Origin of the sequence: Pseudomonas parakoreensis, from assembly GCF_021602155.1 — a bacterium.
GTDB classification, from domain to species: domain Bacteria; phylum Pseudomonadota; class Gammaproteobacteria; order Pseudomonadales; family Pseudomonadaceae; genus Aquipseudomonas; species Aquipseudomonas parakoreensis.
Window position 1 is genome coordinate 1 of record NZ_BQHY01000002.1, and the last position, 57,671, is coordinate 57,671.

A 57,671-nucleotide genomic window follows, 5' to 3' on the forward strand; every position below is an offset into this window, starting at 1 on the left:
GGAGCGGTTGCCATATGCCTCGACGGTCGAAGACTACGAAGCCTTGCTGCCGTGGAACTGCTCACCGGAGATGCCACGGTAAACCGTTGACCCACCTTGGGATAGGTGGGGTTTATGGATCGCTTACCGTGCGACGGAATAAGCGTTCGGCGCCTTACGGCCGAACCTGCCGCACTCGGCGTCAGCCAGGGGCTGAGGTGTGCGGTTCAGTACAGTCTTGGACTGCGGCGTTAAGCGATGGTTAACCGGGCTGAACGCCGGCTGTCTGGCAGAGGGAGGATTTCTCGGGGATGCGGTGCCGATTCCTACAAGGGGTGATGCCTTGTCTGCTTTCGGCGGTGGGAGCGGGGCGGGTATGGTTTGGCGTCGCTGCAAAATCAGCGATTCGGGTTTGGTCACCTGAGAATAATCGATTGCATATGTGCCATCATTTGCACCGCGGAGTTCTTTGACCGTGTAGTGCATTGCTGTGGTGGCCGTGTGCAGGACGCCTTCGGGCGAGCTGAGTTGATTGTTCTCGGTTGACCAAGCCTGTACACGGTCCGCCTCCCATCGTTTGGTCACGGTGCTGGCGGGTTACTTTCGAAACAATCGAGTAATCAATATGCTTACACCAAATCCGCTCCCAAACCGCTATCACCCGCTCAACAGCAGCGTCACCGACAGCGCGCCAATGGTCATCGACACCCAAGCCAACCCCCAAGACATCCTCGAGTCCGCCGTCCAGCGCATCCGCGCCTGCGGCGACCTGCTCGAAACCCTGCACTGCCTGTGCTTCCGGCATGGCGATGTTCAGGACATTCCACACATTACCCATGCGCTGTACCTGCTGGCGCAGGACGGCAATGATTTGCTGCAGGTGGCGCAGCAGCAGATGCTGGATTGGAAGGCGCCGGTTTGAAATTCTAGAATCAGGCTTGGAGGGAAGTCAGACGAGACTTCCCTCCAACTGCATGGGCCGTTTGCATCAGACCATTATCGTGATGCCGCCTCAAGCCATGCTTGTCGTGGTGGATCGCGGAATTTGTGCCAAACGTACCGACTCCTGATTCTCACGATGCTCAGCCCAACGATCGATATGCTTTTGCAGCTCCGGCAGTGCCGTGCAATCGCCGTAGATTTCAGCCAATGTCAGCTTTGTAGAGCTCAAGCGCGTGATCGTCAGGAGTGTTTCTTCAAGCGCTTTCAGTTCCTTTTGGTTATGTTTTATTGCTTGCCTGATTGCCGTCTGGCGCTCTTGAAGGTCGGACATCGTCGAGCGGCGCTGGAATGCGGTGGCGCGATCTTGAGGGCGGCTTTCAATAGTGCCGCCGGGGAATTCCTTATCCGCCTCGCTTTGCCATTGCTGCAGTTGCGCGCGGTAGGTTTCCACCTCCAGCTTCAAACGGTCGGCTTCGGTTTTGCTGACGATGTAGCCGCCGGTTTTCTCTGTATCCTGCCAGCGGCGTAACGATGCCCAGCATGCCGGAATATAACCGTCGAGCATCTTGTGATCGGCACCGTTGGCCGCCTGAACCAGGAATTGCTTGCGATCCGGTGTGTCGTTGTTTTTCAGCTGCGCAACGCACTTGGCCATGGCTGCTTCTTCGTAGCCTTCGCAACCGGGTGTCCAAAGGACAGACGAGACCTCTCGACCGGGCAGGCGCAGTGGCATGAAGTAGCGCTGCTCGCCATGATGCCAATAAGGCTTGCCGCCAAAACGCGTCAAGCCGGCCGCAAACACCAGTCCCCCGGCGGCTGGCGTCAAAACACCCGAGACAGTTGCCGCAAGGCCGGTGATCCAGATCGGCTTTTTGGTATCCATCCAGCCGGCGGGTACGCTCGGCACAGGGTCGTTCTGGTTGACGATCCGGTGATGAACCAGGCCGCTGGCGGATTCGACGAAGTCTTTGTCGCCGGCACGCGGTGAGCCGAAGGTGTAGAGGATTACGTCGCTGGTGATCTCACGATGGAGCCATTCCGAAAGCAGCAAGGAAATGGCGCCGCCCAGACTATGGCCGCAGACGATGATCTTTTGATTGGTGCGAAAGCGAAGAATGTAGCTGTCTATAAATGGCCGCAACGCCATGAATGCTTCATAAAAGCCTTGATGCGCCTTGCCGGTTCCGCCCTCAATCGGTACTTGCTTGGCATCGGCATCTCGCCAGCCGTCCCAACCTTCGGCTGTGCCCCTGACACCGATAAGGATGATCCGGTCATCGTGGGTGGCATAGGCCTGGGTGTCGGTATTTTTCCAGTCGGTTGCACCTTGTCTCAAATCATTGAAAAAATGCACATCTGAGGGGGTTTCCAGTTCTTCACCAGAGGATGGGTCATTCTGCGGGTAAAGTTCTGGATCGAAGGGGACGATTTCCAGGCGCTTGGAGTAGGGCACATCTTCTACGAGTGGAAACGATGGCTTCTTGGAGTCCGCGTAACTCGACGGCTCTTCGAAACACGCAAGGCAGGTATTCAGTACATGACCAATGGTTCCGCGCGAGGGATAGGTGAACGCAAAATCTTTTTTCGGGGCCGCATCAGCTTTCTCAGGTGTCTGACCGAAAGCGCCGTAACTGAGCGTGGCGAGCAGAGACAGTTGATAAAGGTTCAACGCACTGAATTCCGGCGCCAGCGACAGAAGCGGCCTGAACGCGCGCAAGGCGCGAACTTCGAGGACATAGTGTTTTTCTGGTAGCAGGCCTACACCAAAACTCGGAACTTTGTCTCCGGCGAAATCACGGGCGAGTTTGGCGCAACCTGCTGGTACAGGATTTGAAAGCTTTGCAGCAGGGGGCAAATGGTTACTGAGCTCAACAAGGTCACGAACTTCAACGTTGTGAAATTCGCCTTTTTCTGCCGAGGCACGGTATGCGCCGGTTTTGCTGGTGCTACCGATAGGACGACGTAGAGTTTGCTCAGCAGCAACTTGTAAATCTGTCAGCGGAATAGGATACGTCTTGCGGTCACTAATCTCCTCGTACCAAGGGGTTCCACCAGAATACTTTTTAGCAAATGTAAGTATCAGTGGGCCGCTATAGTTTCCTTCAATTTTAGCGTATCCATCTGCGTCAAGCGAACCAGACTGCTTTGTGCCCTCGCAATCCGTAACTTCATATTCTAAGCTTGCGTATGGTTTTCCTTCCCCAAACTCATCTACAAGTCGGAAACTAACCCACCCTCCTTTTAGAGGGCATGATCTTGCTTGGTCGTTTAGTAGGCGCTTTTCTTGAGTCTGCATTCGCTTATGTCCTTATTCACTGCAGGTCGGGTAAATACTGCATTCTCTTCCATTTATCTTGAAGCTTCTAAAGATAGGAGGAACTCCGCAGCGAACAGATTCAGCGGTCTCTTGGCAAGGCTTCCAGCCTAGATTTGTCTTGATCCAGCGGTTGTCTTTCGACGGTTCTTCAATCTCAGAGAAGTGGAATACAACAGTAACTATTTTTTTGTTGAGTTTGTCTCTGGCTACAGCTCCTCCGGGCTTTTTTCTCTTCGAGTAATCGTCGGGAACGTTCCAGTTTTGATCGGCGGCGCTGCACGACAATATCTTCTCAATATTGTCTTTTTTTGCCTTCGCTGTGCTGATTTGAAAAAGCCAACTGCAAATTCCACGCTGCTCAGAAGCATTTGCAGAAACTTGATCTTGGGCGCCTCTAGTGTCTGTTACGGTTAAGCCTCCTGCGAGCTCCAAGTCGCGATCCCTCGCACCTGTTCCGTATGAGGCGCTTAGCTCATAACTAACGCGAGTGAGTTCCATGGAGCAATCAGCGATGTTATATTCCAGCGGAATGTCTGTAGACACAGTCTGTTCAACGTTCTTCGCGTCAGTGTTATTAGATTTTTGCTGTTGGCGTATCACATTTCCACCAAGACCGGGACTGTAGACTTCGCATTTCTCACCTTTTTTAGGCGAGTACTTGGCTTTCGATGTAAAACTAAAGTTCGCAGGGATGGTCGCAACTAATATGAAGTGGTCACTGCTGTAGTGGCTCGTGACATCTTCTACTGAGTCCTTCGCCATCTGACCGGCAAAACTGCATGCGCCTATCAATGGCAGAACAAGGAAGAACACAGTTCGGACGCTGTTTGAGAAGTTTCGATTACTCATTAACTACTCCCTGTTCTGCGCAGTTGGGATAGATGGTGCATACACGACCATTCATTCTGAAGGTTTTGAAGTCTTTGTTGCCCCGACAGAACCCGAAAGGGTCATTCGGGCTCTTTCCAAGGCATGGTTTCCAACCGCCAGGAAATTTTATCCATGTATCGCCAATTGAAGGCTGCTCTTCATTGGAAAGGCGAAACTCAACTTTTACAGTTATGTTTGCAAGTCTATTTAATGCGATGGAGCCACCTGGCTTCCTCGTTTCATAACTGGTTTTTTTCAACGACCAGTTTTCATCGGTTGCATGGCATGACAAAAGCTTTTCTATTTCTCCTAACTTGGCCTTGGATTTACTGATCTGCAACAACCAGGAGCACAAGCCTCTCTGCTCTATGGTGCTTGGTATTCTTTCTGAGCGACTGTCTACTGTAGACGTCCTAACAGATAAGCCACCAGCCTGATCATAATCGCGGTCTAAAGATCCTGCTCCATACCTCCCGCTCACCTCATAACTAACCCTGCCAAGCTCCATCGAACACCCCGCAATGTGATATTCCAGCGGTATATCCGTAGACGCAGTCTGCGCTTCCGCTTTTGCTTCAACCGTATTGGACTTCTGCTGTTGACGGGTGACGTAGCCGCCGAGTCCAGAGCTATAGACCTCGCAGGTCTGGCCCGGTTTTGGGTAGTAGTGTGCTTTAGAGGTGAAACCGAAGTTCGCCGGTACGGTGGCGACCAAGGTGAAATGGTCGCTTGAGTAGTAACTCACGCTGCTTTCGGCAATCTGCTGCGCGAAGCTGCATCCGGCCAGTGCCGGTAGCACTGCCATCGCAGGGCAAAGACTGATTCTCAAGCCAGGACGCCTGCTTTTGGATTACTGAACACTCGCTGACAACGCGCAAAATGGACTTCGGGCGTCTCCCCCGAAAGGGGTTCCCAGGCGATATCAGATGCGCACTGTGTCGACAGGCGCAGGCTCAGCATCAACTGACGTTGTTCTTCGGTCCGCCAGTCCCATGCATCCAGCAAGTCCATTTGCTCCTCAAGCCATTCACTGACAACTCGGGTTTCGGCCAGTGTGGCAGCCGCATCGACGTGGTAGGTCAGCAACCAGCGCTTGAGGTTGTCTCGCAGGATGCTTCTGGCTTGCTCGCCCGACTCCGGAGTGCGTAGCCATGGCGCCGGATTCGGCACCGGATACATCCCAGACCTACTGTTATCTGCACTTTTCCATTGATCCTGGTCCCAATACAGCACGCTGCTGATTGGCCCGAGCAGTAATGGCCATTCAGTGTCCTTCATGTTGCCCAGGCAGCGGGCCAGAACCCGGTTGTCTTGAAAACGGAACAGCGAGCGCTCGCCGTCTTCGTCGATGACCATACGGGCAATCCAGTGCTGAGTAAGGCTGTCGAGATCAGCCTTGTCCATGCTGCCGATCCAGCCCCAGTTGCGCTGTGGGTCATCGAGCAGTCTGCGGAACGCATCGTTGCCCGGGTTCTGTAATTCGGTCAGCCATGGGCTGATGGCGGCGAACTGCGCGTATTCGGTACGGCGGTAAAGTTGTACCGAGCGTTGCATGACGCCAGCGCTGTACAGCGAGGTGACCGGATTGGGTTCGGCGAGGCTGTCCAGTGCCAGAATCAGCACGCGATTGAGTCTGGACTGTTCGCCTAGCCAGTTGTTGAGTACTTCGCTCATGCTGTGGCTCCCAGATCGCATTTGCCTTCGCGGCAGGCTTCGCAGATCGGGCAACGTATGTCGCCGGCCGCGCGAGCGGCTTTGGCCAAGGCCATTTGTGCGGCGGCCGGGACGAGCAGGGCACCTGCTTTGTCTTTCGCTGCGGCCCACGGTATGACAGGTTCCAGAATCCCAATCCCGGTCCCCACACCCGGCGCACCACCGGTATTCACCTTCACCTCAGCCCCGCTGATGGTCACCCCACCGGCATCCACCTTCACAAAGCTCCCACCCGCCTTGGCGGTCAGCTCCATGCCACCCTCGATCACCACTTTTTCACCCGCGTGATAGTGAATCTCGGTCCCAGCCTCGACAAACTGCGCCGTACCGACTTTCACATGCTGCGTCACGCCCACCGTGAGGTGATCGTCCGCGCGCATTTCACTGATGCGATCCAGATGGGTAATCCGGTGTTCCTCAACCTTGAATTCGCTCAGGGTGTTGGCTTCAACCGTGTAATGCCGCTCATTCCCCACGCGGATCTTCTGGTCGTGCTCGATGTTCTCGTCCCAATCCCGCTGGGCATGGATGTAGATCTGCTCCACACCCTTTTTGTCTTCAATCCGAAACTCGTTGTAGCCCTTGCCGCCCGGGGAGCTGAGGGTTTTGAAGGTGCTGCGGGTTTTGTTCGCCGGCAGGTCGTAGGGGACGACGTTTTCCTTGTGGTACAGGCAGCCGGTGACGAGTGGCTGGTCGGGGTCGCCTTCGAGGAAGGTGACGAGGACTTCCATGCCGATGCGCGGGATGGCGATGCCGCCGTAGGCCGCGCCGGCCCAGCCGCTGGCGACGCGCAGCCAGCAGGTGGTTTTGTCGTCGGACTGGCCGTCGCGGTCCCAGTGGAACTGGACTTTGATGCGGCCGTACGGGTCGCAGTGGATCTCTTCGCCGGCCGGGCCGGTGACGACCGCGGTCTGGCTGCCGAGGACTTTGGGTTTCGGGTGTTCGAGGGCAGGGCGGTAGTGCGCGTCCCACGGGGTGGCGAGGAAGCTGTTGCGGTAGCCCTGGTGGAAATCGCTTTTGTTGTCGGTGACGTCGCTGGTGACGTTTTCACCGAGCACTTGCGGTTGTTTGCCTTCGTGGAAGACTTCCAGCAGCAGCCACAAGTCGTTCCATTCGCCGCGCGGGTGTTCGGCCAAGGTCAGGAAGTGGCCGCTGGTCAGGGTCGGTTCGTCACCTTTGCCTTCGGCGAGTTTGTAGTCGCTGCGATGACGTTCGAGGGCGCGGGTCGAGAGGAATTTGCCGCGCTCGCGGGTGGTGAAGCGGCCGGGGTAATCGTAGTCCTCAAGATCCGGGGCGAACTCGGATTTGACCGCGCCTTCGGGCAGGATCTTCGGTTTTTCGAAGTCGTAGTCGCGGCGGCTGACGCGGGTGGTGCGGGTTTCCAGGCGCAGGTTGAAGCGCTTGATCACCGGTTTGTCGGCGCTCATGCCGGAGTCTTGCTGATAACTCACGGCCTTGAGTTTGCGAAACACCGTCTGATCGTCGCCGAACACCAGTTTGTGCCCGCTGCTGCTGTGCTGGAAGTGGAAGTGAATGCCTTCCTCTTCGCACAGGCGCTGGATGAAATGCAGGTCGGACTCGTCGTACTGCACGCAGTAATCGCGCGCCGGGTACTCGGCGTTGAGCTGGAAGCTGTAGGCGTCGGCCAGGATGCCGCGATCTTCGAGGACCTGGGCAATGATCTTCGGCACCGTGAGGTTCTGGAAAATCTGCTGGTCATGGTTGTGCCGCAGATAGGCCAGTTGCGGCACCAGGCTGATGCTGTAGCGGGTCAGGGTCTTGCCGGAGTCGCCTTGTTCGATGCGATACACCAGGCCGTGGATCTTGCCTTCGCCGGTGGCGCCGAAGGTCAGGACGCCGGGCCTGTGCAGCAGCTCTTCGAGTTTCAGGTCGGGGCGGGCGCTGACCAGTTCGAGGTCGAAACGGAAAGGCTCGTTGAGGGCTTCGCGACCGGTGAAGCTGAGCACTTGCAGGTCGGCGGAGGCGCCTTCGAGGGTAAGGGTAATGTGGGTAGCGTTGGCGTCCAGCATGCCTTGAATTCCGTCCATTGAATAAGCAGGTGACGGATGATGGAGGATTAGACCGCCTCGTTCAAGGCGCAAATGCCGTAGGCGCCGGAGCTGCGATGTATAGGGAAAACCCTTAGATCGGCGTTTCGAACCAATGAAAACGCGGGTTGCGCCGTTCTGAAGAAGCCGGCAATGCGTGGTTCAGAGCGGTCCAGCGCTTGAGAATCGCCAGTCAGTTTCAGACTAAAGTCGCCTTCAGGCCGTCAAAGCCATCTGCCATCATTGTCGCTCACCCCTGCGTGTCCACTTCTTCCCGGCGGTTTCTGACCCGGGACGGGAGCTATTTTTCTGGCTGACTGCGCTCTGGCGCAAACGCTGTACTGTTGGAGTTTTTCATGCGTCCCCCATTCCCTCTCATCACCCCGCGCCAGTCGTTTGGCTTCGGCGCCGCTGTGCTGTGCGCCGGTTTTGCCGCGCAGGTTCATGCCAGCGGTTTTCTCGAAGACACCACGGCGAAAATCGAATCGCGCACGGTGTATTTCAACCGCGATTTCCGTGATGGGCACACCTCAAGCGACCAGGGCGCTTCCAAGCGGGAAGAGTCGGCGCAAGGCTTTATTCTCAATCTGCAATCGGGTTACACCGAGGGCACGGTCGGCTTCGGTATCGATGCGTTGGGCATGCTCGGTTTTCAGCTCGATTCCAGCCCTGATCGCAGCAACAGCGGCTTGCTGCCGTCCAGCGGCGAGAACCCGCGCGGCTCGAAGGGCCAGTACGCGAAGATGGGCCTGACCGCCAAGGTCAAGGTCTCGGACACGGTGTTGAAGTACGGCGCGCTGCTGCCGGATCTGCCGCTGCTCAAGTACAACGACGGCCGCTTGCTGCCCACGATGTTCAGCGGTGCGATGCTGACCTCCAAAGAGGTCAAGGACCTGACCTTCATGGCCGCGCGTCTGGACAAGTACACCGCACGCGATTCCACTGATTCGCAAGACATCCGCGTGCACTGCAAGAACAAGCGCTACGCCTGTAACACCACCGCCGATCATTTCGACATGTACGGCATCGATTACAAGATCAACGATCGACTGATCGCGCAGTATCACTACGCCGAGCTGGAAGATATCTACCGCCAGCACTTCATTGGTTTGCTCGGCAATCAGCCGCTGGGCGACGGCGTGCTGAAGGCCGACCTGCGTGTGATCAAGAGTGCCGACAGCGGCGCTGAGCGTGCCGGCTCCATCGACAACCGCGCATTGAGCAGCATGCTCTCGTACGGTATCAGCGGCCACACCTTCAGCGCCGGCTGGCAGCGCATGAACGGCGACAATTCGATGCCGTACCTCGATGGCAGCAATCCGTATCTGGTCAACTACGTGCAGGTCAACGACTTCGCGGCGGCGCAGGAGCGTTCCTGGCAGCTGCGTTACGACTATGACTTCAAGGCCATCGGCATCAACGGCCTGAGTTTCCTGACCCGTTATGTCAACGGTGACCACATCAAAGTCCCGGGCAGCGATCAGGAAGGCAAAGAGTGGGAACGCGACAGCGAGCTGAAGTACGTGATCCAGACGGGCACGTTCAAGGATGTCAGCCTGCGTCTGCGCAATGCGACTTACCGCACCAACTATGAGAAATTTGCGCGGGATGTGGATGAGACCCGGTTGATTGTGAGTTACAACTTCTCCGTCCTGTAAACCTCGCCCCCTGTAAGAGTTGCCGCAGGCTGCGATCTTTGATCTTGATTGTAAAAAACAAAGTCAAAAGATCGCAGCCTGCGGCAGCTCCTACAGGGATCTTCGGCGGGCTACAACCAATGCCAGAACCGGCTCCAGAAGCCGCGATTCAGATCTTCCTTGCACCCGGCATACTGCCGCGCATACACGTCGGAACGCGCCTGCACCTTGCGCGCAGTCGGCATCAGCCAGGCCTTGCTGGCGTAGGTCTTGTTGCGGAAGCCGCCCCAGCCTTCGTGGTAGTTCAGGTACTGGTTATAGGCGTCGTATTTGTACACGCCGTTGATCGAGGTGGTCTTGTCCATGTACCAGCCGACGAAGTCGATGGCGTCGTCGAAGTCTTCGCGATCAGCCCAGTTGCGCCCGGTACTCTTCTGGTAATCGGCCCAGACTTCATCCTTGGCCTGGGCATAGCCGGAGGCTGTCGACACCCGGCCCCACGGAATCACCCACAACAGGTATTTGCGCGGCGTCTTGGCGTCGTAGCGGTAGCCGGACTCCTGATACATGATCGCGAAGGGCACCTGGATCGGCACGCCCCAGCGCTTTTGCGTGACTTGCGCGGCGTCGTACCAGTCGCTTTTTTCGCGGAAGATTTCGCAGATGTCTTCCGGCGAACGCGGCGGCGAGGTGCCGCAGCCGCTGAGTAATCCCGCCAGTATCAAAAGTCCCGCCGTCCGCCCCGACATCAAACCGTCATCCCCATGCGCGCAAAAGGGCGACAGTCTACGCGCTCAGCTCAACTGGTGACGATAGGGCAAATCCGGACCGGTCTTGCTGCACGTCAGGGCGGCCGCCTGTACGGCAAACCTGAGCATGGCGTCGATCTGTTCGCGGCTGAGTTGTTGCACGCCCTCAACCGAGTCCAGACCTTGTTCGGTCAGCCACGTGATCAGCGCCGCCTGAAAGGTATCGCCGGCGCCGACGGTATCGGCGATCTGCACCGAGCATGCCGGTACTGACCACGAGCCATGGGCGCGACTGAACACCGTTGCGCCTTCGCCGCCACGGGTCAGGAACACCAACTGGCAGCGATGCTGCAGCCAGCCTTCGATCACGCGTTGTGGGTCCTGTTCGGGATACAACAGGCTCAGGTCTTCGTCGCTGACCTTGATCATGTCGGCCAGTTGCACCAGGGTCGCCACGCGCTCGCGCCACAGGTCGATGTTCGGTTCCGGGTTGAGGCGCACGTTGGGGTCGAGGGTGATCAGGCGCTTGCCGCTTTCGCGCTGCACCAGTGTCAACAGGGTGTCGGCAATCGGTTGCACCACCAGCGAGAACGAGCCGATGTGCAGGCCGCGTACTTCGGTGCTCAACTGCGGCAGATGGGCGAGGCTCAACTGGCGATCAGCACAGCCCTCGCCACGAAAACTGTAATGCGGCGACCCGTTGGCACCGACCGCGACCATCGCCAGCGTGGTTGGCGCGGCGAAGTCGATCAGGTAGTCCGCACGCACGCCTTCATCCTGCAGCACTTGCTGCAGACGTCGGCCGAGATAGTCGGTAGACAGCCCGGCAAACAACGCCGAGTCCACCCCCAAACGGCGCAAGCCGACCGCGACGTTGAACGGCGAGCCGCCGGCAATCGCCTTGAAATTCACTTTTGAAGCCAGACCGCTGGCATCGTCTTCGCTGAAAAAATCGAACAGGGCTTCGCCACACACCAAATACATGATTGTTTGCTCTTTATAGGGTTGCGACATGCTGTTGATAGCGTTCATAGGCCTGCTGGAACGCCGCGACATGGGCGGCAACCGGCAGGGTTTCACTGTGCAGATCGAGCTTCACGCAGCGCTGGCACAGATCGGCCAAAGTGTCTTCGTGGCCGTTTGACCAGGACTTGCACCACGCTGCCTGAATCGCCGCGCCGAGGGCTGCGGCTTCGCTGTGTTCGGTGCAGATCACCGGGGTGTCCATGATGTCGGCGACGATCTGCCGCCACACCGCACTTTTCGAGCCGCCGCCGATCAGGCAAATGCTGCGGCTTTGTAAACCATTGCGGCGCAACAGATCCAGTCCATAACGCAAACCGAAGGTCGTACCCTCGACCACGGCGCGACACAGATTGGCCTGGGTCAGGTTGCTCAGGGTCAGGCCGTGCAGGCTGCCGGTGGCATGGGGCAGGGCGGGGACGCGTTCGCCGTTGAGGAACGGCAGCATGCTCACGCCCTCCGCGCCTATGGGCGCTTGGGCCACGAGTTGATTGAACTGCTCCAGGTCGAGGTTGAACAGTTCGCGGATTGCGCCGGTGGCGTTGGTCAGGTTCATGGTGCAGATCAGCGGCAACCAGCCGCCGCTGGATGAGCAGAACGTCGCGACCGAAGCGTCCGCGCTGACCTGCGGCGCCTCGGCGTAGGCGTACACCGTGCCGGAGGAACCGAGGCTCATGGTGATCGCCCCGGGCTGAATGTTGCCGGTACCGATGGCGCCCATCATGTTGTCGCCACCGCCGCTGGCGACCACTGCGTTCGGGTTGAGGCCCAACTGCTCGGCAATCGCTGGCAGCAGCGTGCCCACCGCCTGATGCGCGTCGATCAGCTCCGGCAATGCCGCTTGCAGGCGACCGGTGGGGTCGATATCGCGCAACAGTTGCAAGTCCCACTGACGGCTGCGCACGTTGAAATAACCGGTGCCGGAAGCGTCGCCGTACTCGCTGCAGGCGCGACCGGTGAGCCAGAAATTCAGGTAATCGTGGGGCAGCAGAATCCGCGCAATACGCGAGAACACCTCCGGGTGTTGTTCTTTGGTCCACAGCAGTTTCGACACGGTGTAGCCCGGCGCGATGACCACGCCGAGGCGCTCCAGCGCGCCTTGTTCACCGCCGAGGTGTTTGAGCAGGCGCTCGTTTTCTTCCGTGGTTTCGGTGTCGCACCACAGCTTGGCCGGGCGCAGCACCTGGCCCTGATCGTCGAGCAGCACCAGGCCGTGTTGCTGGCCGGAGACACCGATGCCGAGGATCGCCTGCCCGTCGACATCGGCCGCGAGCAAGGCGCGGCGGGTGGCGAGGGCGAAGGCGTCGAGCCACTGTCGGGTGCCCTGCTCGCGGCGACCATTGGCGCCGCTGATCATCGTGTGCGTGGCGGCGCCTTCGCCGAGCACCTGACCGCTGGCCGCATCGAGGATGATCGCCTTGGTGCCCTGGGTGCCGCAGTCGATGCCGAGGAAGAGTTGTCGGGTGGTCACAGTGAGGTCCTCAGGGTGTCAGGTGAGTCAAGGTGAAGCCAATCGCTGGCAAGCCAGCTCCCACAGGTTCTCGTTTGTACGCAAAATTCATCAACGATTGAAAACCCTGTGGGAGCTGGCTTGCCAGCGATGGCGTCGGTGGTTTCACCGCATCACTCAGCCAGCACCCGCTCCAGCGTGCGCGTCACACCCACCTCACGCAAGCTGTTGCAGCACCACTCAAACGCCGCCACAAATGCCGCCGAACGTGGAATCGCCGTGCCGAAAATCTCCTCGACCGCCAACAAGCGCTGGGTGATCAACGCATCATCCGCCACCAGTCCCTGACAAAATTCCGCCCGTGGATCCGGAATCGTATAGGTGTCGCCATTTTCATCCACGCCCTTCAGATACAACGCCCAGGCCGCCACCACCAACGCTGCGCGCCTGGTTTCCTGGCCATCGGCAATCAAGCGATTGATCGTCGGAATGGTGAATTTCGGAAACTTCGATGAACCGTCCGAACACACCCGCTCCAGTTGATCGGCGATCGCCTGATTGGAAAAGCGCGCCACCAGCGTGTCCTTGTAGTCGGTCAGGTCGATGCCCGGCACCGGCGCCAGTTGCGGGGTGACGTCAAGGTCCATGTAGGCGCGCATGTAGCGTACGAACAGTGGGTCATTCATGGTCTCGTGGACGAAGCGATAGCCCTTCAAAAAACCAAGATAAGTCAGGGCCAGGTGGCTGCCGTTGAGCAGTTTGATCTTCATCTCTTCGTAGGGCGAAACGTCATCGGTGAACTGCACGCCAACCTGTTCCCAGGCCGGGCGACCGTTGACGAACTTGTCTTCCAGCACCCACTGCACAAACGGCTCGCAGACCACCGGCCAGGCATCGTCGACGCCGTGTTTGTCGGCCAGTTGCAGGCGGTGCGCGGTGCTGGTCATCGGTGTGATGCGATCGACCATGGCGTTGGGAAAACTGACGTACTGCGCGATCCAGTCACGCAGCCCCGGGTCACGCAGGGTGGCGAAGGCCAGCAACGCCTTGCGGGTCACCGCGCCGTTGTGCGGCAGGTTATCGCAGGACATGATCGTGAACGCTGGTGTGCCCGTGTCACGGCGTTTTTCCAGCGCCGCACAGAGGAAGCCGAACACGGTTTTTGGCGCCAGCGGATGGGCCAGATCGTGCTGAATCTGCGGCAGGTGCGCCATGAACTCGCCGTTGCTGTCGTCGATGCAGTAACCGCCCTCGGTGATGGTCAGCGAGACAATGCGGATCTGCGGATCGGCGAGTTTGTCGATCAGCACCTGCGCGCCGTCTTCGGCCAGAAGCATGTCGCGAATCGCACCGATCACCCGCACTTCGGTGTCGTCGCTGTCGCCGAGTTCGAACAGGGTGAACAGGTAATCCTGCTCTTTGAGATCGTCGCGGGCACGGCGGTCCTCAGTGCGCAGGCCAACGCCGCAGATTGCCCAGTCCAGCGCCTGGCCGGTATTCATCAGTGCATCGGTGTAATACGCCTGATGCGCGCGATGGAAGCCGCCGACGCCAATGTGCGCGATGCCCTGGCGGGTGTCGCTGAGGCTGTAGGCCGGCAGTTGCACCTCGGGGGCGAGGCGCTGCAGATTTTGCTTATTGAGTTTCATCGGACAAGTCTCGAAATTCAGGCCGCGGCGCGCAGCGGGCGGGTCAGCGCCACGCCGTCGGCGTCGAACAGGTGGCAATGGCTGGCGTCCAGGTGCAGGTTCAGTTGCTCGCCGTAGCGGCTCGCCAAGTCACCGCGCACACGCATGGTCAGGGCTTCGCCGGCGTTGCTGGTGACGTGGCAGAAGGTGTCGCTGCCCAGGCGTTCGCTGACGTCGGCGGTGACTTGCAGGGTGCAGTCGCCCGGTTGCGCCAGCTCCAGATGTTCCGGGCGAATGCCCAGGGTCACCGCGCTGCCGACGCTGAGGTTGGCGGCATTGAACGGCAGGGTGATGCGTGTACCGGCGTCCAGTGAGACCTCGCAGCTCTGGCTGTCAATGCGGGCGATCTTGCCCTTGAGGAAACCCATTTTCGGCGTGCCGAGGAACCCGGCGACGAACAGGTTGGCCGGGTTGTGATAGAGGTCCAGCGGTGAGCCGACCTGCTCGATCTTGCCGCCATTGAGCACCACCACCTTGTCAGCCATGGTCATCGCTTCGACCTGGTCGTGGGTCACGTAGATCATCGTGGCTTGCAGGTCCTTGTGCAGGCGCAGCAGTTCCAGACGCATTTGCACGCGCAGGGCGGCGTCGAGGTTGGACAGCGGCTCGTCAAACAGGAAGATTTTCGGATTGCGCACGATGGCGCGGCCGATGGCAACCCGTTGCCGTTGGCCGCCGGAGAGCTGTTTCGGCTTGCGTTCGAGCATCGGCCCCAGTTCGAGAATCCGCGCCGCTTCGCCGACCTTTTTCTCGACTTCGGCTTTTGGCACGCCGGCCAGATCAAGGGCGAACGACATGTTCTTTTTCACGGTCATGTGCGGGTATAGCGCGTAGGTCTGGAACACCATCGCCAGATCGCGCTTGGCCGGACTGACTTCGGTGATGTCGCGGCCATCGAGTTCGATGGTGCCGCCGCTGACTTCTTCCAGACCGGCGATCAGCCGCAGCAAGGTGGATTTGCCGCAGCCGGACGGGCCGACGAAAACTACGAATTCCTTGTCGTTCACCTCAAGGTCGATGCCCTTGATGATGGAGAAGCCTTCGAAGCCTTTTTGCAGATTCTTGATTTTCAGGTTGGCCATGGTGATGGGCCTCCGCATTGTTGTTTTTTTAAGATCAAAAGATCGCAGCCTGCGGCAGCTCCTACAGCGGGATGGCTGATACTGTGCAGGAGCTGCCGAAGGCTGCGATCTTTTGCTTTTGATTCATTTCACGGCGCCAAATGAGAGGCCGCGCACCAGTTGTTTCTGGCTGATCCAGCCAAAGATCAGGATCGGCGCACAGGCCAGGGTCGAGACCGCTGACAACTTGGCCCAGAACAAGCCTTCGGGGCTGGAGTACGAGGCGATCAACGCGGTCAGTGGCGCGGCTTTCGACGACGTCAGGTTCAGCGACCAGAACGCCTCGTTCCAGCACAGGATCAGCGACAGCAGCACGGTCGAGGCCAGGCCGCCCTTGGCGATCGGCAGCAGCACGCGGAGCATTTCCTGGGCGAGGGTGGCGCCGTCGAGGCGGGCAGCTTCGAGGATGTCCTTGGGGATGTCCTTGAAGTAGGTGTAAACCATCCAGACCACGATCGGCAGGTTGATCAGCGTGTAGATCACGATCAGCGCGATGCGCGTATCAAGCAGGCCGAAACTCTTGGCCAGCAGGTAGATCGGCATCAGCACACCTACCGGCGGCAGCATCTTGGTCGAGAGCATCCACAGCAGCGTGCCCTTGGTGCGCTGGGTTTCGTAGAACGCCATCGAGTAGGCGGCGGGCACCGCGATCAGCAGGCACAGCGCCGTGGCACTGAACGAGATCACCACCGAGTTCCAGGCAAAACTGAAGTAGTCGCTGCGCTCGTTGATGTGCAGGTAGTTCTCCAGCGTCGGCGTGAAGATGAACTGCGGCGGCGTGGCGAACGCGTCGATTTCGGTTTTGAAACTGGTCATCACCATCCAGAAGATCGGGAAGAAAATCACGATAGCGATGGCCCAGGCCAGGGTGCCGAGCAGCAGGCTTTGCAGCCGGCGGAATTGTTGAAGGGTCATGGCAGGCCTCAGGCTTTGTCAGTCAGGTTTTTGCCGATCATCCGCACCAGAATGATCGCGGCGATGTTGGCGATGACCACGGCAATCAAGCCGCCGGCCGAGGCCATACCGACGTCGAACTGCACCAGCGCCTGGTTGTAGATCAGGTAGGCGAGGTTGGTCGAGGCGTAGCCGGGGCCACCGTTGGTGGTGGTGAAAATCTCGGCGAACACCGACAGCAGGAAGATCGTTTCGATCATCACCACCACGGCAATCGGCCGCGCCAGGTGGGGCAGGGTCAGGTGCCAGAAGATCGCGACGGGGCCAGCGCCATCCAGACGGGCGGCTTCCTTCTGTTCCTGGTCGAGGGACTGCATGGCGGTCATCAGGATCAGGATCGCGAAGGGCAGCCATTGCCACGAGACAATGATGATGATCGACAGCAGCGGGTAGTGCGCCAGCCAGTCCACCGGCTCGGCGCCGAACAGCCGCCAGACGTAGGCGAGAATCCCCGAGACTGGATGGAAAATCAGGTTCTTCCAGATCAGCGCACCGACGGTGGGCATGATGAAGAACGGCGAGATCAGCATGACTCGCACGATACCGCGGCCGAGAAACTCGCTGGCCTCAAGCAACGCGCTGATCAACACCCCGAACACCACGCTGATCAGCAGCACGCTGCCCACCAGCAACAGGGTGTTGGTGGCGCCGGGCAAGAAGCCTGAGTCGGTGAGGAAGTAGCTGAAGTTCTCCAGCCCGACGAACTCGTTCACCCCCGGATCGAGCAGGTTGTAGCGAATCATCGAGAAGTAAATGGTCATGCCCAGCGGCACGATCATCCACAGCAGCAACAGGGCCACCGAAGGGCTGACCAGAAACCAGCCGGGATTGCGTACGCGGACTTTGCGCTGGGGTTGCGCCAGGTCGAGGTGGGCTTTGGCAGTTGAAGTATTCATGGTGATCACAACCGTTTGGGTGCAGATACATGTTCAGGAAAGACAACCGTCCTGACATCGACGCGAACCCTGTGGGAGCTGGCTTGCCAGCGATGAGGCGGGCACATCCGACATTGATGTTGGCTGCTCAATCGCCATCGCTGGCAAGCCAGCTCCCACAGGTCAAGTAGTGGTTACTTGGGATAACCCGCGCGCTTCATCTCGCGTTCGGTGGTTTGCTGCGCAGCAGCCAAGGCTTGGTCCACCGTGGTCTGGCCGATCAGCGCTGCCGAGAACAGCTTGCCGACCTGGGTGCCGACGCCCTGGAATTCAGGAATGGTCACCAGTTGAATGCCGATGTACGGCACCGGTTTCAGCGTCGGTTTGCTCGGATCTGCCGCTTTCAACGATTCCAGCGTGACCTTGGCGAACGGCGCCGCGCTCATGTAAGCATCGCTGTAGGTCGAGGCGCGGGTGCCCGGCGGCACGTTGGCGATGCCGTCGGTCTTGGCCACCAGCTCGCCGTATTCCTTGGATGTCGCCCAGGCACTGAAGGCCTTGGCGGCGTCCTTGGCCTTGGAGCTGGTCGGAATCGCCAGTGCCCACGAGTACAACCATGCCGAGCCCTTGTCGGTGACCTGATGCGGGGCGAAGGTGAAGCCGACGTGATCGGCGACCTTGCTCTGGGTCTTGTCGGTGACGAACGAACCGGCGACAGACGCATCCACCCACATCGCGCACTTGCCACTGTTGAACAGCGCGAGGTTCTCGTTGAAACCGTTGCTGGAAGCGCCCGGCGGGCCGGATTTCTTCATGTTGTCGACGTAGAAGTTCAGCGCGTTTTTCCACTCCGGGCCATTGAATTCCGGCTGCCATTTCTCATCGAACCAGCGCGCGCCGTAGGCATTGGCGACGGTGGTGATCAGCGCCATGTTCTCGCCCCAGCCGGCCTTGCCGCGCAAGCAGATGCCGTATTGCTCTTTGTCCTTGTTGGTGAGTTTTTCGGCGAAGCCGGCGATCTGTTCCCAGGTCGGACGCTCGGGCATGGTCAGGCCGGCGTCCTTGAACAGGTCGGTGCGGTAGTAGGTGATCGAACTCTCAGCGTAGAACGGCAAAGCGTACAGCGAGCCCTTGACCGAGAGCCCTTCGCGCACTGACGGGAACACGTCGTCGAGGGCGTAACTGGCCGGCAGGTCCTTCATCGGTTCCAGCCAGCCTTTGGCGCCCCAGAGTGCGGCTTCGTACATGCCAATGGTCAATACGTCGAACTGCCCGCCCTGGGTGGCGATGTCGGTGGTCAGGCGTTGGCGCAACACGTTTTCTTCCAGTACCACCCAATTGAGCTTGATCTCCGGATGCTCGGCCTCGAAGGTTTTCGAGAGTTTTTGCATGCGGATCATGTCGCTGTTGTTGACGGTGGCGATGGTCAGGGTCTGGGCGCCAAGGCTGACGCTGCTGAGGGTCATGCAAGTGAGGGCAAGCAGAGCTTTTGCAGTGGGTTGCATCGTGCACTCCTTTTCTGCGTCCGTTGGGAAGCAGAAGGACAGTTATTGTTTTTGTGTCTTCCTGTGCAGGAAGAATGTGTGCTGATTACAGCCCTCAATCGACAGGCTGACAAATCATCCATCGCACTTGAACCGATACTTTTTTGCACTGGCAAAAAAGATCGCAGCCTGCGGCAGCTCCTACAGGGATCGGTGTAGGAGCTGCCGCAGGCTGCGATCTTTTGATGTGGCTATCAAGCGTGATTCTGTTCGGTCAGGCGCTGCACCGCGAGGCGTCGATAGTGTGAAGGCGTCATGCCCTTGAGTTGCTGGAAGCGCCGATTGAAGTTGGAAATATTGTTGAACCCCGACTCGAAACACACCTCGGTCACTGGCTTGTCGCCGTCGGCCAGCAGTTCGCAGGATTTGCTGATGCGCAGGCGATTGACGAACTCGATGAAGTTGCGCCCGGTGGCCTGTTTGAATACGCGACTGAAGTAGGTCGGCTTCATCCCCAGATGCTCGGCGACTTCTTCCAGCGTCAGCTCCCGGGCGTAATGGTCGAAGATGAAATCGACGGCGCGGTTGGTGCGGTCGATGTTGTGCTCGTCGGCCAGTTGCGTGTTGGTGGCGCCGGACAGCAACTGATAGTCGTCTGTCGCCGCCAGCAACTCCATCAGAATGAAAAAATGCCCCAGACGAGTGATGCCGCGTGTATCGGCAATTCGCTGCATCAGCGTCATGGCCTGGCGGATCGTGTCTTTGTCACGAAACTCGATGCCGTATTGCGCGCGCTCCAGCAGCGGCGCCAGGGTCTTGAGTTCGGCAAACACCTGGTGCCCGCTGTCGAACAACTCATCGGTGAAGTTCACCAGCATATCGCGCTTTTCCACCACTTCGTCTTCGGCCACCTGGCTGATCCAGTTGTGCGGCAGATTGGGTCCGGTAAGGAACAGCGTTTGCGGATAAAAGTTGCCGATGTAGTCGCCGATGAAGACCTTGCCGGAACTGGCGACGATCAGGTGCAGTTCGTATTCCTTGTGAAAATGCCAACGCACTAACGGGCAGGGAAAACCATGCTGACGGTAGATGATGGACAACCCGTTGTGATCGTCCATCAGCTCGTAGGAGGGATCAGTGATTCTGGTAGCCCGAGTCATGTCCGATACGTTCTGTTGTTATGTCCGGATGCTCATCATGCACGCGCGTCACGGACAGTTCCAGCACCTCAACCCCGGGCCTTGACCAGACCTTTGGCATGGTTGATCTGCTGGCAATATTCCGCCAGCCGCGTGGCACCGACGAAATCGGCATTGATAATGCTGCACTTTGGCGCCCAGCCCGAGTCCGGGCCAAACCATTGATTGAGTTCGTGGGTGATCCGCTTGACGCCGGCCAGTTCGCCATAGCTGGTGGCCGATAACGACCAGAGGCTGCCGGACGGCGGCGGGTTGGCCAGTGTTCGTGTGATGTGTTGCTTGAGTTGCTCGGCAGAGGTGATATCTGAACCGCTCCACTCATGACGGATTTGCGGCCAGTACAGGGGCGACCTGAAATCCGGGTGCGAGTCGCTTGCCAACACCACTCGTTGTACCGGACTGATCTTTTTAAGTTGTTCAATGGTCAGCTGGCTATTGTTTCTGGGAATAAGCCGCGAACCCAACTCCATGGTGATGACTTCGTGCAAGCCCTTGTAATCGAATAGTTGATTATTGATGCCCTTGAGTTCATGTATGTCCAATACGATGAACTCGTTCGGGTTATCACTGAGGAAAACGTTGAGACTTTTGACAAGTTCGCTCAAGGCACGCCCCTGGAACAGTTTCAAGCCATGAAACGTATGGAACTTCTTGATGCCCAGCCAGTGTTCATCCGCATGCAGACGCACGTCGAAAGCGCGAACGCCTTCGTTAAGCTGTTGAATGAACGGGCCATCCTGACAGACAAACCAGTTTTTTGCCGGCTGCAGATACGCCGGATACGAAAAATCGTAATCCAGCCCGGCGTTATGGGCTCCGGGCCAGACCACTTCGCCCAGGGTCAGTTGGTCGATACCGGGTGCGGACGCCATCCAGTTTTTTAAAGGGTAGTTGCTCATGGTGCATTCCGTTGCAGATAAAGTTTATTTCCGACCAGTCACATTGTTTGATCAGTTCGGAAGTTATTCTTTGATGCAGTCGGAAAAACTACAAGTCAGCACTCTTTGCAAAGTGTTGGTACTGTGTTTTCGCAGTGTTGGCTTATCAACTTTTCTGGTTTTTGGCTTCGATCCACTGCGCCATGTATTGGGTACTTTTGTGCAAGTGGTGACGCAACATGCTGCCAGTAAAGTTGGCGCGCCGTAATGCCGACAAGTTATCGCGGCAATAGTGCAAGCGAGCGATCAGCGCCGGGCCGTGATCAGCCTGCCGATAGCGCGCGTTCAACAACGCGACGCCGGCCTGCTGTGCGTCAGTCCAGCGCTGTTGGTCTTCGTGCAGAGCGACCGCGGCATCGGCCAGGGCCTGGGCCGACAGCGCCACTTCACCCGGCCATGACAGCGCACCGCACATGCCTTCGGCACCGATGGGCGTGGTGACATTGGGTGTACCGCAGAGCATTGCATCGACGAGCTTGCCCTTGATCCCCGCGCCAAAGCGCAAAGGCGCCAGGCAAACCCGGGCTTGCGACATCACTTGCAGCGCATCTTCTGCCCAGTTCATCACATGAAACCCCTGCGCCGCGTTGTGCAGGGCAGTGGCCTTGGGCGGCGTATAGGCGCCGTAGATATGCAGTTGAGCGCCGGGCAATTGCTGGCGGATCAGCGGCCAGACGGCGGTCTTCATCCACAGCACGGCGTCCCAGTTGGGCGCGTGACGGAAGTTGCCAATACTCAGAAAGTGCGCGCGCTCTTCAAAGGAAATGAACGAACCGCGCGGGGGGGCGAGCATCAGCGGGCACCAGTGCAGCAGTTCGCCAGGGACTTGAAACTGTTCGACCAGCAACTGGATTTCCACTTCGGAAATCATCAGATTCAGATCGCAGCGGTACAACGCGGCGACTTCCCGCTTGGCCAGATCGGTATCGGCCATCAACTCGAACTCTTCGCGCAGCGCCGGCGCGAACAGTGCGCTGAAGTCCTGATTGTCCGGGTCGTCTTTCAAACGTTCCTTGAGCCGTTGGTGGCGGGCGTGGCGCAGGCTCTGCAGGTCGGAAGTCTCCAGCACCCGCAAGGCATCCGGGCATTGCTTCTCGACGCGCCAGCCAAATTGCTCTTCCATCATGAACTGGTCGAACAGCACGATATCCGGCGCCAGTTCACGGATGAAAACATCGAAGCTGCTGTTGTTGAGTTCGATCGGCACCTCACGGATGCCCAGTGCGGTCAGGTCAGCCTTGTGCTCGCCCGGGCCGGCCGGGCTGCTGAAGGTGATGTCCCAGCCTTGCTGCAGGAATGTATCGAGGATCTGCATCACGTGCCCGCTGGCTGCCGAAGAGCGCGGTTCGGGCCAGACGTAACCGATGACCAGAACTTTGGTGGCGGGGGATGCAGTCATTGACAGGTGTTCCTTGCAGGCAGGCGGCTAAAAATGGCGCGCAATTAGACCACATCTGCAGCCGCTGCCGGATCAAGGCCAATCACTGGCCCAGGATGCCCTTGACCTTGTCACGCAATTGATCGATGGAGAACGGTTTGCCGATCACGTGCATGCCGGCAGGTACGTCGATGTTTTCGGCGTAACCGCTGGCGAACAGGACGGGCAGGGTGGCGCGGAGTTCACGTGCCTTGCCGGCCAGTTCACTGCCTGTCATGCCCGGCAGGCCGTAATCGGTCATCATCAAGTCGATACCCTTGCTCTGATCCCCGAGAATATTCAGCGCAGACTCGCCGTCGTCCGCCTCCAGCACCCTGAACTCCAGTTCCTCCAGCACATCGACGATGAGCATGCGTACGATGTCGTCGTCTTCTACTACAAGGATGGTGGGCGCTGGGGTGGACATATGGGTGCTCTCAAAAAAGGAAATCGGAATGGCGACCGGTCGAAAATGCCGGGCTCTTGCATGAGTAAGTGGCGCATGGCCACAAGTTCCCGATTCAACGGAAAAAAGATTAGCTGCTCTTCGCGGCGCAAGGATAACGGTTGGTGCTCGGTAAGCGCAGGAAAATGTAGGAAATTGCTGCCAAAGCAGTCAGAAAAATGGATCCATACGACCGTTTTGGGGCAAACTCCCGGGTTTCGACAGTTCGACAAGGCCGCCCCATGCCCACTCCGTCTTCGATTGATGAAACACGGTTTCGCAAACTCCTGACGCGCAACATCGGATTGCCGCTGGGCGTTGGCGCACTCAGCGCCGTGTTCTTTGTATCCCTGATTACTTATCTGCTGTCGGTGATCCAGTGGGTGGAGCACACCGATCGCGTCATCAATAACGCCAACGAAGCGGTGAAACTCACGGTTGATCTGGAAACCGGCATGCGCGGCTTCCTGCTCAGTGGCGATGAGCATTTCCTCGACCCGTACGAGACCGCCAAGCCGCGGATCAACGTGGCCCTCAACACCTTGCTCGAACTGACCGCCGACAACCCGGTGCAGACCGACCGGTTGCGGCGTCTGCAGGCGTTGCAGGTCGAGTGGGCCAATTACGCGCAGTCGATGATCGATCTGCAGCGCTCCAGCGGTGATTACCGGGGTGCGGTCAAGGCCGGGCGCGGCAAGCGCTTGACCGACGAGATCCGCAAGCAATTCGAAGACGTGATCGACATGGAGCAACAGTTGCGCACCACGCGCAACGAAGAGGTGCGCCGCACCACAATCTGGAGCATCACCCTGTACCTGCTGTTTATCGCCGGGATCAGTGGTTTGCTGGCGTATGTCGGTCGCCGTGATCTGGTTCGTCTGTCTGACAGCTACAGCGCCACTCTCGCCGCGCAACAGGCCAGCGCCGAGCGGCTGGAACGCCAGGCATGGATGCGCAGCGGCCAGACCGAGCTGGCGGAGCAGGTGCTGGGGCAACTGACGCTGAACCTGCTGGGGCGCAATATTCTGCAGTTCTGCGCGCAATACCTCGGCACGGCGGTGGCGGCGCTGTACGTGCGTGAAGAACACGGCGGCCTCAAGCGCGTGGCGTCCTACGGATTCTCCCGCGAGCAGGAAGAAAAGGATCAGCAGATCTACAGCGGCGAAGGCATCGTCGGCCAGGTGGCCCAGCAGGGGCAACTGATTCGTCTGGATTCGGTTCCGGCCGACTACTTCAAGGTCAGCTCCGGCCTGGGCGCGGGCCTGCCGCGCAGTGTGCTGGTGGTGCCGACCAGTGATGACGACCGGGTCAACGGCGTGATCGAGCTGGGCTTCTTGCGTCCGCTCACCGACCGCGATATCGATTTGCTGGAACTGATTGCCGGCAACATCGGCACCTCGATCGAAGCGGCGCGTTATCGCCAGCGTCTGCAGGAAGTGCTGGCCGAAACCCAGCAGCTCAACGAAGAGTTGCAGGTGCAGCAGGAAGAGCTGAAAACCGCCAACGAAGAGCTGGAAGAACAGTCGCGGATTCTCAAGGAATCCCAGGCGCATCTGGAAACCCAGCAAGTCGAGCTGGAACAGACCAACGAGCAGTTGGCCGAACAGGCGCAAACCCTGGCCGAGCAGCGCGACGCCATGGACCAGAAGAACACCGAACTCAATCAGGCTCAGGTGCAGCTTGAAGAGCGCGCCGAGGAGCTGCAGCGCTCGAGCAAGTACAAGTCCGAATTCCTCGCCAACATGTCCCACGAACTGCGCACGCCGCTGAACAGTTCACTGATCCTCGCCAAGCTGCTGGCCGAGAACCCGCAGGACAACCTGACGGCCGAGCAGGTCAAGTTCGCCGAGTCGATCTATTCCGCCGGCAACGATTTGCTGAACCTGATCAACGACATTCTCGACATTTCCAAGGTCGAGGCTGGCAAATTGGAAGTGATCCCGGAAAACACCAGTGTCGCGCGGCTGGCCGACGGCCTGCGCAGCGTGTTCGAGCCGCTGGCGGCGGACAAGCAATTGACCTTCAGCGTCGAGTTGCAGCCGGATGCGCCGATCATGCTGTACACCGACCGCCAGCGCCTGGAGCAGGTGATCAAGAACCTGCTGTCCAACGCCGTGAAGTTCACCGAGCACGGCGCGGTCAGCCTGACCATCGCCGGCCAGCCAGACGAGCGCATTGCCTTCATCGTGCGCGATTCGGGGATCGGTATCGCCGCGGATCAGCAGGAAAGCATCTTCGAAGCGTTCCGCCAGGCTGACGGCACCACCAACCGCAAGTACGGTGGCACCGGTCTTGGTCTGTCGATTTCGCGGGATCTGGCGGCCTTGCTCGGCGGCTCGATCAGCGTCAGCAGCGTGCCGGGGCAGGGCAGCGTGTTCACCCTGGTGTTGCCACAGCAATACAGCGAGCCGTGCGACACACCGTCCGCGCCGTTGTCCTTTACGCCGCCGCCGGTATCGAGTCCGGCCCCGGTGGCGCCGCCGTCGATTGCGGTTTCGCCCATGGCCCCGGTGCACATCCCGCGCTTTGCCGACGACCGTGGCAAGGCACCGTTCGCCACGCGCTGCATTCTGGTGGTGGAGGACGAGCCGAATTTCGCCCACATTCTTTACGATCTGGCCCACGAACTGGGTTACCAGTGCCTGGTGGCTCACGGTGCCGACGAAGGTTACGACCTGGCTCGCGAATTCGTACCGGATGCGATCCTGCTCGACATGCGTCTGCCGGACCATTCCGGGCTGACGGTGCTGCAACGCCTGAAAGAACATGCCGAAACCCGGCACATCCCGGTGCATGTGATCTCGGTCGAGGACCGCGTTGAAGCGGCGATGCACATGGGCGCGATCGGTTATGCGGTCAAGCCGACCACCCGTGAAGAGCTCAAGGACGTGTTCGCCCGTCTCGAAGCCAAGCTGACCCAGAAAGTCAAACGCGTGCTGCTGGTCGAAGATGACGATCTGCAGCGCGAAAGCATTGCCCGCCTGATCGGTGACGATGACATCGAGATCACGGCCGTCGGTCTGGCGCAGGATGCGCTGGAGAAACTGCGTACCACGATCTACGACTGCATGGTGATCGACCTGAAGTTGCCGGACATGCTCGGCAACGATCTGCTCAAGCGCATGTCCACCGAGGACATCTGCTCGTTCCCGCCAGTAATCGTCTACACCGGGCGCAATCTGACGCGCGATGAAGAAGCCGAGCTGCGCAAGTATTCGCGTTCGATCATCATCAAGGGCGCGCGCTCCCCGGAACGCCTGCTGGATGAGGTCACACTCTTTCTGCACAAAGTCGAATCGCAGTTGTCCCATGAACGGCAGAAGATGCTCAAGACCGCCCGCAGTCGCGACAAGGTCTTCGAAGGCCGCAAGGTGTTGCTGGTGGACGACGACGTACGCAACATCTTCGCCCTGACCAGTGCGCTGGAACACAAAGGTGCAGTCGTGGTGATCGGCCGTAATGGTCGCGAAGCGATTGATAAGTTGAATGAAGTCGAGGACATCGATCTGGTGTTGATGGACGTGATGATGCCGGAGATGGATGGCTTTGAAGCCACTATTGAGATCCGCAAGGATCCGCGCTGGCGCAAGCTGCCGATCATTGCGGTGACGGCCAAGGCCATGAAAGACGATCAGGAGCGCTGCCTGCAGGCGGGCGCCAACGATTACCTGGCCAAGCCCATCGACCTGGATCGCCTGTTCTCGCTGATTCGCGTGTGGTTACCGAAGATGGAACGCATTTAGTGGACAGCAGTCACTCCGTGGAGCGCAACAGCGAAATCGAATTACGCTTGTTGATTGAGGCGATCTACCTCAAGTACAGCTACGATTTTCGTGATTACTCGGGCGCTTCGATCAAGCGCCGGGTGCAGCACGCCTTGAGCCAGTTCGAGTGCGCGACGATCTCGGCGTTGCAGGAGAAAGTGCTGCACGATCCGACTGCGTTCATGCAGCTGCTGCAATTGCTGACGATCCCGGTCAGCGAGATGTTTCGCGATCCGTCGCACTTTCTGGCGATCCGCCAGGAAGTGGTGCCGCTGCTGCGGACCTATCCGTCGCTGAAGATCTGGATCGCCGGGTGCAGCACCGGTGAGGAGGTCTATTCGATGGCGATTCTGCTGCGCGAGGAAGGCCTGCTCGAGCGTACGATCATCTACGCCACCGACATCAACCCGCGCTCGCTGGACAAGGCCAAGCAGGGGATTTTCTCAATGGAGAACGTGCGCGCCTACACCGCCAATTATCAGCAGGCCGGCGGCCAGCGCTCCTTCGCCGATTACTACACCGCAGCCTACGGCTACGCGATTTTCGACAAGAGCCTGTGCGAGAACGTGACCTTTGCCGATCACAGCCTGGCGACCGACAGTGTGTTCTCCGAAACTCAATTGATTTCCTGCCGCAACGTACTGATTTACTTCAACAAGAAACTTCAGGACCGTGCCTTCGGTCTGTTTCATGAATCGCTGTGCCACCGTGGCTTTCTGGTGCTGGGCAGCAAGGAAACGCTGGATTTTTCCGGCTACTCGAATCAGTTCGAGCCGCTGGTCAAACAAGAACGGATCTACCGCAAATTATGAACGATGCCTTGGATTTGCCTCGTGTCGAGGCCATCGTGGTCGGCGCTTCGGCTGGTGGGGTCGAGGCCCTGCTGACCCTGCTCGCGCCGCTGCGCCAAGGCTATGTGCTGCCAATCATTGTCGTGTTGCACCTGCCGGAAGAGCGCCGCAGCCAGTTGGCCGAAGTATTCGCCCGACGGTTGATGCTGCCGGTGGAAGAGGCGACCGACAAACAGGACATCGCTCCCGGTACGGTTTACTTCGCGACACCCGGTTACCACCTGTCGGTTGAGCAGGATCGCAGTCTGTCGCTGAGTCTTGAAGACCGCGTGCACCATTCCCGGCCAGCCATTGATTACCTGTTTGAATCCGCCGCTGATGCTTACGGCGCAACCTTGGCTGCCGTGTTGCTGACCGGTGCCAATCACGATGGTGCTCGCGGTCTGGCGCAAGTCAAACGGCGCGGCGGACTGACCATTGTTCAAGACCCGCAGGACGCGCAGGTCGCCACCATGCCTCTGGCTGCGCTGAAGGTTCAGCAGCCTGACCATGTCCTACCCATTCACGGCATCGGCCGTCTGCTTGTCGAGCTGGAACGAATCGCATGCTGAGTAATATCCAGGCCAAATTGCTGATCGTCGACGATCTGCCGGAGAACCTGCTGGCCCTCGAAGCGCTGATCAAGCGCGAGGACCGCACGGTGTACAAGGCGCTGTCGGCGGACGAAGCACTTTCGCTGCTGCTGCAACACGAGTTCGCCATGGCCATCCTCGATGTACAGATGCCGGGCATGAACGGCTTTGAACTCGCCGAGTTGATGCGCGGCACCGAGAAAACCAAAAACATCCCGATCATTTTCGTCAGCGCCGCCGGCCGCGAACTCAATTACGCGTTCAAGGGCTACGAGAGCGGGGCGGTGGACTTCCTGCACAAGCCGCTGGACATTCACGCGGTGAAGAGCAAGGTCAACGTGTTCGTCGACCTGTACCGCCAGAGCAAGGCCATGAAGCAACAGGTCGAAGCCCTGGAGCAGGCCCGCCGCGAGCAGGAAGCGCTGCTGCAACAGCTGCAGAGCACTCAGTTGGAACTGGAGCAGGCGGTGCGTATGCGCGATGACTTCATGTCAATCGTCGCCCACGAAGTCCGCACGCCGCTCAATGGCCTGATACTCGAAACCCAATTGCGCAAGATGCACCTGGCCCGGGACAACGCTGCGGCGTTCACCCTCGACAAGATGCACGCGATGGTCGATCGCGACGAGCGCCAGATCAAAAGCCTGATCCGTCTGATCGAAGACATGCTCGACGTCTCGCGGATTCGTACCGGCAAGTTGTCGATCCGTCCGGAGCGGTTCGATCTGGTGCAACTGGTGAGCAACCTGCTGCAGAATTTCGCCCAGCAGATAGAAGCCGCCGAGACCGAAGTGTCGTTCACTGCGTCCGGGCCGGTGGAAGGTTATTGGGACGAGTTCCGCATTGAGCAGGTGGTGTCCAACCTGCTGACCAATGCTCTGCGCTACGGTGGTCGCAGCCCGATCCAGGTGCGGGTGTACCGTGAAGGTGATGAGGCGCGGGTCGAAGTTCAGGACCGCGGCATCGGCATCAGTGAAGAGAATCAGAAGCGTATTTTTCAACAGTTCGAACGGGTTTCCGCCAAGACGGTAGTGGCTGGTCTCGGGCTGGGTCTGTTCATTTCCGAGCAGATCGTCGCCGCCCATGGCGGTTCCATCGTCGTCGAGAGTCAAATCAACGAAGGCGCCCTGTTTCGCGTTTGTCTGCCAATCCAGGAAAACGGCATATCCGACGCAACCTCTGAGTGACCGCACGGTCGTATCAGCAGCTATTGACCGAACAAAGGCTTCCCATGAGCGTAGATGCACAAGATGTAGTACTCGTCGTCGAGGACGAACCGGTTATCTTGATGGTGCTGACAGACTATCTGTCGGGGCAGGGTTACCGCGTGTTGCAGGCCGAAAACGGCGAGCAGGCGTTCGAGATTCTCGCGAGCAAACCGCATCTGGACATGCTGATCACTGACTTCCGCCTGCCGGGCGGGATCTCCGGCGTGCAGATCGCCGAGCCGGCAGTCAAGCTGCGTCCGGACCTGAAAGTAATCTTCATCAGCGGCTACCCGCAGGAAATCCGCGAGACCGGCAGCCCGATCACCAGCAAGGCGCCGATCCTGGAAAAACCGTTCGATCTGGACGTGTTGCAGGAAAAGATTCAGGAATTGCTGGCCTGATCAAAAACACTGAAATGCCCCTGTAGGAGCTGCCGCAGGCTGCGATCTTTTGATTTTAAAAAACAAGATCAAAAGATCGCAGCCTGCGGCAGCTCCTACAGGCGTTTTTGGGGGTCAGTTCTTGATCATCTCGCGGACCTTGGCGGTCAGCAGATCAAAGGTGAACGGCTTGGTGATCATCTGCATGCCCGGGTCGAGGAACCCACCGCGCACAGCGGCGTGCTCGGCATAACCGGTAATGAACAGCACCTTCAGCCCCGGCCGGTACTGCCGACCGATTTCCGCCAGTTGCCGGCCGTTCATGCCCGGCAGGCCGACGTCACTGATCAACAGATCAATGCGCTGCGTCGAGTTGAGGATCGGTAAGGCGCCATCGGCATCGCCGGCTTCGACAAATGCATAACCCAACTCACTGAGCACTGCACTGACCAGCACGCGCACGGCAGGGTCGTCTTCGACGATCAACACCGTCTCGCCGTCCATCGCCTCCGGGGCCTGTTGAACAGCGGACACCGGATGCTCCAGTTCCTCGCCGCGGAAGCGCGGCAGGTACAGTTTGACCGTGGTGCCCTGATCGATTTCGCTGTCGATCGAGACGTGACCACGGGACTGTTTGCTGAAGCCATAGATCATCGACAGGCCCAAACCGGTGCCCTGGCCGATCGGTTTGGTGGTGAAGAATGGGTCGAACGCGCGGTTGATCACGCTCTGTGGCATGCCGCTGCCGTTGTCGGTGACGCTGAGCATGACGTACTCGCCAGGTTCGAGGTTGGTGTAGGCCTCGGTGAACTCCTGTTTAAGGACCTGATTGCTGGTTTCGACCACCAGTTTGCCACCCTCGGGCATCGCGTCCCGGGCGTTGAGCACCAGGTTGAGCAGGGCACTTTCCAGTTGATTGGGGTCGGCTTCAGCGACCCACAAATCGTCGTTCAGGCGCATGTCGAGCTGAATGCTTTCGTTGAGGCTGCGTTGCAGCAACTCGCCCATCGACAGCACCAGGGTATTCATCTGCACGGCTTTGGAGTCCAGCGATTGCCGGCGGGAAAATGCCAGCAAACGGTGGGTCAGGCCGGCGGCGCGGTTGGCTGAGGTGACGCCCAGATCGATCAGGCTGTCGAGGTCATCAAGGCGCCCGCGAGCCAGTCGCCGGCGCAGTAATTCAAGGCTGCCGATGATCCCGGTGAGCATGTTGTTGAAGTCGTGAGCAATACCGCCGGTGAGTTGACCGACCGCTTCCATTTTCTGCGACTGGCGCAAGGCTTCCTCGTTGTGGCGAAGCTGGGCGGTGCGTTCCTCGACTTGCTGCTCAAGGGTTTCAAGGGTTGATTGCAGGCGCCGTTCACTTTCACTCAGATCGATCAGGCGATCACGGGCTTCGTACTGTCGTCGTCGCCCGCGCAGGGCGGTGGATACCAGACTGACCAGGGTCGCCGGATGAAACGGACGCTCGAGAAAGGTCACGTTGCCCAATAATTCACTCAGGCGAGAAGACGGGCCTTGTTCGGGACCGCCGTGGTGCGTCAGCAAGACGATCGGCAGATCCGACCAGGCCGGTTGCTGCTCCAGAAAATGCAGAAGCGTTTCCAGTTCCGGGCCGCGCAACGCTTCGGCGGCAATCAACAAGAGCCCGGCGCCAGGTTCCAGTTCAGCGCACAATGCGCCCAGATCCGGGGTGATGACCCCGCCGTAACCCGCCTCATTGAGGATCATCAGCGCCACTTGGCTGTCGCGGCCCATGGGCGCGAGAATCAGCGCCCGTTCCGGCAGTGAAACGGAGGCTGTCACAAGGCTTCTTCCCGCAACAGCGGATTGCTGGCGCCAAGGTAAGTCGGTACGCCCCGCAACACACCCTGGAACGCTTCCAGCGGTTCGCCAATGGTCATGCCCTGGCCCGAAATGCGGAATTCACGGATGGTCGACTCGTGGTTGCCGGTGCGTTTCTTGATAATGGAAATGGCTCGGCGGACTTTGCCGATGGCTTCGAAGTAGCGCAGCAGGATCACCGTGTCGGCCAGGTAAGTGATATCGACCGGCGCCTGCATGTCGCCGACCAGACCATGTTGGGCAACCGTCATGAATGTCGCCGCACCTTTGCGGTTCAGATACAGCAGCAACTCATGCATGTGCAGCACCAGCGCGTTTTCTTCCGGCATCGCGGCCTGATAGCCGTTGATACTGTCGATCACGACGGTCTTGATGTTGCCCTCATCGACGCAGCGACGCACCCGGTGCGAGAACTCGCCGGGGGACAGTTCGGCGGCGTCCACCTGATCGATCAGCAGGTTGCCGGTCGCTTGCAGGGCCTTGAGGTCGATGCCGATATTTTTCATCCGCTCGAAGAGTAGACCCAGCTCTTCATCAAAGATGAACAGCGCTGCCTTTTCACCGCGTGCTACGGCAGCGGCAGCAAAGATCATTGAAATCAGCGATTTGCCGGTACCGGCCGGGCCCAGGATCAATGTGCTGGAACCGGTCTCGATGCCACCACCGAGCAGGGCGTCCATTTCCTTGATGCCGCTGGTCAATTGCAGGCGTGGATAGTCGCCACGGTGTTCGGCAGCGACCAGGCGCGGAAATACATGGACCCCGTCGCCCATGATGGTGAAGTCATGGTAACCGCCACGGTACTTTTGCCCGCGGTACTTGATGATGCGTACGCGGCGGCGCTCGGCACCGTAATTGGGGGTCAGCTCCTCGAGGCGGATGACGCCGTGGGCGACGCTGTGCACGGTCTTGTCGAGGGACTCGGTGGTCAGGTCGTCTAGCAGCAGGACCGTGGCGTCGTAACGCACGAAGTAATGTTTGATCGCCAGAATCTGCCGGCGGTAACGCAGCGAGCTTTGCGCCAGCAGGCGGATCTCCGACAGGCTGTCGAGCACTACACGGGTCGGTTTGAAGCGCTCGACCACCTCGAAAATCTGCTTGGTGGCTTCACCGAGCTCAAGGTCTGAGGAATACAGCAGGCTTTGCTGATGTTCGGCGTTGAGCAGGCTTTCCGGCGGTGTCAGCTCGAAAATCTCGATGTTCTCGTTCAGTTCCCAGCCGTGAGAGGCTGCGCCCTGGCGCAGTTCACGCTCGGTTTCCGACAGTGTGATGTACAGACAGCGTTCGCCGGCACGGGCGCCCGCCAACAGGAAATGCAACGCGACGGTGGTTTTGCCTGTACCGGGTTCACCCTCGAGCAAAAACACATGCCCTCGGGACAGACCACCGGCGAGGATGTCATCCAGGCCAATGATGCCGGTGGCGGCTTTTGCACTGATCAACTCGTTGGACGTAGACAAAGAATGCCCTCTCATGACTAGGGGAATCGAGGCAGCAGGCTGTACCAGCCGTTGTGCTCTACCTGATTACTTGACCGCTGCCGCTCATGACGGTTCCGAGGTTTCGATAGCAAAGTGTCATTGAATCAGCGGCCAACGGCTCAAAGTCCCTGCTGCAGGGCCGGGTCGTCGGGGTTCATCTGCTCCAGTTGCGCCAGCAGAATCTGCACGTTCTGCAACTGTCCGCTTTCCTTCCAGTAATTGATCAACAGCACCCGAGCCTTACGGTCGGCGGGGTGGCGCTGCACGACTTCCTGCAATTGTTTTTGCGCCGCTTCCAGTTCTTCGGCGGCATGCAGGGTGGTGGCGAGGTCGTAGCGGTAATCCTTGTTGTCCGGTTCCAGTTCGACGGCTTTGGACAAGCCGAGCAGGGCGAATTCACGCTGGCCGTGGTGCAACAGCCACAGGCCCAAGGCGTGTTGCAGATAGGCGGAATCCGGCTGCGCCTGCAGTTGTTTGGCGAGCAACTGGCGCGCGGCGTCGCTCTGACCCTGGCGATCGAGCACATCGATTTGCATCACCAGCGCCGGCAGGTTGCCCGGTTCCAGACGCAGCGTGTTGTCCAGCGCTTGCTGCGCCTGTTTGAGCTCGGCGTTGTGCAGATACAGGCGCGCCAGCTGCGCAAAGGTGGCGGCGCTTTCCGGTTGGCCCTTGAGCACTTGTTCCCAGCCATCGATGGCTTGCTGCAACGGGGCGAAATACAGACCCAGCTCATCTGGCGTCAGACCGAGGAGGGCGTTGATCGCGGCAAAACGCACGTTTTGATCTTCATCGTCGAGCATCGGCCCGAGCAGCAGGCTGCGTTGCCCGCCAGGCACCAGCCCGACCACACTTTGAATCGCTGCCAGCCGGACTTCCGGGGCTTCGTTCTGCAGGTGTGCGTCGGCCAGTTTCAGCGCTTGTGGGCTTGGATAGTTGGGCAGTTCGGCCAGCAGCCAGACGCTGCGCTTGGCCGACAAGTCCGGGCGCCCCAATTGCTGGTACAACTGCCGTGCCGCCCCGGGCTGCCCGGAGCGGGCCGCCGTCAGGGCTTCGCTGTAGCCGCGCTTGATCGCCTCGGGCACTACCGGGGCGGTGGAGCGCAGAGATAACCAGGCAACGACGATGATCAGCACGAGGCCAAGGCTGATGAGCAGGTAGCGGCGGGACTGAGGCATGCGATTTCCGTGAACGGGTGTTCTTTAGCAGAGGGGCAAGCTTCGGTCAGAGAAGGCCATGAGTCAAACCCGTGCTTGCGAATTCACCTGTAGGAGCTGCCGCAGGCTGCGATCTTTTGACTTTGATGTTCAAGATCAAAAGATCGCAGCCTGCGGCAGCTCCTACAGGGGCGGGCACAAAAAAGCCCCGCGACCGAATGATACGCGGGGCAAAAAATTGGTTGGTTGCGGCCAACCAAAGGAGCGCTTTGAAAACCTTTACTTGCTGGCGACGGTTTCCGGTTGCCAGCCACCACCCAAGGCCTTGTAGATCGCCACGATGCCGCGATACAGATCGACTTCGGCCTGGGCCTGACTGTCTTCGGCGTTCAGCCGTTCACGCTGGGCGTCGAGCAGCACGAGGAAGTCGGTGGTGCCTTCGCGGTAGCGGATTTCAGCCAGGTCGGCAGCCTTGCGGCTCGATTCACTCTGACGAATCAGCGAGATCAGCCGTTGCTGACGCTTGCCGTAATCGCTGAAGGCGTTTTCCGATTCTTCCAACGCCAGCAACACTTGCTGCTCGTAGGTGGCAAGTGCGCCTTCGGCATCGGCATCGGCGCCACGCAAGCGGGCGCGCACGCTACCCAGATCGAACGCCGCCCAGGTAATGCTTGGGCCGAGTGCCCAGGCGTTGGCCGCCGAGGAGCCGATCTGCGAACCACGCCCGGCCGTCCAGCCCAGGAACCCGCTGAGGCTGACCCGTGGAAACAGGTCGGCTTTCGCTACGCCGATCCGCGCGGTGGCCGAGGCCAGTTTGCGTTCAGCGCTGAGGATGTCCGGACGGCGTTGCAGCAGCTCACCCGGATCACCGATCGGCAAAGCCTTGGCAATTGCCGGCAAGTCTTTCGGGCTCAAGTCCACGGTCATTTTGTCCGGACGCTCACCCAAAAGGGTGGCGATGCGGTTTTTCTGCCGTACTTGTTCCGCCTGCAGTTGCGGCACGCTGGCTTCGACCGAGGCCAGACGCGCATCGGCACGTTCGACGTCGAGCTGATCACCGACGCCGGCGTCACGCAGGCTGATGGTGATCTTGCGCGACTCCTGCTGGTTTTCCAGGTTGGCCACGGCGATTTTCTCGCGCAGTTGCGCACCGCGCAGTTGACCGTAGGCGTCGACCAGTTCGGCAATCATCGTGACTTGCAACTGGTACAGATCGGCTTCGGCCGCCTGCTGGTCGGCGTCGCTGGCTTCCAGATTGCGCTGGATCCGGCCGAACAGGTCCAGCTCCCAGGCCATGTCCAGGCCCAGATCGTAGCGCTCGCTGTTGACCCGCTTGGTGGTCTGGCCGGGAATTTGTCCCTTGGCCAGATCACTGCTGGCGCGGCTGGTGATGGTCGGCATCGCATCGTTGCTGACGTCGTCGCGGATCGCCCGGGCGGCTTTCCAGCGGGCGAACGCCACGCGCAGTTGGCGGTTGCCTTGCAGCGATTGCGTCACCAGCTGGTTGAGGGTCGGATCGTCGAATTGCTGCCACCAGATGCCTTCGAATTTCGAACGGTCGAAGTTCTTTTGCCCGGCGGCGCCATCGGTGGCGGCCGTGATGTTGGCCGCCTCCGTGGCTGGGGTCTTGTAGTCGGGGCCGACGGCGCAGGCGCTCAGCGCCAGCACCAGAAGACTCGGCAGGAAGACTTTCAGACTCATTATTGCGCCTCCAGTGGCTTTTGAAGAGCGTGCGCTCTGGCCGCTTTGCGGGCTTCCCCGCGTTCGACAAAGTTACGGATCAACACGTAGAACACGGGTGTCAGCAACAGACCGAAGAAGGTCACCCCGAGCATCCCGGAGAACACGGCCACACCCATGGCGTGACGCATCTCGGCACCGGCACCGCTGGAGAACACCAGTGGCACTACACCCATGATGAACGCGAACGAAGTCATCAGGATCGGCCGCAGACGCAGACGGCAGGCTTCCAGTACCGCAGCCAGCGGGTCGAGGCCTTCCAGCTGTTTGTCCTTGGCGAATTCGACGATCAGAATCGCGTTCTTACAGGCCAGGCCCACCAATACGATCAAACCGATCTGGGTGAAGATGTTGTTGTCGCCGCCGGAGACAATCACCCCGGTGATGGCCGACAGCAGGGTCATCGGTACGATCAGGATCACCGCCAGTGGCAGGCTCCAGCTTTCGTATTGAGCGGCGAGCACCAGGAACGCCAGCAATACGCAGAGCGGGAACACGAACAGCGCGGTGTTGCCGGACAGAATCTGCTGATAGGTCAGGTCGGTCCACTCGTAGGTCATGCCGTTTGGCAGTTCATCCTTGAGCAGTTTTTCGATGGCTTTTTCGGCCTGGCCGGAGCTGTAGCCAGGGGCTGCCGCACCGTTGATTTCAGCGGTGATAAAGCCGTTGTAGTGCATCACGCGATCCGGGCCCGAGGTGTCGCTGACCTTGATGAAGGTCGCCAGCGGGATCATTTCGCCCTTGTTGTTACGCACTTTCAGCTGACCGATCTGATCAGATTCGAGGCGGAACTGCTGTTCAGCCTGAACGTTGACCTGATAGGTGCGCCCGAAGCGGTTGAAGTCGTTGGCATACAGCGAACCCAGGTAGATCTGCAGGGTGTCGAAGATGTCGCTGACGGCCACGCCGTGGGTCTTGGCCTTTTCGCGGTCGATGGCGGCATCGACTTGCGGCACGTTCACGGTGTAGCTGGTGAACAGTCCAGCCAGTTCCGGCACGTTGTGGCTCTTGGCGATGATGTTCATGGTTTCCTTGTACAGCTCGTCGTAGCCCAGGTTGCCCCGGTCTTCGATTTGCAGGCGGAAACCACCAATGGTGCCCAGGCCTTGTACCGGCGGTGGCGGGAAGATCGCCATGTACGCTTCCTGAATGTTCGCGTACTGACCGTTCAAGGCCCCGGCGATGGCACCGGCGGACATGCTCGGGTCTTTACGTTCATCGAACGGTTTCAGGGTCACGAACACGATGCCGGCGTTCGGGCTGTTGGTGAAACCGTTGATCGACAGGCCCGGGAACGCTACGGCGCTTTCCACGCCAGGCTGTTTCAGCGCCAGGTCGGACATGCGCTTGATCACGTCTTCGGTGCGATCCAGGCTCGCGGCGTCCGGCAGTTGCGCGAAGGCCACCAGGTATTGCTTGTCCTGGCCGGGTACGAAACCGGTTGGTGTGCTGGAGAAACCGAAGAACGTCAGCACCATCAGGCCTGCATACAGCAGCAGAGCGATGCCGCTGCTGCGGATCACGCGGCGCACCGTGCCGACATAGCCATGGCTGGCCTTGTCAAAGAAACGGTTGAACGGGCGGAACAACCAGCCACCGAAGATCCTGTCGAGAATCCTCGAGAAGCGGTCTTTCGGCGCGTCATGCCCTTTGAGCAACACGGCGGCCAGCGCTGGCGACAGCGTCAGCGAGTTGAACGCCGAGATCACGGTCGAGATCGCAATGGTCAGCGCGAACTGCTTGTAGAACTGCCCGGTGAGGCCGGAGATGAATGCCGCCGGAACGAACACTGCACACAGCACCAGTGCGGTCGCGATGATCGGGCCGGTCACTTCGCCCATGGCCTTTTTGGTCGCATCGAACGGGTTGAGCCCCAGTTCAATGTTGCGCTCGACGTTCTCCACCACGACGATGGCGTCGTCCACCACGATACCGATCGCCAGCACCAGGCCGAACAGCGACAGGGCGTTGAGCGAGAAGCCGAACAGGTGCATGACCGCAAACGTACCGATCAACGACACCGGCACCGCCACCAACGGAATGATCGAGGCGCGCCAGGTCTGCAGGAACAGAATCACGACCAGCACCACGAGGATCAGCGCTTCGAAGAGGGTGTGAACCACCGCCTCGATCGAGCCGCGCACGAAGATCGTCGGGTCATAGACGATGCTGTAGTCCATGCCTTGCGGGAAGCCTTTCTTCAGCTCTTCCATCTTGCCGCGAACTTCGTTCGAAATATCGATGGCGTTGGAGCCTGGACGCTGGAAGATCGGGATCGCGACCGCTGGCTGGTTATTCAGCAACGAACGCAGGGCGTACTGACTGGAACCCAGCTCGACACGCGCGATGTCCTTGAGACGAGTGATTTCACCGTTGTCGCCGGAGCGAATGATGATGTTCTCGAACTCTTCTTCAGTGACCAGACGGCCCTGAGTGTTGACCGACAACTGGAAGCTCTGGGCATTCGGCGCAGGGGGCGCACCGAGCTGACCGGCAGCAACCTGACGGTTCTGCTCACGAATCGCCGTCACCACGTCGGTGGCGGTCAGGTTGCGCGAAGCGGTCTTGTTCGGATCGAGCCAGACCCGCAGCGAGTAGTCGCCCATGCCGAACAGCTGCACGTCACCGACACCGCCCAGACGCGCCAGCTCATCCTTGATGTTGAGGATCGCGTAGTTGGACAGGTAGAGCATGTCGTAGCGTTTGTCCGGCGAGGTCAAGTGCACAACCATGGTCAGATCGGGCGAGGCCTTGTCGACGGTGATACCAATGCGCGTCACTTCCTCGGGAAGTTTCGGCTCGGTACGGGTCACCCGGTTCTGCACCTGTACCTGCGCGTTGTCCAGGTCGGTACCCAGAGCGAAGGTGATGGTCAGGGTGATCTTGCCGTCAGCGGTGGACTGCGAGGACATGTACAGCATGTTCTCAACGCCGGTGATGGCTTGCTCCAGCGGAGCGGCCACGGTTTCACCGATGACTTTGGGGTTGGCACCCGGGAAGTTGGCACGTACCACCACGGTCGGTGGCACGACTTCCGGGTATTCGCTGATCGGCAGCTGGAACAGCGAGATCGCACCGGCGATCAGGATCAACAGCGAGAGCACCGCTGCGAAGATCGGCCGTGAAATGAAGAATTGGGAAAAATTCATCGGAGTTGTCGTCCCTTAACCGCGTGGGGTCGTAGCGGCCAGCTTCACAGCCGTACCCTGTGCACCTTTGGCAGGTGCGACTTTGGGCAGGTTGCTGGCTTCCAGCGCTTGACGTTGTTGAGCCAGAGCGGCAAGGGTCTGCTCGCTGGCCATCGGGATCACTTCAGGCGTCACCGGCGAACCCGGACGTACCCGCTGCAGGCCCTTGACGATGATCGTGTCGTCCTTGTTCAGACCGGTGCGCACGATGCGCAGGCCTTCGATCTTCGGCCCCAGTTCAACGGCGCGATAAGCGGTTTTGTTGTCCGCATCCATCACCAGCACGAACTTCTTGCCGAGGTCGGTACCGACCGCTTCGTCGTTGATCAGCATGGCGTTGTAGGTGCCGCTGCCGACCAGTTTCAGCCGTGCGTACAGGCCCGGGGTGTAGGTGCCGTCGCTGTTGTCGAACACCGCGCGACCACGGATGGTGCCGGTTTTCGGATTGACCTGGTTGTCGACGAAGTTCATCTGACCGAGGTGTGGGTTGCCGTCTTCATTGGACAGGCCCATGTACACCGGCGTGGTGGCGCCACGTTGGCCGTTGCGGGCGAGTTGGGTGTATTTGAGGAACACCCGCTCGTCAGCGTCGAAGTAGGCGTAGACCTTGTCGGTGGAGACCACGCTGGTCAGCGGTGTGGTGTCGGCGGTCACCAGGTTGCCGGCGGTGATCTCGGCACGGCTGACGCGGCCGCTGATTGGCGCGGTGACGCGGGTGAAACTCAGGTTCAGTTTGGCCAGATCCAGTTGCGCTTGCAGGGCGCCGACGGCGGCGCGGGCCTCTTGTGCGGCACTGGTGCGAGAGTCGGCCAGTTCAGCAGAGATCGCGTTGCTGGCGCGCAGACGTTCGCCGCGACCGGCTTCGTTTTCACTGCGGGTGGCATTGGCGCGTGCCTGGGCTACCAACGCTTCGAGACGGCGAACTTCTGCCTGGAAAGGACGCGGATCGATCTGGAACAGCAGGTCACCTTTCTTGACCAGCGCGCCTTCGGTGAACGCCACCTCGTCGATCTGGCCGGAGACCCGCGGACGGATTTCAACGGTTTCCGGCGCTTCGAGGCGCCCGGTGAATTCGTCCCACTCGTTGACTGGTTGTTCCAGCACCTTGGCCACGCTGACTTTGGCAGCGGGCATGGTGGCGGCAGTCTCCGGAGTCTTGCCGCAAGCGCTCATCACCAGCACGGCCAACATGGCCAAGGGGAAGCGCAAATGTTTGAGTGACTGTTCCATGGAATCATCCGCCAATGTATTGAAGATGGGCGGATGATGCTCGGCGGGCTGTGATGGCACGAATCGAATGAAGCAAAGGTAACTATCATTCGGAATGATATAAGAGCGATTCGAGCCCTCTAGCATGCACCTTTCGTTAGGGTGCTATCAATTGGTTTGATGACAAATGTGTGTTGCGCCGCCAGTAAAAATCCAGTGGCGGCTTCAGGATCAGAATGCACAAACAAAGAGACGGCCATGAAGGCCGTCTCGTTCAACGTGTTGCGAAGTGACTCAGTTGTTGCCTTTGCGGTTCGGCCCGAAACGGTTCGGACCTGGCTGGCTGTCTTGCACCAGGAACACCAGGTTGACGATCGGCAGCAGCAACCACCAGCCGCTACGGTCAGTGTCGTGCATACGGCGCGCGCCCACTGCGATGCTCGGCAGCAACATCGCCAGGCTGTATAGGTTGTAGAGCACGCCCTTGGTGTTGAGCATGGCGTCGAGAACGCCCATGACAATGCAGATACCCATGTTGATCAGCACAAACATCCAGTACTCGCGGCGGGTGGCGCGGCCTTTGAATTCGGCGTAATTCTTCAGCGCTTCCACGTAAGGATTGCCCGTGGTGATGGCGGGGCCGCTTGCATAGGACGGTTGAGCGGCCTGAGGTGCACCGCACTGTGGGCATGCCACGGCCAGGCTACTAATTTCCTTGGCGCAACCACGGCAGAAAACCAAGCTCATATTTTTTCCCTAAAATTATTCAATCGATAGACAGGACAAAACGAACGCGGCAAGGCCAGACAAAACGATGCCGGCGATCGCGAGGTTTCTTCCTGGGTGTTTTTGGTTGATACAGACGATGCCGCAAGTGAGGCCCGCAAGGCTGAGGATGCCCACACCGACAATCGCATCCCTGTCCCATTCGGAATCATCAAATAGGTTGAGTGCGCTGATAATCCCGAGGATCAATGAAACGATGGCCAGCCAGGGTGTTTCGGCTTGCGTTTGCGGCACGGAGGCCTGTTGGGGCGCCCCGCATTGGGGGCAGGTGAGCGCCGTTTCGTGTAGCTCCTTGGCGCAAGCACGACAATAGACCATTGCCATCGTTTTCCTTAACTGAGTGCAAATGCCCGATCCTCCAGCGGTCGGGGCGGCGGTAAGTTAAACTTTATTACCGGATTTGTCATTATCACTTTGCCATCATTGCTGCCGTGGGTGTGCGGGGACTCAAGGACTGAAGGCTATCGGGATTGTGGAAGCGTCTGGAGCCGTGCCAGCCAGCGAGGCCATTTACCGCTTCGGCATGGTCGAACGCTTCACCGGCTCCTTGCTGCTCAAGATACGTCGCGCAGCACGAACCGCATTTCCATGCGCGGCGATTGCAACGCCCAGGCGTGCCAATAAAACTCTACATCGGTGAAATGATTCGGCGCGACATCTACCCGCTGGCGAATACCGTCACCTTGCATGCAGTCTCGCGAGTCAGACCGTGGCACACCGACATCCATACACGATTGGTCCAGGCCCGGCGCCAGTGCTGCTGAAATCCAGCACGATATAGCTGAATGCCAATATCAGGCCAACGCTGCGACCGCCAGCTACCATTCGACCCCGGCAGCGAACGATAAAACCCACGGCATGGGCAGTGCCGTGGGTGACGGGATTATCATCGCGGAGAAACAGATCGACCTGAAGAATGACTGCATGCAGGGCAACGTCTACTTGCGCCAGTGAACAAGGCAGCTTGTTTGATCAAGACCTCGTATGCTTCTACCGCATTGGATCAGATCAGTGTGGCTTGACCCTCTGATGATGCGTCCCCCTAAACGTCGAAACATTCGGCAATCGGTACCAAGACACCGACAGATGGGCACAGATCGCTTGCGTGCATTCACGCGCGATCATCGACGAGTAATACGACGTTCAATGAGTGATTCTACGGCGACAAACACCGGCAACTGGTACGCAGTCATTGCCCTGGCATTGGCCGCGTTTGTGTTCAATACCACCGAGTTTGTGCCTGTCGGGCTGTTGAGCTCGATCGGCAGCAGCTTCGACATGTCGACGGCGCAGGTCGGTTTGATGCTGACCATTTACGCGTGGGTGGTGTCTCTGACGTCGCTGCCGATCATGCTGCTGACGCGCAACGTCGAGCGACGCAAACTGTTGCTCGTGCTGTTCGCAATGTTTATCGCCAGCCACATTCTATCGGGTCTGGCGACCAGCTTCGGGGTGCTGCTGGTGAGCCGGATCGGCGTGGCGCTATCGCATGCGCTGTTCTGGTCGATCACCGCTTCTCTGGCCGTGCGCCTGGCTCCGCCGGGCAAGCAGGTTCAGGCGCTGGGCTTGCTCGCAACCGGTACTTCGCTGGCGATGGTGCTGGGCATTCCCCTCGGCCGCTTGCTGGGGGAGGCCATGGGCTGGCGCACCACGTTCATCGTGATCGCGGGCTTCGCGGCAGCACTGGTGTTCTGTCTGGCGAAGGTGCTGCCGTTGCTGCCCAGCCAGAACTCGGGCTCGCTCAAGAGCCTGCCTATATTGCTGAAGCGACCTGCGCTGGTAGCCGTTTATGTCCTGACAGCTCTGGTGGTGACTGCCCAGTTCACCGCCTACAGCTACATCGAGCCGTTCGTACTGACCGTGGCCAACATGAGCGGTGAGGTGGTGACGCTGCTGCTGTTGTTATTCGGCGGAGCCGGCATTTTCGGCTCGCTGCTGTTCAGCTATTTGCACAGCTATAACCCGCAACGTTTTCTGATCATCTGCGTATCGGTGCTCGCCTTGTGCCTGGCGTTGCTGTTGCCGTTCAGCGGCAACGTCTCATACCTCGGCGTGCTGAGTGTGTTCTGGGGCATGGCGATCATGGGCTTCGGGCTGGCGCTGCAGTCGAAAGTCCTGGTGCTGGCGCCGGACGCCACCGACGTGGCGATGGCGCTGTTTTCCGGGATCTACAACATCGGCATCGGCGGCGGGGCGCTGGTGGGCAGTTGGGTCGGCAGCCAGTTCGGCTTTGCTTACGTCGGGCTTGTCGGCGGGATGCTGGCGGCGTTGGCGTTGGCGTCTTACTGCGTGTCGATCTATCGCATCAGCCGGCCGAGGACTTGAGCCTTTGGCTGCCTGCTTAATGTGCAGGCAGTTCAAGGCTGTCCGGGTTGCCAAAGAACATTTTGACTGGGCACTATTACGGTAGTTTCAGAGCTGAATGTTTGTGTTATGCCCCCAAGTTTGGCCCCAGCCGCGGTTAGTGCGTGATCAATCACGATTGGCGATTTCTGATATGGATCAGAGTGGTCGTCGGCAGTCTCAGTTTCCATTGCCACCGGGCCACACCGTTCGTCGATAGTGCTCAGAGCTTGGTTGGCAGCTCTAACCGGGCACACGTCGGCTGCAGTGCCGATGGTGTTCATCGCGGGGGTTCTTGAAGCCGACCGAGGGTAGAAAGTCTAATTGCTTCGGACTCCCATGCTGACTGTTTGAGGAATGAGTGCAAAGGGCTGTCAAAGTGCGTCGGGTAGGTAAGTGCCCCCTGTAGAGCGAGGCACCTGCCGTGCAGGCACTTCCTATTGGCCGCTAGTAATAGCCTTTTGAATGGTATGGTTCAGGCTATGAGATTTGAGTTGGTCAGGATCACCCTTCATGTAGGTGAGTAGTTCGGTGCTGGTGGCATAATCCCGGTATGTATCGGGAAGCCGGTCAATAATCTCCTCGCTCTCAAGCAGAAGTTCAGCCAGTGATGGGGTTGCATCAACATCAACCAGTGCGTCGATTCGTCGAGCCAATGCATAGAGCCAGAGGTTCACTTCATGCGCTCGAATGTGCGATTGCCAGCTCACCTGAGCGCTGAAAGGTTGACGAATCGTTCGAGCCAGCGCATTGAAGATCTTCCACAGCTCAGCGACGATCGCTTTCTGATCTTCTGGAGCCAGATAGCGGGTCAATGTGGCAAGTTCATCAGTGAAGGCACCGTCTGCCTTCAGCTTGAAATACAGGCTGTTGTTGTTTTTCAGTGAGCTGCGCCATTGGCTTGTCAATTCGCTGAACCATTCTCTGGAGACCTGAGCCGCGTCTACTGTCTTCTGTTCGAGCATGGGCAGAAGCAATGACTCGGGAATCCAAGGCGTAAAGTGATGTAGCCTTCCTAGACGCCCGCGCACAGACTGCAGGATGTCCTGAAGTTCCTGATCAGACAATGGTCTTTCAAGTGATTGCGTCAGCTTTGCAATCAAATGGTGCTTGACGTCCGACTCATCATAGTTCGCTTCGTTGATCAGCCAGCAAAGAATGATTCGATGAGCGCTGGCAGGTGTTACCTGATCGATTAGGTCAAGTGTTTCAACGCCCCACGCGCCTTTGTTGATTGCATCCTTGAAAGCATGTAGACCTACTCAGGTGACGATGCTTGTCTCACTGTGCAGGAGGGCTTCTATTTGTACTGGGTGCTTGTCGAAGCCGAGCGACAGACAGATGCGCTTGAAGACCTCAATGACCAATAAGTTGGGACGTAAGCCCTTGACGGGTTGCGCACATACTTCGCTCAACCAGTTGACAAGCGCCTGTGGTGCATGTGACCAGAGAAGCTTGAGAGCATACTAGTCACTCCATGAGGTATCCGGTGGCGAGTAGCGGAAAGCCGCGTCGGGATCATCAGTGGAAAGCATAAGCTTGGTGAGGTCTTGCGAGCGATAGTGCTCAAGATCTAGCAGCGCGTTTCGGACCCTTGGCTGTAAAGCATCTTGGCGGGCAGGATTGAGGTGTTCGAGCAAGGCGCTCTGCAGCACCTGAGGGAACGGCTCGTTCTCCTCTGTGTATAGTTGACCCCCTTGTGCATAGGCGATGTCGCTGACTTGCCCACCGGACAGTAGAAAGTTCAGCGGTACGCCATTGGCATCGCACAGCATGGGAATCTTCGTCGTCAGGCCGCCCCGGCTTCGTCCGAGGGCATGGTCTTGCGGTTCTTCAGGCCCCCTTTTTTCCCAGCACCAGAAGAGGCCGGGGTTGCGCGTACCGCCGTGGAATCGATCATCCGGGTCTGCAGATCGATTAACCCTTGCTCGTTCAATCTAATGTGAAGCCGCTTAAGCATCTGGTCGAATGTCCCGCGATTACTCCAGTCACAAAAGCGCTGATACACCGTCGACCATGGGCCGAAGCGCTCGGGCATGTCGCGCCAGGCAGTGCCCGAGCAGAGCACCCAGAGCACGCCGTTGAGCATCGGCAGATCATCTGCCCGTGGGCGCCCGTTCCGGCGCGATTCACTGAAAATGTCTGCAACCAAATCCCATGCTGCGTCGGGAAGTTCGTACCGTTTGGCCATCGTGGGCTCGTGCCTTTGATGGACGCGAACTTTACTGAGTCCCGACGATTGCTGGGTTCAAATGAGTTTCAGCTGATTTCGTAAAGAGCCTAGTACTGACCATTCGCCGTTATTTATCAACCGCCTGTCGGATAATGGCGACTACCTGTCAGATCTGACAGTAGACGGTATGTCGCCTATGCCCTATTACTTGATTACACACAGCACCGAATCTCATATTTAAGGGGATGAACATGTCTAACTCAGTTCTAAGCCTGTATTTAGCTGACGAACAAGTTACGCAGATCAGGTTTTTTTCGACAAAATACGTGCCAGAAATAAGAGATGCTCTTATAACTCTGAAGAGTTTTTCCAAAGAGCAAATTGATAAACACGGCATCAAAGAATTGCAGGTGTCTGACGTTCAAGAGCTATTAGATAAGTCAATAGACACCGCAAGACATTTAGGGGGGCTCGAATCGTGGAAAGAAAAATTGAGCATTGACCTACCCGATATGGCTAAAAATATTATTGAATTTTGCAAATCCGTTATTGATGTCATAGAGGGACTGCCAAGTATCAAGGGTTTGAAAGTGGCAGACCTTACAGAGGAAGAAATAAAATCGTTTCCTAAAATGCTGCTTACCTCAATGGAGTTGAACAATGTCTGCACAATTAAAGACCACGTTTCGGCATTGAAGGTTTCGATAAGCAGTAGCCAGGAAACAGTGTCCGACTTTCAAAAGGCAATCACTCGATTCAAAAGCTCTCTCGAAATAGAGGTTGAGCCACGGCTCAGAAGATTGCTTGAATTGTTTGCAGTAGCGGGGCTCGGTATTGAGGTCAGGGAAATTGACCTAGATATTAAGCGAATAAATAGCGAGCTTAAACTCGCAATAGAAGCGCACCGAAAAGCGTCTGGATATATTGAAAATTTATCTCAGGCGAGTGTTATTAATGCAAAATTTAAAAAAATAAAAGAGCTGGTTAGCAAAAAAGAACTTCTAATAATTGCCGGTAAAAACAGTAACAGTGGATTTCATTGGGTGTTTGAAAATCTAAATAATTCGGCGTTCTACCTACTTGAGACGATCTGGCAGAACGCCCCCCTTATTAGGGAGTTCGAGGCTCTGTGGATCGATACGCTAGCGCTTATAGACTCGTCGCAGGTAAAGGTGGACAACATAAAAGACACTGATGGACTTTTGTTTTTCAAACTAACTGTCAAGGGAATTAAGAGCGGCTGGGAGAAAATAAAAACTTATTTGGGTAATTTGAGTTTTTACATGTCTTGAGGTTTTGCGAGTCAGAAGCTAGGGCGACTTAATCTATAAATTAGTTGTCTGGTTATGTCTCAATGCTAATGGGAAGGCACAGGATGCTTATGCGGCTGTCAAGCTGCTGGGTGTCAACATTAAGCACGTCTAAAAGAGAAGGGATCTATACCATGAGTAATGTAACTATTGACTACTCTGTTGTAAAGTCAAAAATAACAGCTGACGATATAAGTAAAATCAGAAACTATGTAAGAGAAGGTTTCGCACTTCCCCAGGATTCAAAAGGTGTCGAAATAAAATTCAAGTCTCAGGTGTCCGCAACGGATGAGCTATCAGTCAATAGCCTCTTAATAACGTTCAAAAATATCAAGGAGCACGCAGTAACCTGGAGTGGTATCGAAACGGATATGCGAACGTGCATTTCAACATTAAGCGCTTTCCGGGATGATCTTGGCACCTATGCAGGACCTGCACTTGAGGAGATAAAAAAAATGCCGGGATACATTAACTACAAAGGAGAGATAAATAAAATGGATCAGGCAGCTCTGGCGAGCTTCAAGTCGCTTGTGAATATTTCCGACAGAGCTAACTGTCAATCGGTAGCTGAGATCTTTGAGGGCATCAAAAAATCAATTGAAGCAAAAAGCGGATCCGTTACAAAACTTAGGAGTGACCTCAAAGGTTTTGAAGAGGTTTTAAAAAATAAAATTCAACCCGATGTTGGGAGTAAATTAAAAACCGCAAGCTCGACCAATACACTTAAAGAGATTTCAGATATTGACAGGGAGATCGCAGAGTTTTATCCAAAAATTGAAAGCGCGAGGGAAAAAACTGAATCCAACGCTTCAGATTTTTTTTGGATGTTTGTTAATCCCGAAAAAGTTCGGAGTGAAGAACGGGAGGGCTGGCATGAACTTAATGAAATATCTAATAAAGTTAGTGCCTTATTAATCCGCAAAAGAAGTCTTAATGCTCTATCCGGGTTGCTTCAGGCGCTTTCAGCATACTTAAATAGCTTGCATCTTGTTGTTAAGAACGCTATTGATGGGCTAGGGCAAATTGACAATGCGTGGAAGGTAACATCTAATTGTATTGCCGATTCAAAAGCAACACTTGAAAGCCCCGGCGACTGGAAGCTTGTTGCACAACTCGTTATCAAAGTTGAGAGTGTGCTTGACGATTGGAGCAAAATCAAACAGATGGTTGAGGATGTCAAGAAAGCATTAAACTGATCAAATTCTAATACACAATTCGGAGTTAATATGATGGTCGACTTCATCTATAAGGTGCCAGAGCTACCAATGATTCGGAAGGCTCGTATCATTTCAAGTGATCAGGCGCTCGTAACGTCGAGTGATGTATATATAAAGGAGTTGGGTGAGGAGTTAAAACGTCTTAATGCAGCTATAAATACCTGCGACACCGAGATCAACAGTGCGCTGAGCCTAATTCCAATTAAGCTGAAAATAGCTGACGTAAAAAAATATCTGGATGCTTTCCAGAGTACGAACTACGAAGTGTATAAAGGTGATTTGAAAGCTTCTTTGGTGCGTTGCTTTAATGAGATGTATCCTCTTCAAAAAAGCTGTGTAGATAGATTGCTTAATGTTGAAACTGTAACCCTTAGCGATACGTCAAGAATTACAGAGGATCTGCGTAAGGAAAATTCTATTTTGTTGAAAGACATGCCTGATGACAAGAAGGAACTTTTACAGCTTAAAGCAGACAAGGCGAAGCTCGACCAGGCAATATTAGAGTATGAGACTAGTACGTTTATCGATAGAATTCAGCCTGCCTTGAAAGCGTTGGAGGAAAGTTTTTCTGTGACTGAGCAGATCTCAAGCGAGGACTCGAAAGATGTGAAAACAGTCAAGTCTGGTGTTCCTGAATCAATCAAATCTGTGATTAGACTAGGAGTCAGCGTTGCAGCCCAAGCGCTTGGGATTATTAACTCAATAATCAAATATGACGACCTGCGCAAGGCGCGACGGGAACTCGTCGATAAAATTTCAACTAAACAGTCCAACATGACTGCGCTGGAGATTAAAGTGGATGCAATTACTGATAAGCTGGAACAGCTCAACATTCTGGCGAGTGTAAAAGAACCTAGAAGGCAGTATGTGTTGGAAGCCGGAAAAGTCAGTCAGTCATTTGTTCACTTTGTGGGTGCTGTTTTTCCCTTGGGTGTTGACCAAACTATATCGGACTATCTATCAGACTCTACACATTTATTAGTGTCGGGAAAGAAGCTTGTCTCGGACGCGCCAATACTGATAAATTACTGCAATAAGGTTCAACCGTACTGGCTCCGTAGTGTTTAGATAGAGGCTTAAAGAATCGCCGATTCTTCTGTTTGCCATCCATTGCTTGAAGTCGGCGATCTTTAAGGAAGGTCTGAAGTACCCGCTGATTTTTGAAGCCCGCGCTACTTGAGGTTCAAAAAATCGTGAGTCGGTCGAAAATCAGACCTTTCCTGCCTTTAGTTCATCGGGTTTTCCTCTGATTGCTGTGTTTCAAGGCAATCAACCCGCACTACAGGCGCACCTCTCCTGCATTCAACAACCGTTTGCGCACCATCCACAGGTTCGACAAAGCGAACAAGGTTGTCTGTTGCGCGATGTTTTTCGACAAGCCGCAAGGAATTGTCGATGGACAGATCGTGAGCCCAGAGGCTGCAGTACGTCGAATTTCAAGCCTGCCTGATGACATTGCACGACGTTGCGATGGGTTGGACCGATCCGATATATCGTTTGTGCTCGGTGGGCTTGCACCGGTGCCATTGCTTTTTCTCCTCGGAGTGATCGTCGACGACGAGACAAACACGGTCATCATGGACTGGGATCGGCAACTGCGTGCCTGGCGTGGGTTAACCGTTGATGATGACGGTAAACGCTTTGTGGTGGCAGGCTTGAATACCTTGCAAGCAGGGGCGACCCGCGTGGCGCTCTGTGTGTCCGCTTCGTTCGATGTTTTGGATGTAGATGTGCAGATCGCTGAAACAGGAACGCCCATTATCCGGATGGATCTGGAAGGGCGTGGTACCGACACGCATTGGTCCGAGTTGAAACAACAACAACTCGCTCAGCAGTTTCTCGATACAGTGATGTCCTTGGTTCGAAAAGGCGTTACAGAAATAACTTTGTTTCTGGCTGCCCCTGCAAGCCTGGCATTGCGGCTAGGCATGCTGTATGACAAGCGGAATCTCCCTCGCCTGGAGGTCAATCAGTACGAACAGGCCGATCCCAAAAGATTCCCTTGGGTAGTGCGCATACCTGTAGCGGGGGTGCTCCAGCCGGAAATCGTGCACCGATGATGTCTCTAAAGTTCTCTTGGCGCTTAGCGACACACTGATGCTTAGGCAGGAATGTGGGCAGTGAGTCCACTGTTCGCACCCTCCATTATCTTGATTGTGGTCAGAGATGCTTCTTGAACCGACCGCCCAGTAGTGCGCGGCGGCAATTGCCATCTCATCCAGTGGGCGGGGACTTGCGGCAAAAGTGGCATTTTTTGCGGTTTGAAATGCTGTCCAGTAAAAGCATCGCCGCGATTGTTTCGTCCAAGGCAATCTGGCAGGCATCGGCCCAAGTCAAGCTTGGATGAAGGTGTAGAAATGTACAGCCATTCTGCCTCCATCGTCCGCTACAGCACACTTCCTACCGCTTCTCCTTCCGGCGTAGCGTCCAACAAATCGTGTGACTGCAGCTCATCAAACAACGCGATGTTGGAAAAGCGACGCCATGCACTGCTGAGCCAGTTGATGGCAGTCAGTTACTCAAAGACTCTCAGGGTCGCCGAAGAACATCTGAATCCGCGACCGCAACCAACGCTCCCCTGGATCGTTGTCCTGCGACCCACGCCACGCCATGTGCAGCTCAAACGTGCGCGTCGGCAACGGTGGATCTTCTGCGCGCACACCACCCGCAGCCGTCAGCGCATCCGCCGTGTAATCCGGCACTGTCGCAACAATGTCAGTGCCCGCGAGCAACGTGCTCAAACCATTGAACTGCGGCACGGCCAGCACCACATGCCGCTTGCGCCCGAGTTTCTCCAGCTCTTCATCGATGAAGCCACTCAGGTCGCCGGCGAACGACACCAGCGCATGCGGACGCGCGCAGTAGTCATCCAGGCTGAGCGGGCCGGGCACCGTGTCGGCGCGCAGCAGTTTCGGCTGGCTGCGCCGCAACACCTTGCGCTTGGCGTTGGCCGGCAGGTCGGTGGTGTAGCTGACACCGATGGAAATTTCGCCGGAGGCCAGCAGGCTTGGCATCAATATGTAGTTGACCCGGCGCACGACGAGGACGATCCCCGGTGCTTCGGCGCGCAGGCGTTTGAGCAGCATCGGTAGCAGGGCGAATTCGACGTCGTCGGACAGGCCGATGCGAAATACCGAGGTGCTGGTGGCCGGATCGAAGTCCGCCGCTCGGCTGACGGCGGTGGAAATCGAGTCGAGTGCCGGCGAGAGCAGGGCGAAGATTTCCACGGCGCGGGCGGACGGTTCCATGCTGCGTCCGGTGCGCACGAACAACGGGTCGTCGAACAGGCTGCGCAGGCGCGAGAGCGCCGCACTGATCGCCGGCTGGCCGAGAAACAGCTTCTCGGCGGCACGGGTCACGCTGCGTTCGTGCATCAACGTTTCGAATACGATCAACAGGTTCAGGTCGACACGACGCAGGTCATTACGATTCATCTGGAGTCCTGGCAGAGTCATCAAGCTTGACGAGAGCGACCATATGAGAACAATGGCCGGCATGAATATTACGGGGAAAGGCTGGTACTCTGCACCGCTAAATTCAGCTTTACCGAGCCGGTTGCGGCATTTTTTTCATCGATTTTGCCAATGCCGTTCATACTGCGGAATCAATGACAGGCATGTCGACTATTAATAGCCACTGATAGTCTTGGGTCAAAAGCCCAGATAGAGTTCAGGGCATTAGAGGTTACTTTGACGAGGTTTGCGATGTCCCGCACGATCCGTTTTCACAAGTTTGGTCCGGCCGAGGTGCTCAAATGCGAAGAGCATGCGGCCGCTCAGCCAGGTCCTGGCGAAGTGCAGGTGCGTGTCGAAGCGATCGGCATCAGCTGGTATGACATTCTCTGGCGTCAGAACCTGGCCTCGTCCCAGGCACGCTTGCCGTCCGGTCTCGGCCATGAAATGGCCGGCGTGGTCACGGCGGTCGGTGACGGTGTCGACGACCTGTCGGTTGGCGACAAGGTGGCCAGTTTCCCGGCCGAAAGCCCGAACGACTACCCGGTGTACGGCGAGCAGATCGTATTGCCGCGCACCGCGCTGACGCGCTATCCGGATGTACTCAGCCCGATCGAAGCCAGCGTGCATTACACGCCGCTGTTGATCGCCTATTTCGCCTATGCCGATCTGGCACGGGTCAAACCCGGGCAGTTTGCCCTGGTCACTGACGCCAGCCATTGCGCCGGTCCGTCCTTTGTCCAGTTGGGCAAAGCCATGGGGGTGAGGGTGATTGCCGCGACGAAAACCGCAGATGAGCGTGAATACCTGCTGTCGCTGGGTGCCGAGAAAGTCATCGTCACCGAGGAAGAAGATCTGTTGATGCGAATCAACAAAATCACTGACAACCGTGGTGTCGATGTGGTCTTTGATGGTCTTGGCGGCCCGCAGATGTCGTTGCTCGGTGATGTACTTGCGCCGCGTGGCAGCCTGGTTCTGTATGGCCTGCAAGGCGGTAATCAGACACCATTCCCGGCCTGTGCGGCCTTTCAGAAGAACATCCAGTTCTTTGTGCACTGCATCGGCAATTTCACCGGCAAACCCGAGCTCGGTATCACTCAGGATCACGTCGCCTTGCAGCGGGCCCTGCGTGACATCAACCAGCTCACCGCCGACCGCGTATTGCTGCCGCTCAAGACTCGGGTTTTCCCGTTCAACGAGTTCGTTGAAGCGCATCGTTACATGGACGAATGCCCATGCCGCGAGCGGGTTGCCCTGCAGGTCGAACCCGCGTAACCCCCCCTCCGATCAGAGTCCGTGGCCCCACGGACTCCAGCGTGTTGCGCCCTTGCCATCACAACAGTTGCCGGATTCAGTGCCTGGGCTGTCTGTGCATCTGAACCGGTTTTTGCTCGCGACCTGTATCTTTTAATCGCCCTCCAGGCCCTGATAATTGAATGATTACTTTCATCTCAAGGAATGAGCCATGTCTGTGCATTCTGTTATTTATTCCGTGTCTAATTTTATCTCGCGAACGATGCGTCGGTTTCTGTTTAATCGGTGTAGGGTCTTTCCTATCGTCGTTCTGCTTTTCTTGTACTCAAAGTTCGTGGGACGTTGTAAGAAGTTTCCTCAGATATTTTTCTATCAGATAAAACATAATGGAAACAATGAGTTGCGTCACTTTGGATGGTGTCTCTGTCAGCATCTTGGGTACATGTGTTTCAAATAACTTCAAAATCATAAGTGTTAGTATTTGATCGTCTATTACTTATTGATGAATTTATCGCGCCAGTGTCTTCATTGATGCGCGATATGAATTTTTTACGCCGGGTAAAGTACTGATGAGCACGATCCATGATCAGGCAATGAACTATGTCTACCAGCAAGTACTGCAACGTTTGCTGAGTTTCTTTTCCAGAGCCGAACGCACTGCACTGCAGCTCCTGATCCAGCGGCTGATGGTCGCCGCCGGCGGAGCGGAACGCATGGGTGACTACAAGGTTCTGGTGTCCCCCTCCGGTACTCGCGACAGCTGCTATACCCTGGCGTTGCTGCGTGCCGCTCAACTGAGTATCGCCGGCCGCGCCCCGGCCACTTTCAAGTTGCGTGTCGCCATCCTGCGCAGCGGCGGCATGGGCGGTGCCCCACTCGACAATCTGCACCGCAGCTTTGCTGCACTGTTTCTTTACGATGACCCGCGGGTCGAATTGCTGATGGTGGATCACCGTCAAGTACTGCCGTTCAATCACCTGAAATCACCTGACAAGGAGAGTGCGGACGCCAATCGCATCAATCTACTGATGATGGGGCACCGCCGGGCGAGGGACGAGCAGCTTGAATTGTGGGACGACGTTTGCCTGGCGCGGGCCGAGTTTTGCGGCCAGATTGCCCGCTGGAACAATGGAGTTGACGCCTGGGTTGCCAGTGAGTCGCCGCGGCGCCAGAAGCAATTCATCAATGATCTCGCGCGAGCGGTGCAGAAAGCCGGCCTGGAGGCTCCGCCATCCAATGCCGTTTCATTCGATGATTTGTTCGCGATCCTCGACGGCCTGGGGGGGGATCTGTATCGCGGTCTTTACGCCGAATCCGAACTATTGCGCTGGCGTCCCGAAGACGGATTCGAGTCGTGCCGTCGCACTACATTCCTCGATATTCACGACATGGCAGTGGGCAAGCTGGAGGAGCGCTGGCCGTTGCTTAGCGAGTTTCTCGGGTTTCAGGCGGAGGAATGGGTGTTTCATCAGGGCGAAGGTGAATACGCCGATCCTTTGATTGAGGCTCATCTTCGCGGTCTTGAGGCCGAGTTCATTGACGGAAGCGGTTATGAATGCGGTTTTGCGGAACATGTTCAGCGCATGCTGGTAAAAATGCAGCAAATGCAGGTGCCGGATCCGGTTTGTGAACAGATGATCGCGAGGCTAGGGTTACAGCAGACTGAGGTATTGCGTGAAGCGGCGGCAACAGCATTGCACAAGACCTATGGTCTGAACGAAGCGCAATGGGTGTGTTTGCTGTTCACGCCGTTCATCGAACGGGGGGCCGGGCTTGAACGGTTTCTGCGCAGCTGTCATCCCGGCATGCTGGTGGCATTGCCCGATTTGCACCGGGCAATGCAAGGGCTGCACGGCCCCGAGCAAGTGTTGCAATGGATGACGGATGTCAGTGGGCTGCCAGTCAGTCTGATCGGTCATCTCTATGCCATGGAGCCGTTGCCGATCCGTGGTGCTGGCCGGTCGGCAGGAGAGGCGGCGGATGCTGGTAATGCCGACACCGGTGTGAGTAGCCGGTCAGCGGAGCGCTGAGGTGAGCGATGCATCTTTCAGGACCCCCGTCGTCCCGGCATCGGGATCATGAGGGTTGTACGAGAGCCTGGTTTCGCTTATCAGGCCGTCTATCGTTACCTGATGCGATTGATGGCGGAGACGGCTGGTGATGACAACACCAGGCTACCTTCGCTGCGTCAGCTGGCAGAGCGTCTGAACGTGTCGATTTCGACCATTCAATACGCTTATTCGTTGCTGGAGAAGGAAGGGCGGGTCTATTCAGTTGCCAAGTCCGGGTATTACGCCCGGGCATCAGCAGGGCTGTCGTCTCCAGTCATTGGCAATGACCTGCTTGAAACGCTCTACATCAATACGCGGCGCCCGGGAATGCGGCTGTTGAGCGCCGAAGACCCGGTCTCCGTGCAATCGCTGGACAGCCCGTTGCTCTTACTCGAACGCGAACTGCTACGGCAATATCCCCGGCAATCAACGCTGGTTGACCAGCCTTGCGGCGAGCTTGAATTACGCGGAGTCGTGGCAGCCCGCTATACCACTTCACCGCAGCAGTGCTGGCACGCCGAAGATGTCTACATCGGTGCGGATCTGCGCGGGGTGCTGGAAATTCTGGTTGCCGTTCTGAAGCTGAAACATGCAACGGTCCTGGTCGAGTCGCCCTGTGACTGGGTCATACTGCGGCTGCTTCAGGCTGCAGAGGTACGCGTAATCGAATTGCCGCTGCAGGCCTGCGGCGGGCTGGAACCGCAGCGCCTGGAAGCGCTGCTCAATACTGAAGATGTCAGGTTGATTGTGCTTTCTTCGGGGTTGTGCATGCCGCGTGGCACACAGGTTCCTGCAGATAATCGCAGCCGCATCGCCGGGTTGCTTGTCAAGCACGGCACCTGGGTGCTGGAAAACGATTGTTATGGTGAACTCAGCGAAGCAATGGACGGCGGGTGCCTGCGTGACTTGCTGGATCCTGAACGGCTGATGGTTTTCTCCACGTTCGAGAAATTCATGGGGATCGAAGCACCTTACGGGGTTGTGTTGTCGCGCCAATGGAAGAGCGAACTACTGCGGCATTTTCTGATGCGTTCGTTCCGACTGTCACCCATCCGCCAGAAAGCGATCGCTCGACTGTATGGAAACGGTCGGATCGATCAGCATCTGCATGTCCTTCGTCGGCTGCTCAGGGAGCGTCGGGCGCCCATGATCCACTTGCTGCGCGAGCGCTTGAGCGATGCACTGCAGGTCGTTGAGCCGCAGGGCGGTGCAACCGTCTGGGTGCGAGCAAAGCGTCCGGTGGACATGCGCGATGTATTTCAGCGCCTGCTCAGACAGCAGGTTCTGATCGCGCCGGGAGAGCTGTTCAGCTTGCAGGGTTTGCACCGTCGGCATCTGCGTCTGAACCTACTGGATCAGGGGGAAACCGGCTTGAGCGGAGCGATTGCAATGCTCGGGGATGCATTGCGCCTGGCCGCCGTGGAATGAACGTTGTAAACCGTCGGATAGATCCCGTCGCGCTGTGGTCGAACTGCCAGTAAACTGCGCTGTATTTCCTGAACCACTCTATTTCAGAGGTTTTGCATGACTATCAGTCCTTTTGCGGGCAAACCGGCACCGGCAGAATTGTTGGTCGACATCCCGCGACTGGTAACGGCTTATTACACCGGCCAACCGGACGCTTCGATTTCCACCCAGCGTGTGGCGTTTGGTACTTCCGGGCATCGGGGCAGCTCCTTTGACCTGAGCTTCAATGAGTGGCACGTTCTGGCGATCAGCCAGGCGATCTGCCTGTACCGCGAAGCACAGGGCATTGATGGCCCGTTGTTTGTCGGTATCGACACTCACGCACTGTCGACCCCCGCCGGAGCCAGTGCGCTGGAGGTGCTGGCAGCCAACGGCGTGACCGTGATGATCGCCGAAGGCGACGAATACACGCCGACGCCGGCGGTTTCGCATGCGATTCTCTGCTACAACCGTGGCCGTACTTCTGGCCTGGCCGATGGCATCGTCATCACGCCGTCGCACAACCCGCCACAAAGTGGTGGTTACAAATACAACCCTACCAATGGCGGCCCGGCTGACACCCATATCACCAAGTGGATCGAAGCCAAAGCCAACGAACTGCTGGCCAACAAGCTGGCGGGTGTCAAACGCATCAGCTACGAGCAGGCGCTCAAGGCGAGCACCACGCACCGGCATGACTACCTCAATACCTACGTCGCCGACCTGATCAACGTGATCGACTTCGATGCCATTCGTGGCGCCAAATTGCGCCTGGGTGTCGATCCGCTGGGTGGAGCAGGGGTGCGTTACTGGTCGGCGATTGCCGAGCATTATCGTCTTGATCTGGACGTTGTTAACAAACAGGTCGATTCGACGTTTCGCTTCATGACGGTCGATTGGGACGGTCAGATTCGCATGGACCCATCGTCCAGCCATGCGATGCAAGGGTTGATCGGTCTCAAGGAACGTTACGACGTGGCGTTCGCCTGCGACCCGGATCACGACCGTCATGGCATTGTTACGCCTTCAGGCGGTCTGCTGGCACCGAACAACTATCTGGCGGTATCCATCGATTACCTGTTCCAGAACCGCCCGCAATGGCGCGCCGACGCTGCCGTGGGTAAAACCGTGGTCAGCAGTGGCCTGATTGATCGTGTGGCCAAGCGCTTGGGTCGGCGCTTGTACGAAGTCCCGGTCGGCTTCAAATGGTTTGCCGATGGCCTGTTCGACGGCTCATTGGGTTTTGGTGGCGAGGAGAGTGCCGGCGCTTCGTTCCTGCGCAAGGATGGCGGCGTCTGGAGCACCGACAAGGACGGCTTGATTCCAGCTCTGCTGGCGGCTGAAATGACCGCGCGTACCGGTCGTGACCCAAGCCAGGCCTATCGCGCCCTGACCGAT

Annotated in this window: 45 protein-coding genes and 2 pseudogenes (1 of these 47 running past the window's edge); 17 read left to right on the plus strand and 30 right to left on the minus strand. The window is 57.7% G+C overall.

The features are described from left to right. Window positions 1-604: 604 nt before the first annotated feature. A complete protein-coding gene (locus L6D63_RS02595; protein WP_131670511.1) occupies window positions 605-901 on the plus strand; it encodes a hypothetical protein in 297 nt (98 codons plus the stop codon). Between the two features lie 90 nt (window positions 902-991). Here the strand turns inward: L6D63_RS02595 and L6D63_RS02600 are convergent, their stop codons facing one another. From L6D63_RS02600 to L6D63_RS02620, 5 genes are read right to left on the minus strand one after another with little or no spacing between them, the layout of a single operon-like run. After that, on the minus strand, window positions 992-3,217 hold the full coding sequence (locus L6D63_RS02600) for a lipase family protein (RefSeq protein WP_131670510.1): 2,226 nt from the start codon (window positions 3,215-3,217) through the stop codon (window positions 992-994). A 12-nt stretch (window positions 3,218-3,229) separates the two neighbouring features. Further along, window positions 3,230-4,087, minus strand: a complete 858-nt coding sequence (locus L6D63_RS02605) for a hypothetical protein (protein ID WP_131670509.1) — start codon at window positions 4,085-4,087, stop codon at window positions 3,230-3,232. Continuing rightward, complete coding sequence (locus L6D63_RS02610) at window positions 4,080-4,937, minus strand: hypothetical protein (protein ID WP_131670508.1); 858 nt, start codon at window positions 4,935-4,937, stop codon at window positions 4,080-4,082. Before L6D63_RS02610 ends, L6D63_RS02605 begins: the two co-directional genes overlap by 8 nt. Beyond that, window positions 4,934-5,782 carry a DUF4123 domain-containing protein gene (locus L6D63_RS02615; RefSeq protein ID WP_131670507.1) on the minus strand — a complete coding sequence of 283 codons (849 nt, stop codon included), beginning with the start codon at window positions 5,780-5,782 and terminating at the stop codon, window positions 4,934-4,936. Before L6D63_RS02615 ends, L6D63_RS02610 begins: the two co-directional genes overlap by 4 nt. Further along, on the minus strand, window positions 5,779-7,851 hold the full coding sequence (locus L6D63_RS02620; RefSeq protein WP_131670506.1) for a type VI secretion system Vgr family protein: 2,073 nt from the start codon (window positions 7,849-7,851) through the stop codon (window positions 5,779-5,781). Before L6D63_RS02620 ends, L6D63_RS02615 begins: the two co-directional genes overlap by 4 nt. 374 nt (window positions 7,852-8,225) lie before the next feature. On the opposite strand from L6D63_RS02620, the gene L6D63_RS02625 reads away from it, so the two are divergent. Next, window positions 8,226-9,527: an OprD family porin gene (locus tag L6D63_RS02625; RefSeq protein WP_131670505.1), complete on the plus strand. Its 1,302-nt coding sequence runs from the start codon at window positions 8,226-8,228 to the stop codon at window positions 9,525-9,527. 110 nt (window positions 9,528-9,637) lie between these two features. Here the strand turns inward: L6D63_RS02625 and L6D63_RS02630 are convergent, their stop codons facing one another. The 12 genes from L6D63_RS02630 to L6D63_RS02685 all read right to left on the minus strand — a co-directional run bounded on the left by L6D63_RS02630 (window position 9,638) and on the right by L6D63_RS02685 (window position 22,831). Continuing rightward, a complete protein-coding gene (locus L6D63_RS02630; RefSeq protein WP_373873753.1) occupies window positions 9,638-10,255 on the minus strand; it encodes a transglycosylase SLT domain-containing protein in 618 nt (205 codons plus the stop codon). A 45-nt stretch (window positions 10,256-10,300) separates the two neighbouring features. Next, window positions 10,301-11,239, minus strand: a complete 939-nt coding sequence (locus L6D63_RS02635; protein ID WP_131670503.1) for a carbohydrate kinase family protein — start codon at window positions 11,237-11,239, stop codon at window positions 10,301-10,303. A 13-nt stretch (window positions 11,240-11,252) separates the two neighbouring features. Continuing rightward, window positions 11,253-12,749, minus strand: coding sequence for a xylulokinase (xylB, locus tag L6D63_RS02640; protein ID WP_131670502.1), 1,497 nt, complete (start codon window positions 12,747-12,749; stop codon window positions 11,253-11,255). Between the two features lie 152 nt (window positions 12,750-12,901). Further along, a complete protein-coding gene (locus L6D63_RS02645) occupies window positions 12,902-14,377 on the minus strand; it encodes a mannitol dehydrogenase family protein (protein ID WP_131670501.1) in 1,476 nt (491 codons plus the stop codon). Between the two features lie 17 nt (window positions 14,378-14,394). Beyond that, window positions 14,395-15,498 carry an ABC transporter ATP-binding protein gene (locus tag L6D63_RS02650; RefSeq protein ID WP_131670500.1) on the minus strand — a complete coding sequence of 368 codons (1,104 nt, stop codon included), beginning with the start codon at window positions 15,496-15,498 and terminating at the stop codon, window positions 14,395-14,397. Window positions 15,499-15,621: 123 nt separating this feature from the next. Continuing rightward, a complete protein-coding gene (locus L6D63_RS02655; protein ID WP_131670499.1) occupies window positions 15,622-16,452 on the minus strand; it encodes a carbohydrate ABC transporter permease in 831 nt (276 codons plus the stop codon). Window positions 16,453-16,460: 8 nt separating this feature from the next. Next, on the minus strand, window positions 16,461-17,387 hold the full coding sequence (locus tag L6D63_RS02660; RefSeq protein WP_047294620.1) for a carbohydrate ABC transporter permease: 927 nt from the start codon (window positions 17,385-17,387) through the stop codon (window positions 16,461-16,463). A gap of 173 nt (window positions 17,388-17,560) precedes the next feature. Beyond that, a complete protein-coding gene (locus L6D63_RS02665; RefSeq protein ID WP_131670498.1) occupies window positions 17,561-18,871 on the minus strand; it encodes an ABC transporter substrate-binding protein in 1,311 nt (436 codons plus the stop codon). Between the two features lie 233 nt (window positions 18,872-19,104). Continuing rightward, window positions 19,105-20,010 carry an AraC family transcriptional regulator gene (locus L6D63_RS02670; RefSeq protein ID WP_041064319.1) on the minus strand — a complete coding sequence of 302 codons (906 nt, stop codon included), beginning with the start codon at window positions 20,008-20,010 and terminating at the stop codon, window positions 19,105-19,107. 68 nt (window positions 20,011-20,078) lie between these two features. Continuing rightward, window positions 20,079-20,948: a phosphatidylinositol-specific phospholipase C domain-containing protein gene (locus tag L6D63_RS02675; RefSeq protein WP_131670497.1), complete on the minus strand. Its 870-nt coding sequence runs from the start codon at window positions 20,946-20,948 to the stop codon at window positions 20,079-20,081. 145 nt (window positions 20,949-21,093) lie between these two features. After that, on the minus strand, window positions 21,094-22,386 hold the full coding sequence (locus tag L6D63_RS02680) for a glycosyltransferase (protein ID WP_131670496.1): 1,293 nt from the start codon (window positions 22,384-22,386) through the stop codon (window positions 21,094-21,096). An 82-nt stretch (window positions 22,387-22,468) separates the two neighbouring features. Further along, the gene (locus L6D63_RS02685; RefSeq protein WP_047294609.1) at window positions 22,469-22,831 is read right to left on the minus strand and encodes a response regulator; all 363 of its coding nucleotides are present in this window, start codon (window positions 22,829-22,831) and stop codon (window positions 22,469-22,471) included. A 260-nt stretch (window positions 22,832-23,091) separates the two neighbouring features. On the opposite strand from L6D63_RS02685, the gene L6D63_RS02690 reads away from it, so the two are divergent. Genes L6D63_RS02690 through L6D63_RS02710 form a run of 5 tightly spaced genes read left to right on the plus strand, consistent with a single transcriptional unit; the run spans window position 23,092 to window position 29,645 of the window. Next, window positions 23,092-26,592 (plus strand): response regulator, encoded by a 3,501-nt coding sequence (locus tag L6D63_RS02690; protein ID WP_131670495.1) that lies wholly within the window; start codon window positions 23,092-23,094, stop codon window positions 26,590-26,592. Continuing rightward, window positions 26,592-27,425 carry a CheR family methyltransferase gene (locus L6D63_RS02695; RefSeq protein WP_041064296.1) on the plus strand — a complete coding sequence of 278 codons (834 nt, stop codon included), beginning with the start codon at window positions 26,592-26,594 and terminating at the stop codon, window positions 27,423-27,425. The genes L6D63_RS02690 and L6D63_RS02695 overlap by 1 nt, the downstream gene beginning before the upstream one ends. Continuing rightward, window positions 27,422-28,015, plus strand: coding sequence for a chemotaxis protein CheB (locus L6D63_RS02700; protein WP_131670494.1), 594 nt, complete (start codon window positions 27,422-27,424; stop codon window positions 28,013-28,015). The genes L6D63_RS02695 and L6D63_RS02700 overlap by 4 nt, the downstream gene beginning before the upstream one ends. Beyond that, window positions 28,009-29,223: a hybrid sensor histidine kinase/response regulator gene (locus L6D63_RS02705; protein ID WP_041064291.1), complete on the plus strand. Its 1,215-nt coding sequence runs from the start codon at window positions 28,009-28,011 to the stop codon at window positions 29,221-29,223. Before L6D63_RS02700 ends, L6D63_RS02705 begins: the two co-directional genes overlap by 7 nt. A 44-nt stretch (window positions 29,224-29,267) precedes the next feature. Continuing rightward, entirely contained in the window at window positions 29,268-29,645 is a 378-nt protein-coding gene (locus L6D63_RS02710) for a response regulator (protein WP_016774860.1), read from the plus strand. Window positions 29,646-29,759: 114 nt separating this feature from the next. Here the strand turns inward: L6D63_RS02710 and L6D63_RS02715 are convergent, their stop codons facing one another. The 9 genes from L6D63_RS02715 to L6D63_RS28610 form a co-directional block, all read right to left on the minus strand. Beyond that, window positions 29,760-31,430, minus strand: a complete 1,671-nt coding sequence (locus tag L6D63_RS02715) for an ATP-binding protein (RefSeq protein ID WP_047294605.1) — start codon at window positions 31,428-31,430, stop codon at window positions 29,760-29,762. Continuing rightward, window positions 31,427-32,929 (minus strand): ATPase domain-containing protein, encoded by a 1,503-nt coding sequence (locus L6D63_RS02720; RefSeq protein WP_047294604.1) that lies wholly within the window; start codon window positions 32,927-32,929, stop codon window positions 31,427-31,429. The genes L6D63_RS02715 and L6D63_RS02720 overlap by 4 nt, the downstream gene beginning before the upstream one ends. A 140-nt stretch (window positions 32,930-33,069) precedes the next feature. Continuing rightward, window positions 33,070-34,125, minus strand: a complete 1,056-nt coding sequence (locus L6D63_RS02725) for a tetratricopeptide repeat protein (protein ID WP_047294601.1) — start codon at window positions 34,123-34,125, stop codon at window positions 33,070-33,072. Window positions 34,126-34,383: 258 nt separating this feature from the next. Then, window positions 34,384-35,805, minus strand: a complete 1,422-nt coding sequence (locus L6D63_RS02730; RefSeq protein ID WP_041064275.1) for an efflux transporter outer membrane subunit — start codon at window positions 35,803-35,805, stop codon at window positions 34,384-34,386. Next, window positions 35,805-38,993 (minus strand): efflux RND transporter permease subunit, encoded by a 3,189-nt coding sequence (locus tag L6D63_RS02735; protein WP_131670493.1) that lies wholly within the window; start codon window positions 38,991-38,993, stop codon window positions 35,805-35,807. The genes L6D63_RS02730 and L6D63_RS02735 overlap by 1 nt, the downstream gene beginning before the upstream one ends. 15 nt (window positions 38,994-39,008) lie before the next feature. Continuing rightward, a complete protein-coding gene (gene mexE, locus L6D63_RS02740; protein ID WP_047294597.1) occupies window positions 39,009-40,262 on the minus strand; it encodes a multidrug efflux RND transporter periplasmic adaptor subunit MexE in 1,254 nt (417 codons plus the stop codon). 273 nt (window positions 40,263-40,535) lie between these two features. Continuing rightward, window positions 40,536-40,988, minus strand: a complete 453-nt coding sequence (locus tag L6D63_RS02745; protein ID WP_047294596.1) for a DUF805 domain-containing protein — start codon at window positions 40,986-40,988, stop codon at window positions 40,536-40,538. 15 nt (window positions 40,989-41,003) lie between these two features. Beyond that, window positions 41,004-41,351: a DUF4190 domain-containing protein gene (locus L6D63_RS02750; RefSeq protein ID WP_041064263.1), complete on the minus strand. Its 348-nt coding sequence runs from the start codon at window positions 41,349-41,351 to the stop codon at window positions 41,004-41,006. Between the two features lie 230 nt (window positions 41,352-41,581). Beyond that, window positions 41,582-41,716, minus strand: coding sequence for a hypothetical protein (locus tag L6D63_RS28610; protein WP_257012240.1), 135 nt, complete (start codon window positions 41,714-41,716; stop codon window positions 41,582-41,584). Between L6D63_RS28610 and L6D63_RS02755 the strand changes: the two genes are divergently transcribed. Together L6D63_RS02755 and L6D63_RS02760 are read left to right on the plus strand one after the other, a co-directional pair. Then, a complete protein-coding gene (locus L6D63_RS02755; protein WP_047294593.1) occupies window positions 41,715-41,981 on the plus strand; it encodes a hypothetical protein in 267 nt (88 codons plus the stop codon). The two genes, L6D63_RS28610 and L6D63_RS02755, sit on opposite strands and share 2 nt — an antisense overlap. A gap of 192 nt (window positions 41,982-42,173) precedes the next feature. After that, window positions 42,174-43,352: a sugar transporter gene (locus tag L6D63_RS02760; protein ID WP_047294591.1), complete on the plus strand. Its 1,179-nt coding sequence runs from the start codon at window positions 42,174-42,176 to the stop codon at window positions 43,350-43,352. 455 nt (window positions 43,353-43,807) lie between these two features. Here the strand turns inward: L6D63_RS02760 and L6D63_RS02765 are convergent, their stop codons facing one another. Then, a complete protein-coding gene (locus L6D63_RS02765; RefSeq protein ID WP_131670492.1) occupies window positions 43,808-44,473 on the minus strand; it encodes a hypothetical protein in 666 nt (221 codons plus the stop codon). A 594-nt stretch (window positions 44,474-45,067) separates the two neighbouring features. Then, window positions 45,068-45,561, minus strand: a pseudogene (locus L6D63_RS02770) (IS5 family transposase); the annotation flags it as partial. A 233-nt stretch (window positions 45,562-45,794) separates the two neighbouring features. Here L6D63_RS02770 and L6D63_RS02775 point away from each other — a divergent pair. The 3 genes from L6D63_RS02775 (at window position 45,795) to L6D63_RS02785 (ending at window position 49,138) form a co-directional block, all read left to right on the plus strand. After that, window positions 45,795-46,835, plus strand: a complete 1,041-nt coding sequence (locus L6D63_RS02775; RefSeq protein ID WP_236170268.1) for a hypothetical protein — start codon at window positions 45,795-45,797, stop codon at window positions 46,833-46,835. Window positions 46,836-46,987: 152 nt separating this feature from the next. Continuing rightward, window positions 46,988-48,049 carry a hypothetical protein gene (locus L6D63_RS02780; protein WP_047294582.1) on the plus strand — a complete coding sequence of 354 codons (1,062 nt, stop codon included), beginning with the start codon at window positions 46,988-46,990 and terminating at the stop codon, window positions 48,047-48,049. A gap of 30 nt (window positions 48,050-48,079) precedes the next feature. After that, window positions 48,080-49,138, plus strand: coding sequence for an alpha-xenorhabdolysin family binary toxin subunit B (locus L6D63_RS02785; RefSeq protein WP_047294580.1), 1,059 nt, complete (start codon window positions 48,080-48,082; stop codon window positions 49,136-49,138). Window positions 49,139-49,349: 211 nt separating this feature from the next. On the opposite strand, the pseudogene L6D63_RS02790 reads toward L6D63_RS02785, so the two are convergent. Further along, window positions 49,350-49,451: pseudogene (locus tag L6D63_RS02790) on the minus strand (IS5/IS1182 family transposase); the annotation flags it as partial. Between L6D63_RS02790 and L6D63_RS02795 the strand changes: the two are divergent. Beyond that, entirely contained in the window at window positions 49,435-50,130 is a 696-nt protein-coding gene (locus L6D63_RS02795) for an SAVED domain-containing protein (RefSeq protein WP_236170269.1), read from the plus strand. The pseudogene L6D63_RS02790 and the gene L6D63_RS02795 sit on opposite strands and share 17 nt — an antisense overlap. A 459-nt stretch (window positions 50,131-50,589) precedes the next feature. Here L6D63_RS02795 and L6D63_RS02800 read toward each other — a convergent pair whose 3' ends face one another. Next, on the minus strand, window positions 50,590-51,504 hold the full coding sequence (locus L6D63_RS02800) for a LysR family transcriptional regulator (protein ID WP_047294579.1): 915 nt from the start codon (window positions 51,502-51,504) through the stop codon (window positions 50,590-50,592). A 270-nt stretch (window positions 51,505-51,774) separates the two neighbouring features. Here L6D63_RS02800 and L6D63_RS02805 point away from each other — a divergent pair, with 270 nt between their 5' ends. The 4 genes from L6D63_RS02805 to pgm form a co-directional block, all read left to right on the plus strand. Then, entirely contained in the window at window positions 51,775-52,797 is a 1,023-nt protein-coding gene (locus L6D63_RS02805) for a zinc-dependent alcohol dehydrogenase family protein (RefSeq protein ID WP_047294577.1), read from the plus strand. Window positions 52,798-53,345: 548 nt separating this feature from the next. Beyond that, the gene (locus L6D63_RS02810; RefSeq protein WP_236170270.1) at window positions 53,346-54,806 is read left to right on the plus strand and encodes a hypothetical protein; all 1,461 of its coding nucleotides are present in this window, start codon (window positions 53,346-53,348) and stop codon (window positions 54,804-54,806) included. Between the two features lie 48 nt (window positions 54,807-54,854). Beyond that, a complete protein-coding gene (locus tag L6D63_RS02815; protein WP_047294573.1) occupies window positions 54,855-56,255 on the plus strand; it encodes a GntR family transcriptional regulator in 1,401 nt (466 codons plus the stop codon). A gap of 96 nt (window positions 56,256-56,351) precedes the next feature. Then, window positions 56,352-57,671, plus strand: the 5' portion of a protein-coding gene (gene pgm / locus L6D63_RS02820) for a phosphoglucomutase (alpha-D-glucose-1,6-bisphosphate-dependent) (RefSeq protein WP_047294570.1). Its footprint extends 327 nt past the window's final position; only the first 1,320 of its 1,647 coding nucleotides appear in the window; the start codon lies at window positions 56,352-56,354; its stop codon lies off the right edge, out of view.

Excerpts from the sequence above, each read along its gene's own strand:
- L6D63_RS02595 (WP_131670511.1), top strand. The coding sequence starts at position 605 with ATGCTTACACCAAATCCGCTCCCAAACCGCTATCACCCGCTCAACAGC.
- L6D63_RS02600 (WP_131670510.1), bottom strand. The coding sequence starts at position 3,217 with ATGCAGACTCAAGAAAAGCGCCTACTAAACGACCAAGCAAGATCATGC.
- L6D63_RS02605 (WP_131670509.1), bottom strand. The coding sequence starts at position 4,087 with ATGAGTAATCGAAACTTCTCAAACAGCGTCCGAACTGTGTTCTTCCTT.
- L6D63_RS02615 (WP_131670507.1), bottom strand. The coding sequence starts at position 5,782 with ATGAGCGAAGTACTCAACAACTGGCTAGGCGAACAGTCCAGACTCAAT.
- L6D63_RS02620 (WP_131670506.1), bottom strand. The coding sequence starts at position 7,851 with ATGCTGGACGCCAACGCTACCCACATTACCCTTACCCTCGAAGGCGCC.
- L6D63_RS02625 (WP_131670505.1), top strand. The coding sequence starts at position 8,226 with ATGCGTCCCCCATTCCCTCTCATCACCCCGCGCCAGTCGTTTGGCTTC.
- L6D63_RS02630 (WP_373873753.1), bottom strand. The coding sequence starts at position 10,255 with ATGTCGGGGCGGACGGCGGGACTTTTGATACTGGCGGGATTACTCAGC.
- L6D63_RS02635 (WP_131670503.1), bottom strand. The coding sequence starts at position 11,239 with ATGTATTTGGTGTGTGGCGAAGCCCTGTTCGATTTTTTCAGCGAAGAC.
- L6D63_RS02645 (WP_131670501.1), bottom strand. The coding sequence starts at position 14,377 with ATGAAACTCAATAAGCAAAATCTGCAGCGCCTCGCCCCCGAGGTGCAA.
- L6D63_RS02650 (WP_131670500.1), bottom strand. The coding sequence starts at position 15,498 with ATGGCCAACCTGAAAATCAAGAATCTGCAAAAAGGCTTCGAAGGCTTC.
- L6D63_RS02655 (WP_131670499.1), bottom strand. The coding sequence starts at position 16,452 with ATGACCCTTCAACAATTCCGCCGGCTGCAAAGCCTGCTGCTCGGCACC.
- L6D63_RS02660 (WP_047294620.1), bottom strand. The coding sequence starts at position 17,387 with ATGAATACTTCAACTGCCAAAGCCCACCTCGACCTGGCGCAACCCCAG.
- L6D63_RS02665 (WP_131670498.1), bottom strand. The coding sequence starts at position 18,871 with ATGCAACCCACTGCAAAAGCTCTGCTTGCCCTCACTTGCATGACCCTC.
- L6D63_RS02670 (WP_041064319.1), bottom strand. The coding sequence starts at position 20,010 with ATGACTCGGGCTACCAGAATCACTGATCCCTCCTACGAGCTGATGGAC.
- L6D63_RS02675 (WP_131670497.1), bottom strand. The coding sequence starts at position 20,948 with ATGAGCAACTACCCTTTAAAAAACTGGATGGCGTCCGCACCCGGTATC.
- L6D63_RS02680 (WP_131670496.1), bottom strand. The coding sequence starts at position 22,386 with ATGACTGCATCCCCCGCCACCAAAGTTCTGGTCATCGGTTACGTCTGG.
- L6D63_RS02685 (WP_047294609.1), bottom strand. The coding sequence starts at position 22,831 with ATGTCCACCCCAGCGCCCACCATCCTTGTAGTAGAAGACGACGACATC.
- L6D63_RS02690 (WP_131670495.1), top strand. The coding sequence starts at position 23,092 with ATGCCCACTCCGTCTTCGATTGATGAAACACGGTTTCGCAAACTCCTG.
- L6D63_RS02700 (WP_131670494.1), top strand. The coding sequence starts at position 27,422 with ATGAACGATGCCTTGGATTTGCCTCGTGTCGAGGCCATCGTGGTCGGC.
- L6D63_RS02705 (WP_041064291.1), top strand. The coding sequence starts at position 28,009 with ATGCTGAGTAATATCCAGGCCAAATTGCTGATCGTCGACGATCTGCCG.
- L6D63_RS02710 (WP_016774860.1), top strand. The coding sequence starts at position 29,268 with ATGAGCGTAGATGCACAAGATGTAGTACTCGTCGTCGAGGACGAACCG.
- L6D63_RS02725 (WP_047294601.1), bottom strand. The coding sequence starts at position 34,125 with ATGCCTCAGTCCCGCCGCTACCTGCTCATCAGCCTTGGCCTCGTGCTG.
- L6D63_RS02730 (WP_041064275.1), bottom strand. The coding sequence starts at position 35,805 with ATGAGTCTGAAAGTCTTCCTGCCGAGTCTTCTGGTGCTGGCGCTGAGC.
- L6D63_RS02735 (WP_131670493.1), bottom strand. The coding sequence starts at position 38,993 with ATGAATTTTTCCCAATTCTTCATTTCACGGCCGATCTTCGCAGCGGTG.
- mexE (WP_047294597.1), bottom strand. The coding sequence starts at position 40,262 with ATGGAACAGTCACTCAAACATTTGCGCTTCCCCTTGGCCATGTTGGCC.
- L6D63_RS02745 (WP_047294596.1), bottom strand. The coding sequence starts at position 40,988 with ATGAGCTTGGTTTTCTGCCGTGGTTGCGCCAAGGAAATTAGTAGCCTG.
- L6D63_RS02750 (WP_041064263.1), bottom strand. The coding sequence starts at position 41,351 with ATGGCAATGGTCTATTGTCGTGCTTGCGCCAAGGAGCTACACGAAACG.
- L6D63_RS02755 (WP_047294593.1), top strand. The coding sequence starts at position 41,715 with ATGCAGTCTCGCGAGTCAGACCGTGGCACACCGACATCCATACACGAT.
- L6D63_RS28610 (WP_257012240.1), bottom strand. The coding sequence starts at position 41,716 with ATGCAAGGTGACGGTATTCGCCAGCGGGTAGATGTCGCGCCGAATCAT.
- L6D63_RS02760 (WP_047294591.1), top strand. The coding sequence starts at position 42,174 with ATGAGTGATTCTACGGCGACAAACACCGGCAACTGGTACGCAGTCATT.
- L6D63_RS02775 (WP_236170268.1), top strand. The coding sequence starts at position 45,795 with ATGTCTAACTCAGTTCTAAGCCTGTATTTAGCTGACGAACAAGTTACG.
- L6D63_RS02780 (WP_047294582.1), top strand. The coding sequence starts at position 46,988 with ATGAGTAATGTAACTATTGACTACTCTGTTGTAAAGTCAAAAATAACA.
- L6D63_RS02785 (WP_047294580.1), top strand. The coding sequence starts at position 48,080 with ATGATGGTCGACTTCATCTATAAGGTGCCAGAGCTACCAATGATTCGG.
- L6D63_RS02795 (WP_236170269.1), top strand. The coding sequence starts at position 49,435 with ATGTTTTTCGACAAGCCGCAAGGAATTGTCGATGGACAGATCGTGAGC.
- L6D63_RS02800 (WP_047294579.1), bottom strand. The coding sequence starts at position 51,504 with ATGAATCGTAATGACCTGCGTCGTGTCGACCTGAACCTGTTGATCGTA.
- L6D63_RS02805 (WP_047294577.1), top strand. The coding sequence starts at position 51,775 with ATGTCCCGCACGATCCGTTTTCACAAGTTTGGTCCGGCCGAGGTGCTC.
- L6D63_RS02810 (WP_236170270.1), top strand. The coding sequence starts at position 53,346 with ATGAGCACGATCCATGATCAGGCAATGAACTATGTCTACCAGCAAGTA.
- L6D63_RS02815 (WP_047294573.1), top strand. The coding sequence starts at position 54,855 with ATGAGGGTTGTACGAGAGCCTGGTTTCGCTTATCAGGCCGTCTATCGT.